We start from the raw sequence: 57,318 nt of genomic DNA, 5'->3' as shown, positions 1-57,318 counted from the left end.
GTCATGTCGTCTGGGCGAATATTTCCGAAAGGCGTGTCGACCAGAAGGTCCACCTCCGCACTGCCATGCACGACATTTACGAGACAGAAGGCGAGACGGATGCGTAGCAAATCTCTGGGTATATCGGGACGAACGCGGTGGAGTAGAGCCTCGATCCGTTCCATGTCGAGGCGGAAATGCCGGTTGAGGATGGCGGCGATTTCCGGGGAGTTGTCGGTATGCAGATGCGCCATGAAGCGCAGGGCCCAGCGTCCCCACTCCGGATGAACGCTCAACGCCAGGTAAGGTGAAAAGACCGCCTGAACAATATCGCGCAGACTGGGGGCCGGCTGCTGTTCCACCTGGCTGATACCTTTTTCAAAAGCGGGCCGGAGGTAGTCCAGGATAAGGGTGATAACGCCTTCGATGACGCCCAGCCGGTTTCCGAAGTGGTAATGGGCCGCTGCCGAGTTGCGGGTGCCGGACTGGCTGCTGATACTGCGCAAGGATACGCCCTGCAGCCCCTTTTCTGCATACAGGCGCATGGCTGTGAACAGGATGGTATTGCGGGTGTTGACGCCCGGATTGTCGGCTGCGGTCATGCTGGGGGTCCACGAAAACGGGAAGCCTCCCGGCGGCGTTACCGTCGGGAGGCGTAGTCGTGGGCGATTATAGCGGGAATCGTGTGCCGGTTTCAGCGCCCCGGCGTTACCTTGGGCTCGCCGGGTGGCGGTGGAACCAGGCCGCCTTCACCGATATGTTGTTGACGCCAATGTAGATATTGGGGCACGTAGGTACCGTAAATACGGTCCCACAGTGGCAGGAATCCCGCATAGTTCCCCTGGAAGCGGGCATGGTGGAAGTCGTGGAACGCCGCACCTTCATAGAGCGGCAGCCGGTGCAGGGGATCCCAGGGAAAGTGATAGCCGGTATGCCCGTCTGCAGCCTCCAGCTGGCGAAGCAGGACCCACAAGTAAACCACCTCGACATGGGCTCCAACGAGAATCGGGCCGACCAGTACCAGGCCCGACGTCATGGCCAGTTCCATCCAGTGAAAATGATTGCCGGCCAGGGCGCAGGGGTTGCGGACCTGGTGGTGGACGGCATGGACATGGCGCAGGAGCCACTTGTTCTCATGCATCCAGCGATGCATCCAGTAGTACAGGAAATCGTCAAGGAACACGAAGAAAACGATTTGCCAGACAAAGACATACCACGCCGGACGAGGTCCGTCGTGGATGCCCGACAGGCGTAACAGCGGCCAGGCCAGCACCAGCAGTCCGGCGACCACCAGGGTGTTGACGGTCATGCGGCGGATCGTTTCCGGCAGATAGCGCAAGGCGTCGAAGGGCTTGTCCTGTATCCGGTAGGGCCTTGCCCAGGCCGGATCCAGTATCGCCAGCAGGGTCCAGGGCAAAGAGAAGAGCAGGAAGCCGACAATACCGAGCGCCAGGCTGGCAACCGGCAGCTTCAGGAACATGGGGTCGTGGTAGATTTCGATCAGTGAGGACAGCACAGTCATGGGAACGCCCGGTTTTAGCCGTTTTTGTTTGTCGGGTTTCTGCAGGAAAGGATAACGGAGAATGCAACGGGCGGCTTGATCCGAGGCGCCGTCGTTTTCGGCAAAAGACGACGGGACTGGTTCGCCGTGAAGGCTGCCGCTAAACTGCCCGCCGGAGGATATCTGCATGCAACTGGCGTTCGTACTGGTAGAGCCAAAGGTGCCCGAAAATGTCGGGGCTGCCGCCCGGGCCCTCAAGACCATGGGGTTCGGTCAGCTTTGGATCGTGAACAGTCAGGTCCATCGCGAGCCTGCGGCAGGCTGGGTGGCCCATGGCAGCGACGATATTCTTGCAGCGGTCCGGGCGTATGATTCGCTGGAGGCGGTTCGGGCTGACGCGGATCTCCTGATCGGCACCTCTGCCAAGGCGCGGCATGGCAAGCGTGAGCTGTATACGCCGAAAGCGCTGCAGGTGCTGCTGGGCAACAAGGGCGATACCGTGGCGCAGGCGGCCCTGGTGTTCGGGCGGGAGGATCGGGGGCTGTCCAACGAGGAGCTGGCCAGTTGCGACCTGGTCACCGGCATTCCGCTTGCGGTGAGCTATCCGTCGCTCAATCTGGGACAGGCAGTGATGCTTTACGCCTATGCATTATCCGGTCTTCGTTTGGATGCGGCTGCGGAGACAGCAGCGGTGGGGCAGTGGACGGCATTGCGCGATCGCCTTCAGGTGTTGTTGCCCTCCCTTGATGTGGCGCCGGACAGCAAGCTATATCAATGGGCGCTGGAGCGGTTACCATTGCTGGCCGACAAAGATGTGCGGTTTCTTCATACGCTTTGTCAAAATATTGAGAAGAAAATGCGGTAGTGTGGCCGAACGGCCCGCTGCACCCGGTCGCTTTGCGACATACGCGTTGCCGTTACGATCTAACCCCCTTAGGCGCTTTCCGGTAGAGATGGGGCGACCGACGGAAAACCTACACATGTTGGGGAGATGGTTTCTTGAGCGAAGCATCCCAGGCGAAGAGTGCGGTCGCCTTCTCATCCATGCTGGCCAGTCTGTTTCTGGCCGTTGCCAAACTGGTTGTCGGCCTGATGACGGGCAGTCTGGCCATCCTTTCTGAAGCTGCCCATGCCCTGCTGGATCTGGGCGCGGCGACACTGACCTGGTTGGCGGTCCGGGTGGCTGACAAGCCGGCGGATGCTGAGCATCCCTTTGGCCACGGCAAGGTGGAAAGCCTGTCGGCGCTGGTTGAAACGGGATTGCTGTTTGCAACGGGCGGCTGGGTTATTTACGAGGCGGTCAGCCGGCTGGCTGAAGGGTCCCGGGACGTCAAGGTTACCTGGTATGCGCTGGCGGTGATCCTGTTGTCCATGGTGATCGATTTCACTCGTGCCAAGGCCCTGCGTAAGGTGGCTGCCGAGACCGGCAGTCAGGCCCTGGAAGCGGATGCCCTGCATTTCACCTCGGATATCCTCAGTTCCGCGGCGGTATTGGTCGGTCTGTTGCTCACCCTGATCTGGCCCCGCGCCGATGCGGTGGCGGCGATTGCCGTGGCGCTGTTCGTGATGCTGGCAGGATACCGTCTGGGGCGGCGTACCGTGGATGTGTTGATCGATTCGGCGCCGGAAGGTGCGGCTGACAACCTGACCCGCATTGTTTCGCTGGTGCCTGGGGTGGCCAAGGTGCAGCAGGTCCGGGCGCGGCTGGTCGGTGCGACCCTCGTGGCAGAGGTACAGGTCGCGGTGTCGCGCGGGTTGTCGCTGGAGCAGGTCGAGCAGCTGAAAGCGCAGATGCTGTCGAGTATTCGCACGGAATTGCCGGATTCGGACATCACGCTTATCGCGACGCCCCTGAGCCTGGACAACGAGAGTCTGGTCGATGCTGTCAGGGCCGTTTCCGCGCGCTTCCAACTGCCGGTCCACAATGTCCGTGTCTATCAGGTCGGCGGGGTCAAGCATATCGGTTTCGATGCGGAAGTGGATGAGCGCTGGACCATAGAGCGGGCTCACGAGCACGTAACACAGTTGGAGAATACCCTGGAGAGCGACCTCGCTGGCGAGGTGCGTGTCGATATCCATATCGACCCCGTCAGCCATCACGAATCCCGCGGGCGCCCCGTGTCTGCTTCGCGCATCCACGAGCTGGAAACGACGATTCGGCACTTGGTGTCGTCCGAACCCGATATCCAGAGCGTTCACGAACTGCACGTGCATGATAGTGCCGATGGCCTTTATGTCAGTTTTCATTGCCTGTTCCCACCCGAAGTCCCGGTGGGGCGGGTGCACGAATTGACTCAGCGGCTGGAAGAGTCGTTGCGTGTGCAGTACCCGGAAATCGGTACCCTGGTCGTACATGCCGAACCGGTGGGCGTTGCGCACGCGCGTCATCACGGTTGACTTGCCAGTTCAGTCCAGATCGGTAGAATTCTGCTTTCTGGAGATGGCATTCCTCCTGCCTGGATTGAAGCGAGAGACGCGCGTCCTCGGTGCGGCCGCGTCAGTTGACGGCTCGCTTCATCCCGCGAACCGCCCGGCCTTTCGGACCTTCCGTGCTCAGCCGCGCTGATGATGCCTGCGTCAATCGCCGGACAGGCGTGCGCAGGCTTGGTGCGTCTGTCCTTCAGCCAGATTTCGATATCTCGATAAAGAGGACAGCGCATGTGGAGTTCCGTTCTCGCCATCAGCGCCGGAGCCGCCTGTGGAGCGGTGAGCCGATGGCTGCTGGGGATGCAGTTCAACGCCCTGTTTCCCAACATCCCTCCGGGTACATTGATCGCCAACCTGCTCGGGGCCTACCTGATCGGCATCGCGATTGCCGTTTTTAGTCAGATGCCACAGTTGGCGCCGGAATGGCGTTTATTCGTCGTTACCGGTTTCATGGGGGCGCTGACCACCTTCTCCACCTTCTCGGCAGAGATGGTGACACTGCTGCAGGAGGGTAAGTGGCCCTGGACTCTGGCCGGTATCGGCATCCATGTGGGTGGATCCTTGGTGATGACGTTGCTGGGATTAGGTACTGTAGTCCTTATCCGTAGGACACTGGGAGGTTGAAGATGATGCAAGCGGGCTACGAAGTCATATTCATGGCACCCCAAAGCCGTTTCCATGGTCAGAAACGGGTGACGGACTGGATCGTCGACAAAGCCAAGGAGTTGGGTATCAAGCGGGTAACAAAGCGACTTGATGCCGAAGGGAGCGGCGCTGGCGGTCATTTACACTCCTGGCACTTCTTCGAGCTGGCGGATCAGCCGGTGGAGGTGATGTTCGTGCTGGAGGCTGATCTTGCCGACCGTCTGATCGATGCGGTCACGGCGGAAGGTGTTCACGTGTTCTGTGTTCGCAAACCGGTTGATTTTGGTGAGCTTGGCCGTGACTGACAGGATGCTGAGTCCGGAGCTGGCATGACTGTTGTACAGGTCAAGGAGCCGGCACTGACGATCCGCGCCGGGACTCGGGCCCTGGCGCACTTGCGGCGCCAGGGCTTGCAACCCGGGGATGTGCACCTGATCCCGGGGGCGGCAGGTGGGCCCAAGGCTTTGGGTATCCAGGGGCTGGATCTGGCCATTTTCGGTCAGTGGCTGCCGCGTGTGCCGCAGGTGCGTACGCTGATTGGTGCCTCTATCGGAAGTTGGCGTTTCGCCAGTCTCAGTATGTCTGATCCGGTGGCCGGCATCCGGCGTCTCGGGGAGTTGTACAGTATCCAGCGCTTCCCCAGGGACAGCGATCATGCCGAGGTGAGCCGTCGCAGCCGTATCATGCTGGACGATCTGTTGCAGGGTGAGGATGAAGGGATCGTCTCGAATCCCCACTACCGCCTGGGTATCCTGATAAACCGCAGCCGCGGTCTTTTGGCGGCGGACTCCCGTGGCCGTCTCGGCGCCGGACTGGTGGGTGTCATGGCGGCCAACCTGATTCATCGCCGACTGCTGGGTGGTTTCCTGGAGCGGGTGCTGGTGGCGCCTTCGGGGCATGAGATGCCCCTGGCACCGCTCAATGATTTCACGACTCACCGCGTCGCGCTGACGGCGCAAAACCTGCGTCAGGCTTTACTGGCGTCGGCATCGATTCCCATGGTGATGTCGGGGGTGACCGGCGTCGCGGGCGCACCGCCCGGTGTATATCGGGACGGCGGCTTGCTCGACTATCACCTGGACCTGCCTTATCGGACTCCTGGGGTGATCCTCTATCCCCACTTTACCGATCGGGTGATTCCCGGCTGGTTCGACAAACCATTGCGCTGGCGGCAGGGCGACCCCGGGCGGTTGGCCGATGTTCTCCTGGTATCGCCATCCGCGGAGTACCTGCACCGTCTACCGCACCGGAAACTGCCGGACCGTAAGGATTTTACCCATTACCTGAACGATGACGATGGACGCGAGGCCTACTGGCGCCGTGCCATGGCTGAAAGCGAGCGGCTTGGCGACGAGTTCCTCGAACTCGTCGACAGCGGCCGCCTGCTGGATCGTGTGCAGCCGCTCTGATCAGGCCTTGCCCACCAGGCGGGCCAACTCCATCAGTCGGTTCGAGTAGCCCCACTCGTTGTCGTACCAGGAATAGATCTTCACCTGGGTACCGTTGATCACCATCGTCGATGGTGCGTCGACGATGCTTGAGCGAGGGTCGCTCTTGAAGTCGATCGACACGAGTTCCCGCTCTTCGAAGCCCAGAATTCCCGCCAGTGGACCTTCTGAGGCCGCCTTCAGCAGTTGATTGACCTCCTCCGCCGTCGTTTGGCGCTGGACCTCGAAGACGCAATCGGTGAGGGACGCGTTGGTGATAGGTACGCGCACGGCCATGCCGTTGAGGTGGTCTTTCAGTTCCGGAAAAATTTCCGTGATGGCCTTGGCGGAGTTGGTGGTGGTCGGGATCATCGATGAACCACAGGCGCGGGCACGACGCAGATCCTTATGGGCAACGTCGAGGACCACCTGGTCGTTGGTCAGGCCGTGAATGGTGGTCATGGAGCCGTGATGAATCCCCAGGCCTTCATGAATCACCTTAACCACCGGTGCCAGGCAGTTGGTCGTGCAGGAGGCGGCCGTGACGATACGGTCCTTGTCGAGATCGAGGCGGCCGTCGTTGACGCCCATAACGATGTTGGGCACACCCTTGACCGGTGCACTGACCACCACACGCTTGACGCCCTGGTCCAGATAACTTTGTAGAAGTTCGGGCTTGCGCATCTTGCCGCTACACTCGAGCACCAGGTCGCAGCCGGACCAGTCCACGTCATCGACAGCGCGTGCGTTGCTGACGGGAATGCTGCGATCTTCGACAAGCAGCCGGTTCTCCTCGGCACGCGCTTCATGATGCCAGTGACCGTGGACGGAGTCGTAGGTCAGCAAATGGGCGTGGGTGCGTGCATCGGCGCCTGGATCGTTGATATGAACGAATTCGACGTCAGGCCAGCCCCAGGCCGCCCGCATGGCCAGTCTGCCGATCCTGCCAAAGCCGTTGATACCGATCTTGATGGGTTGCATACAGAACCTCCCTTTCTATCGTCTGCGTCTTGATAAGGCCGGTGCCTCGACCGGAGATTTTTCCACTATACGCAGCTAATAGATGCCTGCGTATGACCGATGACTGCTTGCTTGTTCCGGATCAAGAAAGTCGAATCGGTGTAGAGTGGAATGCCGCCAGTCGATCGCCGGTGCCACCGGTGTTCGAGGGCGATAATGGGGCGGGCCAAAACTGGGAGGGACTGGGTCATGGCATCGCGGCAACTTACACCCTTTGCGGTACAGGTCGTTCAGGGCAAGCGCTATTACTGGTGCGCCTGCGGACGGAGTCAGCATCAACCCTTTTGCGACGGGTCCCATGAGGGCTCAGCCATCAGACCCCTGGTGTTTGTGGCGGAGCGTAATGAGTACCTCTGGTTATGCGGCTGCAAGCGAAGCGGGACGCCGCCATTCTGCGACGGCACCCACAAACGCTTGAGTCCGGATGAACCATTTGGTTCCGAGATGTAGGGAGATCGTCAGGTGGAAGTGGCTAGCTTTCCTCGTCCCATTGACGTTCCTCCAGTTCGGCGACGGTACGACGCAGCATCCGGATCTCTTCCAGCAACTCCAGCGCCAGGGCCAGACCCGACAGGTTGAGGTCAAAATCGCGGCGCAGGCGCATGGCCCGTTTGATCAATATCAGGTCGGTGCCAGGGAAACGCCATTCGCGGGGTTGCCCGCCCTCTGGCTGCAAGACGCCGTACTCCACCAGATCCATGATGAATTCAGCGTGGCTGCCGGTCTGGACGCTCAGCTCGCGTAAGCTCAGCCGCAGGCGGTCATCCAGGATTTCCAGGGTCGTCTGGGAATGTTTGACCATGACTTAGTCCTCCAGGTGTGCCCGCGGATTGAACGGCACGGTTTTCGCCAATTGTTCGAAGAGTTTGCGTGAACTTTCCGTTTCCTGGGGCGGCATGGCAATGCTCAAAACGACGTATAGGTCGCCAGCCGGCTTGCCGGCCAACCCTTTGCCTTTGAGGCGTAGACGCTGACCTTCGCGTGAACCGGCAGGAATCTTCATCTTGACCCGACCGGCCAGCGTTGGTACTTCGACCTCGGCGCCCAGGGCCGCCTCCCAGGGGGCGAGTGGCAGATCCAGATAGAGGTCCTTTTCCTGGACCCTGAAATGCGGGTGAGGGGCAATGCGGATTTCCAGGTAAAGGTCACCCGGTTCGCCGCCGCCAACACCCGGTCCCCCCTGACCCCGCAGGCGGATATGTTGCCCGTCGCCAACGCCGGCCGGGATCTTCACCTTGAGCGTGCGTTCGCGATGGGTAATGAGTCCGCGTTCGTCGACCTCCGGTACGCGCAGGCGCAGGGATTTTTCGACGCCGTTGAAGGCCTCCTCAAGAAACAGTGCAATCGGCTGGTGGAGGTCTTCGCCCCGCATGCTGAAGCCGGATTGCCGTCCGTCCGTCCGATAGTGCCGGTGCGCCGTACCGCCGCGTCCGAAGATGGCGTCGAAGAAATCGCTGAAATGGGCGGCATCGGCACCAGTAAACGCGCCATCGCCGAATTCGGTGGCGGACTGCCATCCGGGTGGCGGACGGAAACTGCCGTCTGCACCACGGGCGCCGTATTTGCGCAACTGGTCATACTCGCCGCGCTTCTCGGGATCCTTGAGCACCTCGTAAGCTTCGCCCAGCTCCTTGAAGTGCTCTTCGGCGTTTTCTTCCTTGCTGACATCCGGATGGTATTTTCGCGCCAGCTTGCGATAGGCCGACTTGATCTCTGCGCTGTCGGCCGTCTCGCTAACGCCTAGAATCTTGTAGTAATCCTTAAACTCCATAATTCGATTCCCCAAGCGATGGTGGAGAAAGGCTTTCAGGGCCTGTTAACCCTTCTAGATGGGGCTGTATCGGCTAATCTGCAAGGTAAACCATGTACTTACAGGATGACGCTACCCCCTCGGGGCATCACCTGGAGAGTGTCACCCACCCTGCGCTTCTCAGCTACACCTGATTGGGCTCGGCTTGATCCAGGACAACACTGGGGAGGGCCCAACCAACGGCGCGGAACCCCTGACACTGATTGATCGCATCGGCGACCGGTCGCAGCCGGAGGCCGACCGGCAGTGCCTGTTCATGACTATCCAGCATCAAGGTGTCGAGGCGAACGCTGTGCCGATCGCGTCGGCTAGCGTCCAGGGCGGCCTGAAAGCGGGGCTGCTCTGCTTCCGGTAGAAGTTCGATCAACGGCCGGTGTTCCAGTGAGGCAGGTGGAATGCCGAGAATGTCGTGGATCTGCGATGACATGAATCCGATACGACCCTCTTCGTCGAGTTCGCAGGAAAAGCTGGTGGCCAGATCGATGAAATCGCGATTGCGTTGTTCGCAATCGCTCAGGGCCCTCACCAATACGGCCTTTTCAATTTCCTTGTTCTGCAGTGCTTGCTGGTCACGACGCCATTGTCGTCTCTGCTCTCCGGTTTCCGTTTCGATGCGCTGGTACGCCCGAGTGAGGCGGTGGACGAGGAGCGTGACCAAAACGGATAGCACCAGACCGCATAGAACGATGGCCTCCAGCATCAGCTGGGTATCGTGGAGAATATAGTGGCGGGTAGGTGTAGTCAGGACCAGCCAGTGACGACCGGCGAATTCAAGTGTGCTGTGTAGGGTCGGGAGCGGCCTGCTGGTAGCGGCTGATGGGCTGTTTTCCGGCAGAGTGAACAGCGGCTGCTTGGTAAATTGGTCGAGGTCGTAGACGGCGGTGGAGACCCCATCCGGCAGCAAGGGCCTGAGTAGGCCGGCGGCCATCGATGCCGGCTTGAAAACCAGGCACAGCAGTGCCGGAGACTCTGGCCGGTGCGATACTGAGCCATTGATGGGCACGAAGATGCGTACCGCATATTGATGTTGACCGTTGTTCTGCAGGGTCGAGGCGGCTGTTGCGCGGGCTTCGTGCTTGTCGAGGGCTTCCGTCAGTGCCGTCTGCCAGAACGGCACGGAATACAGGTTAAGGCCCAGGGCACCCTGATCGGCGTTTGCCGGCAGCACATGCTGAACGACCAGGTATTGCGGTTGTTTGGGCGCCACGCGGGATTGTCCCGGTCCGATATAATCGTTGATGGTGACATATTGGCCGGCGGCGGCGCTGAGCGACTGTTCGACCAGTTCGCGGGCGCTGTCGGGAACAGTGACCGCCCATTCCAGAGCAACGAGGTCAGGGAAGCGCCGCAGTAATCGTTGTCCCCCGGCAGCGAAGAGTTCACCGGCATGGTCGGGGGCGATGTCCATACTGCGCGCCAGTTGCCGAACACCTGCGAGCCGGTCGCTGATGGCCTGCGACAGGGACAGTACCATGGTGTCCTGGTTGTGCTGGAGCGGCGCCCGGGCATCCGCTTCGAAGTGATGGCGAAGTGCCTGCCAAAGCAAGCCCGTGACCAGCCAGCCTATGAGCAGGACCAACCAGGGCACGAACCGGCGCAGCGAATGTCTTCCTGACATGACTGGCTCCGTCAAAGGGGCCTGAATGGGGATACGAGCCTGAACTGAGGAAGAGGCCTCAGACGGCACCTATGCTTCCAATCTAGTCGAGTCTCCCTGTCCTGAAAAGTCCACCGGATGAAATGGCTTTATGGGGCAGTGGATCTATCAGTGGTTCAGGGCACTGCGGCCGGTTCGGATCAGCGGATTTCGAAGGTGATGGGCAGGGTATAGCTCAGGGCGTTGCCCGCCAGGGAAGCTGGCGGGCGGGGCAGCGGAGCGGCTCGATCCAGCAACATTAGCGCCTCGCGGTTAAGCAGCGGATAGGGCGTGCGTTGGGTCAGGCTTCGGGAGAGAACACGTCCCTGGCGGTCCATGACAAAGTGCAGCTTGACGGTACCGGTCTGTCCCTCCCGGCGGGCGAGCAGCGGATAATGTCGAAAGTGCGCCAGGTAGGCGCTCAGACGGGCTTGGAAGGCGTTATTCATCTGACGTTGCGCGGCAGGATTCAGGGTTGTATCCGCGTTGACCCGGGGCGCTCGGAGCGATCCCGCCGTGGCCACGCCGGTGACAGCAGTAGGGGCGCTTGAGCCAGATGTCTGCGGCTGCTGGACAGGCTTCGGTTGGGGCTGGTTCGGCGCCCGATCATTCCCGGTAACGGTTTCTGCGAGCGGTGAGCGAGTGCTTATCAGGGGCTTTGATTCGCCATAGGGACGCGCCTGGTGCTGTGGGGACGGGTGCTCGGGTTCCGCCGTTATGGGCGTCTTCACTGTGATTTCCCGGGCGATCGTCTTCGTTCTTGTCGGCGCTGGGTGAGCGCGCTGCACCGGTTGTGACGGGTGCGCAGAGGGCAATGTCGCATTCGAGCCGGCGCGGGCAGCCAGGTGAATCTGCAAGGTTTCCCGGGAATCGGATGGAACCGGCAATTCGCGCAGTGGCAGTGTCAGCAAAAGCGCATGCGCGGCAACTGCGCCACCTAACGCGAGCAGAAATGACGTTAATCGATGGGGGCTGGCCATGGGGTGTCAGGAATTGGCCGCCGCTTGCTGACAGGCCGGGCATTGACCGGAAATCTCGACGATGACGTGATCAATTCTGAATCCCTGCCGTTGGCTTTGCTGCTCGATAGCTGCGGATATCTCCTTGCCGGTCAGCTCCAGCACGTTACGGCAGGTCTGGCAGATCAGGAAACAGCCTGTATGCGCGCGCCCGGCATGTGGACAGCCGACAAAGGCATTGAGGGATGCAATACGGTGCACCAATCCATGCTGCTGCAGGAAGTCCAGGGCCCGGTAGACCGTCGGCGGCGCCGCCTGGTGACCGTCCTGGCTGAGTGCCGCGAGTAACTCGTAAGCGCCGAGTGGCTGATGGGATTGCCAGATCAGTTGCAGGACTCGCTCGCGAATGGGCGTCAGCCGGGCACCGCTGCGCTTGCAGATCTCCCGGGCATCGGCCAGGGCATGTTCAACGCAATGGGCATGGTCGTGCTGACGGTAAGGCAGCGGTGTCGTCATTCGGGTATCCGCGGCGGTCGAGGGATTGCAACAATATAACAGTTCGGCTTGCCGCCGGGAAACCGGCGCCAAGCCTGTCCGTTATGTCATTGCCCGGGGGCGTCCTGGGCCGGTAACTGCGGCGGTTCTTCCAACAGGTTGAGCTTTTTCGCGACCCACTGGGTGGTTGTCGCCTGCAGCATGATGGTGACGAGGATGGCGATGAAGGTTACCGAGGCGATCAACTCTGCACCCGGTACACGCATGCCCAGCAGCAGGCCGGCAAGGGCGCCGGGGATTACGCCGGTCTCCCGGGTCCAGCACATGAAAAGCAGTTCGTTCCGGCTCCAGCGTGCCCGCCGGTCGATACCGGCGCAGAGGAACACGGTCAGCGGGCGAGCCACCACCATAAAGACCAGCACAATCGCCAGCGCCCCCCAAAGGTGCTCCTTGATCAGGCCGAAGTTCACCTGGGACCCGAGCAGGATGAAGATGAACATTCGCATGATCAGGGCGGTGGTCTCGATGAAATCCTGGAGGCCTTCCTGCTGGGAATGGGTCAGGCGATAACCGAAAGATTCCCGGTTACCGATAAAGAGACCGGCGACGAAGACACCCATAAAGCCGCTGGCGTGGAAGTCTGCTGCCCCCAGATAAGCGCCGACCACCACCAGCAGGGACACCAGCGGCAGATGCTGCTGCAGGAAACCCAGACGTTCGTGGGCAATGAAGACGACGGCCAGATAGCCCATCATGGCGCCGGCGAGGATGCCGATGCCCGACTCCTTGACCAGCTCAGCCAGCGAATGACCCAGCGAGAAGTGCCCCGAGCCCATGGCGAGCGATAGCAGGGTAACCGTGATAATGGCGCCCATGGCGTCGTTGAGTGCCGACTCGCTCATAACGGCCTGGGCGACGCGATCCTTGATGCGGACCTGCCGGAAAACAGGAATCAGGGTTGCCGGGTCGGTGGAGGCGATCGTCGACCCCAGCAGCAGCGCGGTGATCAGCGGCAGCCCGAGGATCCATTGGGCCGCGAGGCCTGTGATGGCCGCGGTGATCAGTACACCGATGGTGGCAATCACCACTACCGTAATCCAGACCTCCTTCAGCACGGAGAAGCGCAGTGTTGCACCGCCGTCGAACAGGATATAGGAGGCGCCAAAGATCAGGATGATCTGGTTCAGGGCGGAGGTGGCGGAAACGTCGATGGCGCCGGCCATGGCAGGGCCAAGGGTAATCCCGGCGAGCATGAAGAGCACGATATCGGGTATTCGGAGCTTTTCCGCAATAAAGCTGGTGATGGCACCGGCGCTGAGAATAACGGCAAAGACCAGCAGCGTGTGTTGGGCGACATCGATGGAAGACACGGAATTCATAGGCTCCTCGTTGGCAATAATCACTGCCCGCCCCAAGTGGGCGGCGGCAGGGCGGTCGGTCTGGTTGGATAAACCCTGTCGTGGGCCTTTGGGTGCCGCGGACAATGGTGTCCTGCAGAGGCGGAGCGAAAGGCCGGGAAGATAAAGTCCGGGAGGGATTCTACGTGTTGGGGCCCCCGAAGGGTAGTCGTTGCGGGCCGAGGGTGGCCCGCGACGCAATCAGGCGGCCTGTCCGGCGAGTTGTTCCAGGTACTCGACGTTGGGAATCGTCAGCGTCTGCCCCTCCATGTCGACGACCATCAGGTCGGCTGGACCGGTATCGGCCTCCAACTGGCGTAGCAGGCTCTCTTCAACCTTCGCCAGGCGGGGGATGCCCTGGGTAACGATGGCGACGAAGGGCAGGCGCTGATGGGTATCGGTGATGGTGTTGAGTACGGCGATACGGCCACGCTGGTTTTCCGGGAACACGGCATCGCCGCCGTTGGCGGCATCGTAGGAAATCACCGGGAGGCGGATACCCCGCCACACCAGATAGCCCATCAGCCAGGCAGGCCCGTTGTCCACGGGTTCAGGTTGTGCGTAGTCGACGATCTCGGCGACCGAGACGTTGGGCAGCAGCAATTGTCGGTCGACAACGGGAAGCAGCACACAGGACAGGATTTGCGGGTTTTCTGACATCGGTCGATCCTCAGGCAGAGTCGCGTTGCTGGCGGCGGCTCAGCAGACAGTTTTCTTCGATGGTTTTGATCAGTTGCCGGGCCAGCTGCGTGGGTGTCCCCACGAAACTGACGCAGCCGGTTTCGGCCACGGAATCCGGCATGGAACTGTTGGCGCAGCTGTCGCTGGACTGTACCCAGATGCGGCTGCCGTAGGCCTTCAGCAGGGGCGCGGCGATGGCACCGTCGTTGCCCATGCCCGAAAAGAGAATGGCATGGCAGTGCGGCCCGAAGTAATCGGCCACGTTAAGCATGACCTGGTCGATGGAGGGGCCGTAAGGGCCCGGCCAGGCGCGGTTATGGAAGCGGATCAGGCCATCGCCATCCAGGTAGAGTTCGCGCTCCACCGGTATCATTGTGACTTCGCCGCAGCGCACGGGCTCGCCTTCCTTTGCTTCCACCAAGCCGTAATGGGCATGGCGTCCCAGGACCCTGGCCAGGACGTTGGAGAAATTGGCGTCGATATGCTGGGCATAAATGAAGCCGACCGGCAGGCCCGCCGGTAGCTGGTCGAGGAATTCCTTGATCGCGGCGGGGCCGCCCAGGGAGGCGCCGAGAATCCAGATGTCCTTGGCGGTCGTCGAGTTGTCGCTCGGCTTGATCCAGGGCGACAGCGTCGGCGGTGCTTCCGGAGAGGTGGCATCCAATGCCTCCAGCGTCATTTCGCTGTCGAGGACTTCCAGCTCGCCCAGATTATCCTGCAGCTTACCGAACAGCCGGCGTTCCCAACGCGCGTATTCGGTTTTGCCCGGATCCGGAGCCATGCCGAGGCCGAACAGGACCGGGGATTCGCTGCATTCCATCAACTGCTCGATCAGCTCCGGGTGGTCGGTTTCGTCCTCGAGCTCGACGATCCAAAGACCGGCCTCGGGCTTGTCGACCAATGCGAGGAACCGGGCGGGATCGCCGTTGAAGCCGGTTTTCAGGCCGTATTTGCCCACCGCCTGCTGCAGGCGGTGACGCTGCAGCAGGTTATCGGAAATGATGGCTACGGTGGGCTCATTGGCCATTACTCGATCCCGGCCAGTCGTTCAATCGTGCTCAGCAGTTCGCTTTCCTGGAAGGGCTTGCCCAGGTATTCGTTGACCCCGATCGACATGGCGCGCTCGCGGTGCTTTTGACCGGTCCGCGAGGTGATCATGACGATCGGAATGCCCTGCAGGCGTTCATCGTGGCGTACAAAGCTTGCCACTTCAAAGCCGTCCATGCGGGGCATTTCGATATCCAGCAGGATAACGTCGGGGAGGTGATCCTGGAGCTGCGCAACCGCATCCAGGCCGTCTTTGGCGAGGATCACGTCCATGCCATTACGCTCCAGCAGACGCGAGGTGACCTTGCGCACGGTGACGGAGTCGTCCACCACCATGACCAGCGTCGGCCGGCCGTCGCGACCGCCTTCGCCGCCGCTGACGTCGCTGAGCATGCGCTGGCGTTGCGACAGGATATCGGAGCGGATCATGGCCGGGAGGTCGAGAATCACGACCACGTTGCCGTCACCCAGAATGGTGGCGCCGGATACGCCGCGTACCGAAGCGAACTGCGGCCCCAGGGATTTGACCACGATCTCGCGGCTGCCCATCAGGCTGTCGACCTGCAAGGCCATGGGTTGCTCGGCACCGCGAACCAGGATCACCGGCAGCGGAAGAGCCTGCCCCTGCAGCTTGGGCTGGTGCTCACTGTGCAGCAGCGCACCCAGATACTGCAGGCGGTATTGCTGGCCGGCATATTCGTATTCGGGGGCATCCGGCTTGTAATATTCTTCCAGTTCGTAGGTGCTGACCCGCACGATACCTTCGATCGTATTCAGCGGGATGGCATAGAAGTCTTCGCCGGTTGCTACCATCAGTGCCCGGTTGACCGACACGGTGAAGGGCAGGCGAATGGTGAAGACGGTGCCCTGACCGACCTCGGAGTCGATATCGAGACTGCCGCCGAGCTGCTTGATTTCGCTGGCGACCACGTCCATGCCGACGCCTCGGCCGGAGATCTGCGTGACCTGTTGCGCGGTGGAAAAGCCCGGTTGCAGGATGAACTGCAGGATTTCGCGGTCAGCAAGCTGATCGTTTTCACGCAGCATACCCTGGCGAATGGCCTTTTCCCGTACCCGATCGATACGAATGCCCGCACCGTCGTCGGTCATGCGCAGAACGACGTCGCCGCCTTCCCGCTGCAGACTGAGTTCGATGGTGCCGCTGTCGGGTTTGCCGGCCTTGATACGATCCTCGACCGACTCGATCCCGTGGTCGAGCGCGTTCCGCAACATGTGCTCGAGCGGCGCGATCATGCGCTCCAGGACATTCCGGTCCATTTCGCCTTCGGCGTTTCTGACTTCGAATTCGACCTTCTTGCCCAATTCACCGCTGATCTGGCGGACGATACGGCGCAGGCGGGGGACCATGGATGAGAACGGGATCATCCGCGTTTTCATCAGGCCTTCCTGCAGCTCGGTGTTGATCCGGGACTGCTGCACCAACAGCGTTTCCGTATCGCGAACACGGTCGGACATGGTCTCGCGCAGGTCTGCAAGGTCGGAGGCGGACTCGGTCAGGGCGCGCGACAACTGCTGGATGGAGGAGTAACGGTCCATCTCCAGCGGATCGAATTCTTCATCGTAATTCGGCCCCATTTCCCGCTCGGCACGGAACAGGATCTGCGCCTCGGTTTCGATATCCATCCGCCGCAGCTGCTCGCGCAGACGTTCGATGGTGGCCGACATTTCGTCCAGGGTGTGGCTGAAATCGCTGGTCTGCTGCTCCAGGCGGCCACGGGTGATACTGGTCTCGCCTGCAAGGTTGACCAGTTCGTCCAGCAGCGGCGCACTGACGCGAATGGTTTCCTGCTGGCGCTGGGTATCCTGGGCTGACTTGCGGGGTCTCGGCGCCGGCGGTTTTGTCGGTAGAGCCTTCTGCTCAACCGGCGTCGGTGCAGCGGTCGCTTCTACCGGGGCGCGAGCGGCCGCCGCTTCCGGGGCGGCTTCCGTTTGGGGCGGTATGGCAGGTGCCTGGGTCTCCTGGTGGCTGGCGGCCTGATAGTGCATCCGCACGGCTTCGACCAGGCTGACCAGTTGGTCGTGATGGCCGTTGATCTGGTTCCAGGTCTCGTCGGTGGGCGTTTGACCGGCTTGTTGAAGTTCGATCAGCAGGGTTTCGAAGGTGTGCGCTTCGTTGCCCAGATCCACCAGTTGTGCCAGGCGGGCTCCGCCCTTGAGCGTATGCATGACACGCTGGGCTTCCTGGTTGAACGACGGATTCGCCGCGTCCTTGCGCCAGTCGGCAAGGATATGATCGAGGTTGTCGATCAGCTCGCCGGCTTCCTCGAGGAATATTTCCAGAACCTCGGTATCGACGTCTTCCGCTGCGGGAGCCACGTCGGCCGGAGCATGTTCCGCCGGCGGTACGATCTCCGGGCGGGTCAGCAGGCGGGCGAGCAATGCGGCGTCGGTAATCAGCGGTTGCCCTTGCTCGAGCTGCTCCAGCATACGGTTGAGGACTGCATTGCAGGCATCGCTGAGACTGAGGCCGTCTGTCGCGACCAGCGTACCGGCCATGACGTGGTCCAGCATCTCGTGCCAGGCCGCGGCCAGGTCTGCAATGGCATCGATATCAGCCAATCGCGCACCGCCCTTGAGGGTCTGCAGCTCGTTCTGCAGCTGGGTGACGATCTGCAGAGAGGTGGTTTCTTCGCGCCACTGCTCGGTTGCGTCGACGACGGTCGCCTGAATATCCCGGGCTTCGTCGAGGAACATGGCAATCAGGTCGTCCTCGCCGGAGAGCGCTTCGGTCAGCTCCGGTTCTTCCACCGTGTTCGCCAGCGCGGCGTCCGTCGGGCTTTCGCCGTGAAGCAGGGATTCGACTTGGGCCTGCAGGTCGAGAGCCGGAGCGGAGGGCTTACCGGCGGCGACATTCTCGACCATCTGCGCCAGCCGGTCATGGCAGGCGAAGAGGAGGTCGTTCATCGATGCATTGGCGGCCAGGCGCCCTTCGGTGATGCGCTCGAACAGGTCTTCCAGTACATGGGAGAGGTCGCCGATTGCGGCAACACCTGCCATGCGGGCGCCCCCCTTGAGGGTATGCAGGTCGCGTTGCAGCGACATGGCCAGATCCCGGTTATCGCTATCTTCGGTCCAGGCATGGAGGCTGCTGGCCGTAGAGTTGATCAGGTCATAGGCCTCTTCGAGGAAGATGCCGGCCAGTTCGGGATCAAGGTCTTCGGACGGTGTCGCCTGTACATTGTCCGGTGTCGTTTCGACGGAGGCCTCTGGCGTCGCTTCGGCCGCCTCGCCGCGTGCACCCTTCTGCAGGGCGTCGATCAGTTCTGGCGCCGGCGGGCAGGGGCGATGTTCGGCGACGCACTCCACCTGGGTTGCCAGTTGGTCGTGGCAGCGAAGGGAAAGGTCGACCAGTGCTGCCGTCGGTACGACGCGCCCCTCAACCATACGCTCGAACAGCGTTTCCATGGCGTGGGCAAGGTCGGCGATGGGACCGATTTCTGCCATCCGCGCGCCGCCCTTGAGGGTATGCAGCTCCCGTTGCAGCGCTTTGAGCAGTTCGTTCTGTGCCGGGTCGGCCTGCCAGCGGTGCAGCAGGTCGCTGGTATTGTTGACGATGTCGCCGGCTTCTTCGAGGAAAATCTCGGCCAGTTCCGGGTCCAGGGCGAGACTGGCATCTTCGATGACGGGCGCGTCTTCGTCGAGTTCCGGTTCTATGGCGTCGACCGTTGCCGTGTCGGTTGTCTCGGTCCCGATAGCCTCTTCTTCGACCTCGTCGACCTCGGGTATCGGCAGACTCGCGGTTTGCGCCTGCATGTAGGCGCGAACCTCTTCGATCAGGTCCGGTGCCGGCCGGCCGGGCTGACCCAGGCCGATGGCTTCAACCATCGCTGCGAGCCGGTCATGGCATCGCAGAAGAAGATCGTCAAGCGGCCCGGAGGCCGTCAAGCGTCTTTCACTGAGACCTTCCAGCAGTGTTTCCAGCTCGTGTGACAGATCGCCGATTGAAGCGATGTCCGCAAGTCGGGCGCCGCCTTTGAGGGTATGCAGGTCGCGTTGCAGGTGACGCAGCAGATCGATATTGTCCGGTTCCTCGACCCATTGCTGCAGCAGCTCGCCGCTGTGCTGGATGAGGTCGGTCGCCTCTTCCAGGAAAATACCGATGAGTTCGGGGTCCAGTCCTTCCGGACTCTCGTGCTGCAAAGCTTCTATTGGCTCAAGCGGTGTTGCGTCGGCCGATTTGTCCGCCACCTCGGCCAGTTCGAGGTCTTCCGTGAAGCTGCGATCGATGGCATCCAGGTCATCGGCCATTTCCGGCGGTAGCGGCTTCGGCTCCAGGGATTTTTCGAAGGTGCCGATATGCCCGCGTAACTCTGCCAGCAGTGCGTTGTCCGGGCGGGTGGCGAGTCCGGCGGCCACCTGATCCATCATGTTGATCAGGGCTTCGTGGCCGTTGCGGGCACAGCTGAAGAAACCGGCTGCCGGATGGTCGCTGACCCGGCGGGCCAGGGCGTATAGCATTTCCAGGGTATCGGCGAGTTCGGCCACGTCATAGAGGCCGGCCTCTTCAGCGCCCCGGGCCAGACGCCGTAGCTCCAGCGTCAATTGCGCCAAACGCTCGTCTTCCTGGGGATCGCGAGACCAGGCGTCGAGAATGGTATCGGCGTCCAGCAGGATGTCGATACCCTCGTTGAGGAACAACTGAATCAGTTGTGGATCCGGGCGCGTACGTTCCAGGTCGTGTTCGTGTGCGTCCGTGGTTAGCGTCCGCAGCGACAGGTTTTCCAGGTCGGCGGTGAACTGGTCCGCTCCGGGTAATGGTGTTTGGGGGCTGTCTTGAAGTTGATCCAGGCCCGCCTGAATGAAATCGGCGGCGCGCGCCAACAGCTCGAGTACCTCCCCGTCGGCGGTTTGTCCTTCCGCCCTGGCGGTTTTCACATACTTCTCAAGCGGTGTCGCGATTTGGGCGATAGGCTCGATGCTGGCGGTGTGTGCGCTGCCTTTGAGTGTGTGCAGTGCACGCGAGAGGGCATCTGTGTACGGTATTGCCTCATCTTCCGTCGCCGATGCCAGGAACTCTCGCAAGGTCTGGAGATGGGTCTCGGTTTCGCTGCGGAAAATTTCCAGCAGCACCGGGTCTGTTTCGGGCTGGTCGTCGCCCGAGCCCAGCGCACTATTGTGTTCGAACTCGGCCAGGGGCAGCATTTCTTCGACAGGCGTTCCCGGCTCTGCCACTTCACCGCGGGCCAGCGCATCGGCTCTGGCCATCAGCGGCTCTGCCGGATGGCTTGGGGCTCGCTGGTGTTCGAAATCGGCCACCAGATCGGGCAGCTTGCCGACGACCTCCTGCAGCAGCGCGGCAATATCGCTGTTCATAAAGACGCTGCCGTCGATTACCCGGTTCAACAGGTTTTCCACGGACCATGCGAGCTCGCCGACGACCCCGGCACCGACCAGACGGCCACTGCCCTTCAGCGTATGGAAGGCGCGACGGACTTCGGACAGTGCCTCCCGGTCATCGAACTGCGTCAGTAGTGTCGGCAGGTACTGATTGATCGTATCCAGAACCTCGCAGGCTTCTTCGACGAAGATTTCCAGAATCTCATCGTCGATCAGGTCGTTATCGCTGTCATTCGCGGGGGCTGCCGCGATACTGTTTTCGGCTTCGGCTTCGGCTTCGGCTTCGGCTTCGGCTTCGGCTTCGGCTTCGGCTTCGGCTTCGGCTTCGGCTTCGGCTTCGGCTTCGATCTTCGGCTCGGAGACTCCCGCTTTGTGCGAATTGATCAGCGCTTCGGCGCCTGCAACCAAGTCATCGATATCGGGATTACTGCGATCGTCGCGGAAGGCTGCGATCAGCTCCGGGATGCGGGCCAGGACCCTTTCCAGCAACTCGAACATGGCCAGCGAGGGCGTGATGCTGCGATCGATGACCCGGTTGAGCATGTTTTCTACCGACCAGGCCAGCTCTCCAATACTGGATGCGCCAACCAGCCGACCGCTGCCTTTCAGGGTGTGGAAGGCTCGGCGAACTTCGGTCAGGGCCTCGCGGTTTTCGGCCTCATCCCGCCAGCGGGGATAGAACTGACGAATGGTCTCGACGACCTCGTCGGCCTCCTCGACAAAAATGTCCAGAATCTCGTCGTCGACCAGATCTTCGTCGTTCTGCTTCGGTGCCTGGGGCTCCGGTGCGGTAGAGGCCTGGGGAGTGACATCCTCCTGCCAGGTCGGTTCTGCGCCGGCTGGGAAGCCCAGCGTATTCAGGCTTTCCTCGGCAACCTGCAGAATGGCGTCGTTGTCGTCGATGCCCTCTGCCAGGCGCTCCAGATAATATTCGATGCTGGTGACAGCGTCGGCCAGCGTGTCCAGCTGTTGCCAGTCGGGTATGCGTTTGCCGGACAGCAGCACGTCCCGGACATAGCGTTCGCAAGCCTCCAGCAGATCGCTGGCACGTTCCAGCGGAATCAGGCGGAGTCCGCCCCGGATGCCGTACAACAGATCGGGAACCTGCTGGATTTCCTTGTGATCCCACTGCGAGGCGATGAAATTAACGACCGCCGATTTCACCTGCTCCAGGGAATTGCGCGCTTCGCGTAGCAGGGCTTCGTTGGCCTGCCCCAGCTCAAGGCTGCCCAGGTCTGGAGTGTCGGCAGGACCTTGCGGTGCTTTTTGGCGTTCATCGTCCAGGCCGGTCAGGGTCGCCTCGACATAAAGCAGTGAACCGGCGATATCCATCAGGGTGCCGTCGTCGATGGCATCCGTTTGGCCGGCAAGCTGCTGGATCAATTCTATCTGGTCGCCGATAACCTTACGGGGAATGTTCAGCCCCAGAATGGCGAGGGTGTTGGAAATCTGTTGTAGCCCGGGAAGAAGTTCCTCGAGATCGGCGTTCTGTCGGAATTCCGCCCGTACGAAAAGATCGAGCTGGTCCTTGAGCTTGGCCAATTCTTCGTTCAGCGCCTGCACCACCGAATGGATGGCTTCGCGGCTGGGACCGGAGACCCGCTGGCGGGCTTCGTCCAGGGTTTGTTCCGAGGGCAGGGCGCGTTCCAGATGATAGCGCTCGACGATGTTTTGCAGTCGCGGAGATTCCAGGTCGGCGGCCCGTGCCACATAATAAAGCAGGTTTTTCAGCAGGGCTTCCGGGACTGGTTGCACCAATATGTCGATGTGTTCGTCGACCAGTCGTTTCAATTGATGGTCAAGATCCTGCAACAGCGCCTTGACTGCTGAGTTGACCGGGTTGCGATGGGCTTTCAGCGTATCGATGAAGGCGCCGGCTGCCAGCCAGATTTCGCCGGTCGGCGTTTGCTGGCAGAGCTTGATCAGGCGCTGGATGACCTTGTCCAGGTAGTCGAAGTTGGAGTCGAGGTCGGTATCGCGCTGGATGGCCCCCAAGGCGAACTGGAACATCTGGCGAAGTTTACGCACGTGTCCCAGAACAACGGGGTCCTGCAGCCGTTGCCCGACCCCCGACGCCGGCCTGAATCGGGCCGGGCTCAGGTCCGGATTGAACAGGGATGTGTCCGACAGCAGTGCTTCGCCACGTGCGGCGCGCAGATCATTCAGTTGAGGCAGCAGCAGGAGCGGATAATCATCTCGGCTGCTGCCAAGTTTTTCCAGATAACGGGGCAGTTGCAGGATGCTCTGCATCAGCACCTGAATGGCATCCTCGGTTTGAGCCAGGGTCTCGTTAAGCAGCGCCTGGGTAACCTTCTCCATTTCCTCGGTTAGCAGGGCCGCACCCTGCAATTCGACCATCTGCAGGGTGCCGTGCACCTGATGCAGGTAATTCAGACAGAAACGCAGACGCGAGCTATCCTCGGGATTCTCGACATAGGACTCCAGCGCATGCTGGGCCTGCTTCAGCGTTTCCTGTATCTCGCCCCGTACCCAGTCAAGGGCGACATTGTCATGGTGATTACCCATAACCACTCCGGTTATTCGTCATCAGTCGGACGGCGAATCCATGCCAGCACGTAGTCGGACGGCACCCGTTGTAGCTCGGGGTGATGCCAGTCCGTCAGTTCGCCCTGTCCCAGGATCAACATCCCCCCGGGGGCCAGTCGCTCTGCCAGGTAGTTGACGATCTCCCGGCGGCGCCACCGCCGGAAGTAAATCAACAGGTTCTGGCAGAAGATAATGTTCATCCCGTGCATGGGTGCCTTTTGTAGTTCCAGTACATTGAGGCGGGCGAAACACACCCTCTCACGCAGTGCCGGAACAATTTCGAGCTGGTTGTTTTCACGCCCGATGAAATACTTTTCTTTTAGCCGCTCGTCGGTGGAGACCAGCTTTCGGGGGCCATAGAGTCCCCGTTTTGCCTTGTCCAGCGCGGGCTGGCTGATATCCGTTCCTGTGATGCCAAAGTACGTCTTCGTCAGTCCCAGGTGCTCCATGCATTCCTGTATCAGCATGGCCAGCGTGTAGACCTCTTCGCCGGTGGAGCAGCCCACGCTCCAGACTTCGAGCGGGTCCGCGAGTAATTCCTCGCGGGGACGGGTCAGCACGTAATCGGAAACCAGGGAGAAGGCGTCGGGATCCCGAAAAAAACGGGTTTCCTGAACGGTCAGGCGGTCCACCAATGTGGCCCACTCGACAATGGCGCCGCCGCCGGAAGCTACCTTTTCGAAATACTCCTGGTAACTCTCGCAGCCAATTTCGCGCATTCGGATGCCCAGGTTCGCCTGAAGGAATGAGCGGCGTTCCGGCGGCAGCGTCATTCCGGTACGTGATTCCAGAAGTTGCTGCCATTGCCGGAACTGCGGCTCATCCATCTCAGGCATCGGCCTGAAAGTCCATGCGCCCGTTGGCGTTTTGTCGTTGCAATCGGCCATGACCATTATTCAGGTACAGCAGTCCTGGCGTCCCGGCCTCAGCCCACCGTGGGCACTTCTTCCTCTTCCATGGTCATTTCGAGTTCGCCTTCCTCTTCCGGCAGTTTGAAGCCTGCGACCGAAGACCGCAGCTGCGCCGCCATTTCGGCCAGGTTGCCGATCGACTTCGCGGTGGCATTGGTACCGGACGATGTCTGGGAGGTGATTTCCTGAATGACGTTCATGGTGTTGGAGATGTGGGCCGCCGACGAGGACTGCTGGCGCGCGGCGTTGGAGATGTTTTGGATCAGTTCCGCCAGGTTCATCGAAACGTTCTCGATCTCTTCCAGCGCCACACCGGCGTCCTGCGCCAGGCGAGCACCGCGCACCACCTCGGCAGTGGTGTGTTCCATCGAGATAACCGCTTCGTTGGTATCTGACTGGATGGTTTTTACCAGTGCCTCGATCTGTTTGGTCGCGGCGGAGGAACGTTCGGCCAGGCGCTGGACTTCGTCGGCAACCACCGCAAAGCCCCGGCCCGCATCTCCGGCCATACTGGCCTGGATCGCGGCGTTGAGCGACAGGATGTTGGTCTGGTCGGCAATGTCGTTGATCAGGGATACGATATCGCCGATCTCCTGGGACGATTCACCCAGTCGCTTGATCCGCTTAGACGTTTCCTGGATCTGCTCGCGGATGTTATCCATGCCGCGGATAGTGTTCTGTACGACTTCTGCGCCTTTCTTGGCGATAGCAACCGAGCGCTCGGCAACCGCAGACGATTCGGCGGCGTTCGAGGAGACCTGGTCGATGGAAACGGCCATTTCGTTGACGGCCGCCGAGGCGCCGGCGATTTCCTGGGCCTGGTGCTCGGAAGCATCGGCCAGGTGCATGGCGGTCGCCTGGGTTTCCTGGGCGGCGGACGCGACCCGCACCGCGGTATCCCGGATGGCTTTTACCAATCCGCGCATCTGGTCGATAGCGTAGTTGATGGAGTCCGCGATAGCACCGGTGAAGTCCTCGGTTACCGTGGCCTCAGTAGTCAGGTCACCGTCAGCGAGGTCAGCCAGTTCGTCCAGCAGTCGCAGGATGGCGTTCTGGTTCTGCTCGTTCTGTTCCTGGGTATGGCGCAGGCGGGAGCGGGACACCCCGATCAAGGCGCCACCGATCAGTACGATAACGACCACCAGAGCCGCCAGTACGATGTAGGCCAGGGTCGGTCCGATCAGGCGCGATTCAGCCTGGTCACGGAACAGGTCCGACAGATTCGAGGTCTGGTTGAGCAGATTCTGCGAGTTGACGAAGATGTTGTTGGCCGCGTTGCGAACCTTGAACAGGTCGGGAGAAGCCTGCAGGATCGCATTGACGTTCTTCTGTACGAAATCGAACAGCTCCTGCACCGATTCCAGACCGTAGATGGCGTCCTGGTCGGTGATCTTGGTGACGCCCATGGCGGAGTTGCCTTCCATCTCGCCATTCAGGACGCGACCGAATTCGCGGGCATCGTTACCGAAGCGGTTCGCTGCGATAACCGCGTCCTTGTCGCCGTTCAGGATGTTGTTGACGCTTCGGGCGATCCGTTCGGCCAGCAGGGACTGACGTTGTGCCTTGGCGACCTGGTCGGCGGGAGCGCCTTTTTCCAGCAGGATCTGGACGATATCGTCGTATTCCGCCTGCAGCTGCGGAATCGTCTCGTTAAGGGTTGCTGCAACCTTATGCAGTGACAGGACCGTGTCTTTGTTGCTCAGGATCTGGTCGGCACTGGTGCGGGCGATGTCCCAGTAATGTTTGACCTGGGTCTGGCCAACTATCGTGCTGGCCGGGAGGCCGGTCTGCGGGTCGCCTTGGGTGATGAAACCCCAGAGGCGGGCAAAATCGTCACGTGAGCGCTGTAACTGGGCGAAGGCCTTGTCCTTTCCCCCGGCAGCTTCGGTGGCGTTCTTTGCGATCTCCTGCGAAAGGACTCGCAACTGGCTGGCGTGTGCGGTGTATTCCTGGTCAAACCGGCTGTTCCGGTTGATGATGAACAGGACCGCGATCAGCAACACGGTCAGTACGACCAACACGGAAATCAGGCCGGCAACAAACTTGTTGACCCCCTGTCCGGTGTTGAATCTTCCGGTTCGTTTCTTCATTTTCTGGCTCCCGGCCTCATCATTGGCTTATTGTTTTCCTGCACGTCACAAGCCCGTTTGTCACTAGAATGTGCGGGTGAATGTCGCTCACCACTGGGATACGTCGAGAAAACGTTCGTCTTCGCTCAGGTTAAACGTTGAGAAGATCTTCCAGACCTCCTCGTTACGCCGATATCCGCCCTGTATAAAGGGACGCAGACTATCCGGTGTCCCCGGCGGCTCCGGCAGAAAACTGTCGACAGCGAAATACTGCATGCCCATTACGTTATCCACGATCAGGCCGCTGAAGACGTCATCCCTTTCCACCACCAGTACCCGGCGATCCCGATAGCCGCGGCTGGAACGGGGAAAACCGAGGAAAATGGCGAGATCGATGATCGGTAGTAGGCGGCCGCGGACGTTGGCCGCGCCGAGCATGAAAGGTTTGACGCCTGGAATATGTGTGTAGCGGGGCACATGGAGGATTTCCACGACTTCGCCCATCGGCGCTACATAACGCTCCCCAGCAAGAATGAATCCGATGCCATTCCATAGCTCGATTGCTTCTTCCTGTGCAGGAAGACCAGCGGCCAGCGATCGGCTGCGTTTGGCAATATCCGTCAGTACGGCAAATGGGGCGGCCTGGGCGGACATGCTTTCTCCGTATGCTGGGTTAAGCCAACAAGTCGTTGATGGTCTTGATCAATTCGTCTTCATTGACCGGCTTGACGAGATAACCTTTGGCGCCCTGGCGGGTTCCCCAGACGCGGTCGGTTTCCTGGTCCTTGGTCGTCACGATAACCACGGGGATATCGGCAGTATCCGGCGAGCGGGTCAGCTGACGGGTTGCCTGGAAGCCATTAAGGCCAGGCATGACCACGTCCATCAGGACCAGGTCCGGATTTTCAGAGCGTGCCTTCGCCACGCCGTCGGCACCGTTGTCGGCCGTCAGCACTTCATGGTTGTACTTTTCGAGCAGCGAAGAAATCTTCTTCACTTCAGTAGGAGAGTCGTCAACAATCAGAATACGGGCCATGTGAATCCTCGGTAACTATATATCTGCGTCAGGTCCAGTCTGCATCAGGTCCAGATTACTGTTCCCGAGCGGGCAGATGCTGGCGAATCGTGTTGAGCAATTCGTCTTTGCTGAAGGGCTTTGTCAAATACTGATCCGATCCGACAATACGGCCTTTCGCCTTGTCAAACAGGCCGTCCTTGCTCGAGAGCATGATGACCGGCGTCGTCTTGAAGGCGGAATTGTTCTTGATCAGGGCGCAGGTTTGGTAGCCATCCAGCCGCGGCATCATGATGTCGACGAAGATGATGTCGGGGTGGGAGTCCGCGATCTTGGCAAGGGCGTCGAATCCATCCGTTGCCGTAATGACTTCGCAACCCACTTTCTTCAGAAGGGTTTCTGCGGTGCGACGAATCGTTTTGCTGTCGTCGATCACCATGATCTTCAGATTTTCGAAGTTGTCTTCCATTGTCCAACAGCCTTGCGCATAAACGGGGAATCGTTATTGTCGGAGGCCAAGCCAGCCAGCGCCGTCTGTATCCGCCCCGGAGTCAGCTCTCCGGCAGCATTGCCACCGAAAAGGATCTGCGGGTAAAACCGGATAATCTTACAGGTTACATTGCACCGGAGTAGGCGCAACCCACTGACGTCGTTGGGTTCCTGTGGCCTTATTTTTCCTGTCGCAGCTGGCACGTTGACGCGCCTTTTTAACATAGAATCGGAAGCCGTTCTATAAACCTTTACTATTTATAGTTTATCGATCTTGACCGCAAAAGATTTTGTTTGTGACCAATTGTGATCGATACGGAAACCGACGCAGTATCTCTATTATAATGCCAGGTTCAACAGCCACTCCCGGGTGTAGCGGCGGCGCAAAAACCTTCCGCTTCCCTACAGTCCCGCCTGCGTTTTTTCGCCATGAGGACTGCACAAATCGACTTCTGTTCTCTCAGCATAGCAGCTATTTAGGCGACTGCACCGCAAGGGACGCACTGAAGCAATCCGTGTATTCCGGGAATGTGACCTTACATTACAGTGTTCGGATAAGCAGCCAAAGCAACATCTCGTCAGCACGCCTGGCGTTCCAGAAGATCCATTCGCAACGAGGGTAGGTAGGCCGGATGACCGTAAAACTGGGTATCGTGATGGATGACATCGCCGCCATCCACTTCAAGAAAGATACATCGCTGGCGATGCTGGTGGCCGCTCAGGCGCGTGGCTGGGAGCTCTATTATATGGAGCAGCAGGATCTTTACCTGCAGGGAGTCCAGGCGCGTGCAAGGACCCGGCAGCTACGGGTGGCAATGGATCCGTCGCACTGGTATGACATGGATGTGGAGCAGGATATTGCGCTGGGTGATCTCGACGTGATCCTGATGCGCAAGGATCCTCCGGTCGATCGCGAGTTCATGGTGGCGACCTGGATTCTCGATGCCGCCCAGCGTGACGGCGCCATGGTCGTCAATCCGCCGTCCGCGTTGCGCGACTGCAATGAAAAGCTGTTTGCGACATGGTTCCCACAGTGCACCCCGCCGCTGATCGTGACGCGGGATCCCAAACGTTTGCGTGCGTTCTATGACGAGCATAAGGATGTCGTCATGAAGCCGGTCGATGGGATGGGTGGGGCTTCGGTGTTCCGTATTCGCGAGAACGACTTCAATCTGGGTGTCATCATCGAGACGCTGACGAATCACGGTGCCCACCAGATCATGGCGCAAAAATACCTGCCGGAAATTACGCAGGGGGACAAGCGCATACTGCTGGTCGACGGTGAGCCGATTCCTTATGCCCTGGCGAGGATCCCGTCCCAGGGCGAGAATCGCGGTAACCTGGCTGCCGGTGGTCGTGGCGAGGGACGTCCGCTCACGGAGCGTGATCGCTGGATCTGCGCCCAGGTGGCGCCGGCGATCAAGGAGAAAGGCCTGCTGTTTGTCGGCCTGGATGTGATCGGGGATTATCTGACAGAGATTAACGTTACCAGCCCGACCTGCGTGCGTGAGCTGGATAATGCCTATGGGCTGGATATCGCCGGCCAGTTGATGGATGCCATTGCCAAGCGTCTGGGGTGATCATGGCCACTCCGGCCTGCTGCCGCTTCTCTCTGCCGAGGGGGTAGCGGTCAACGGCGGGCCGGTAGCGCTTCTTTACAGTATGAAATGGACAAGGGGCGACTTTGCGGTCAAACTCCATCCAACTCTGATTTTGTTAAATTGTAAAATGTCGATCATGTAGCTTATGGCGAGCATGGCTGTACGGGTCAATGATTCAGATCGCCTGACGTTTACCGTTTTTCTCGCGTTGGCACTGCATGCCATCGTGGTACTCGGTATTACCTTCAAGCCGCAGGACCCCCGTCCGGCGGCTCAGACGTTGGATATCACGCTGTCTCATACGGACGACCGGCAGGCGCCTGAGCACCCGGACTTCCTGGCACAGACCAATCAGAAGGGCAGCGGTACCCGGAAAGAAAAGACTCAGATCACGACCACCCGACTGGCGCCGCTTCCGGATGACCAGATTCACAAGATCGAACCGCTTCAGCAGCCGGCCGCCCAGGCCCACCCGCAACCTGCGGTGCGCCACGAATTGACGACGACAAGCCGTTCTGAGCAGGTAGCTCCCTCGAAAACCCCGAAAGTTGCCGAGGATCAGCCAGCCGCGCCGGTCGCGCGCAAGAGCCTGATGCAGCGGGCCCTTGAAATCGCCAGTCTGGAAGCCCGGCTGGATACCGAGCAGCGGGATTATGCGCGCCGCCCCCGGGTCATGCGGGTGACGGCCGCGTCGACGCTGAAGTCCAACGATGCCGCCTATGTGCAGTCCTGGGTCAACAAGGTGACCCGTGTCGGTAATCTCAATTACCCCGACGAAGCGCGCCGGCGCGGCATTCATGGCACGCTGCGCCTGCTCGTGGCACTGTGGGCCAACGGCACCATCAAGGATGTGCAGGTGCTGGAGTCATCCGGTCACAAGGTACTCGATCAGGCCGCCATCCGCATCGTCAAACTCTCGGCACCTTTTGCGCCGTTCCCGTCAGAACTGCGCAAGAAAAAGGACGTATTGGAGATTATCCGTACCTGGTCCTTCGAGCCGGAAGGTATGTCCTCGCGCTAGTCTCCGCCAGACGGTGCTTGCCAAAGCCGCGCGCGATGCGAATACTACCCCTATGACCGAGTCGACTGCGTCCCTCTGCAATCATTTCCTGATTGCCATGCCTTATATGAAGGACCCGAATTTCAGCGGGACCCTGACCTATATTTGCGATCATAACGAGCACGGCGCGCTGGGGTTGATCATCAACCGGCCCATGGACTTCTCCCTGGGTGATATTCTCGAGCAGTTGGATATCGAGTCCGGTCGTCTTGACCTGCCCATATACGGTGGGGGTCCTGTGCAACTGGAGCGTGGTTTCGTGCTGCATCGACCGCTGGGCGACTGGCAGAGTTCCCTGGATCTGGGTAAGGACCTGGCTTTGACCACGTCCCGCGATATCCTCGCCGCCATCGGTGCAGGCGAGGGGCCGGAGGACTTCCTGGTCGCGCTGGGTTATGCCGGCTGGGGTGCCGGTCAGTTGGAGCAGGAGCTGGCGGGTAACATCTGGCTGACCTGTCCTGCTGATCCCGACATACTTTTCCGCACGCCCTGGCAGGGGCGTTTCGCTGCGGCCATGGCGGGTATGGGCATCGATATCAATCAACTTTCCGATTCGGTTGGACATGCCTGATCAACAAACCCCGGAACGTGTCATGGCGTTCGACTTTGGTATCCGGCGCATGGGTGTGGCCATCGGTCAGTCGCTAACCGGCACGGCGTCGCCCTTGGCGATGATCCCGGCTCGCGACGGCATCCCGGACTGGAACCGCATCGAAGCGCTGGTTAAGGAGTGGCGTCCCGATCTGTTTGTCGTGGGCCTGCCCCTGAACATGGATGACAGCGAAAGCGAGATGTGCCGGCGGGCGCGCAAGTTTGCACGGCGCCTGCACGGTATCTATCACCGTCCCTACGCCATGATGGATGAGCGCCTGACCAGTTTCGAAGCCAAGTCGGTAGTACTGGCCCGCGGAAAAAGCCGTAATTTCGGCGAAGCCGGTATCGACGACCTGGCGGCCGTGCTGATCTTGGAGAGCTGGTTCTTGCAGCAGGCACAGTCGCCGACCTAAGATACGCACGCGCTGACCCAGAGGGAGTCGCATGACTGCATTGATCAACGTCGAAAACCTGTTGAAAACCATGTGTGACCAGCTCAAGGGCGAATTGCAGGCCCGCTCGGTCGAGCAACCAGCCCTGATCGGTATCCGCACCGGTGGCGTCTGGCTGGCCGACTACCTGCACAAGGCGCTGGCGCTGGAGGAGCCCTTTGGTGAGCTGGATATCTCCTTCTACCGCGACGACTTCAGTCGCATGGGTTTGAATCCCCGGGTGCGTCCGTCTCATCTACCATTCGAAACAGAGGATCGACATATCATCCTGGTCGATGATGTCATCATGAGTGGCCGAACCATCCGGGCGGCGATGAACGAAATCTTCGATTATGGCCGTCCCGCGAGCATCATTCTGGTGACCCTGTTGGATCTGGGGGCCCGCGAACTGCCGATACAGCCGGATATTGTCGGTCAGTCGCTTCAACTGCAACGTCATCAACGGGTAAAATTGCTGGGCCCCGACCCACTGCGTGTGGAGTTGCGTGAACGCCGCGAAAATACCTGAATCACCCATCACGCTGTTCGAGAGATAGCCGCGCATGAGCACGTCGCCTGCATCCGACCGCCACATCCAGCTCAACCCGTTCGGCCAGCTCCGCCATTTCCTGAGTATCGACGGACTGGATCGCAACCTGCTGACAGAAATCCTCGATACGGCCGACTCCTTTATCGAGGTGGGCGAGCGTTCCATCAAGAAGGTCCCGTTGTTGCGGGGCCGGACGGTCGTCAACCTGTTCTTTGAAGCCAGTACCCGGACCCGCAGCACCTTCGAACTGGCGGCCAAACGCCTATCAGCCGACGTGCTGAACCTGGATATCAGCACGTCGGCGACCTCCAAGGGCGAGTCGCTCTCCGATACCCTGCTTAATCTCGAAGCCATGGCCAGCGACATGTTCGTCGTCCGTCATGCGCAAAGTGGCGCGCCTCACTTTATTGCGCAATCGGTGACGCCGGGTGTCGCCATTATCAACGCGGGTGACGGCCGTCATGCCCATCCCACCCAGGCCATGCTCGATATGCTGACCATCCGTCAGCACAAAGGACGTTTTGAAGGCCTGGTGGTGGCGATCGTCGGCGACATCCTGCATTCGCGGGTGGCGCGTTCGCAGGTTCGTGCGCTGCTGACGCTGGGGGCGGAAGAGGTGCGTATCGTCGGCCCCAACACGCTGCTGCCGCGGGATGCGGAGACGTTGGGGGTTAAGATCCACAATGACATGCGCAGCGGATTGCGGGATGCCGACGTGGTCATCATGCTCCGGCTGCAGCGTGAGCGCATGGAAGGGGCTCTGCTGCCCAGCGAACGCGAGTTCTATCGCCAATATGGCCTGACGACGGAGAAGCTGGCCTACGCCAGACCGGATGCCATCGTCATGCATCCGGGCCCGATCAACCGGGGGGTGGAGATCGAGTCTGCCGTGGCGGATGGCCCACAGTCGGTGATTCTGAACCAGGTGACCAATGGTATTGCCGTTCGCATGGCGGTGATGTCCATGGCGATGAGTGGCCAGCTTGCCGAGCGTCAGGCGGCGGCCGAGACGCAGGCTTCCAAGTGATACTGACCCTATGAAGATACTGATTGAAAACGGGCGGGTCTTCGATCCCGTCAGCGGCCGGGAAACCGAGACCGGCGTCTTCGTCAAAGAGGGCGTAATCGCCGCATTGGAAGCGCCCGAACAGGCGGTGGATCGACGTATCGATGCTCAGGGGTGCCTGATCGTTCCGGGATTTATCGATCTCTCCTGTCACGTGCGGGAACCGGGTGACGACCAGAAAGGCTCTATCGCATCAGAGACCCGTGCTGCTGCTCATGGCGGATTTACGACCCTGTGCACGTCGCCGGATTCGTCGCCAGTGAACGACTCCGGTGCCGTTACCAACCTGATTCTCGATGTCGCGGCGCGCACGGGCGCTGTCCGGGTGTTGCCGGTTGGCGCCATCACCCGCGGCCTCGGAGGCGAGCTGTTGAGTGACATGGCGGGTCTGACAAATGCCGGTTGTGTGGCGCTGAGCAATGGCGACCGTCCGTTGGGCAACTCGCGGGTGCTCAGGCGCTGCATGGCTTATGCCCGCACCTTCGGGTTGACCTTGTTTATTCAGCCGGAAAACAAGGCCCTGGCGGCGGAAGGTTGTGCTCACGAAGGCTCGGTCGCGACCCATTTGGGATTGCCGGGCATTCCTGAGGTGGCAGAGACCATCGCCGTCGGCGAACTGTTGCTGCTGGCGGAGGAAACGGGCGTCCGGCTGCACCTGAGTCAGGTGAGCACGGCGCGCTCGGTAGAACTGATTGGTCGGGCGCAGGCTCGCGGAATTGCGGTCACTGCTGACGTTGCAATGCATCACCTGTTGTTTAACGAATCGGCACTGAGGGGCTTTGACAGCCGTTTTCACGTCCGACCGCCGTTGCGCTCGGAAGCGGATCGCCAGGGGCTGTTGGCCGGGGTGAGGGATGGAGTCATTACGGCGATCACCAGCCAGCATCGCCCACAGGACCCCGCGGCAAAGCAGGCACCTCTTGCGGAGACGGCGCCCGGTCTCTCGACCGTGGAAACCACGTTGGGCATGGGGTTGCGTCTTGTCGAAAACGGTGAGTTGTCCCTGCCGGTGCTTTTGGCTGCGCTCACGTCAGGTCCCGCTCAGGTGCTGGGGCGCACGCCGCCGCGCCTGGATGTCGGCGCACCGGCCGATCTCTGTGTGTTTGCGCCGGGCGAGACCTGGACCGTCACTGCCGCCAGTCTCTTGTCGACAGGCAAGCATGCGGCCGTATTGGGAGAGGCGTTAAATGGTGTCGTCCGTGCGACACTCTGTAATGGTAAAGTGGCCTTTGTGGCTGGCGGCGACGACTGAGTCGGCGCCGCGGTCGTAGGTTAAGGTGTTGGGGCTGAGCCCGCCTGAATCCTGGCATCGATGACAATAACGAGAATTCAACAGGCATCCTGGAAGGAGATCCACCATGAGCTTTCTGATTCTGGTAGCGCTGATCGTCATTATCTGGCTGCTTTGGACCATCTGCCGGAACACCGGCGACGCGCTCGACAAACAGACAGCCCTGCAATACGAGATCGTGTCGCTGGAGAAGCGACTGGAAGAGCTGGCCGATGCGCTGAAGGGAGAGACTCCGGCAGAATCGTCCGTCCCGGCCAAACCCGCCCGCAGCTCGAAAAAGACGACGTGATCCGGTTCGCAAAAACGGCATAGCGTCTGTTATTGCCTGATGTGACGCAATGTCCGGGAAACCCTCCCGAGCCTTGCGTCATGCGGTTTCCGCTTTTCCTGCCCCTCCCGTTTGCCGTAATGCCTGAAGGGCTTCGGCAGCGATGCCAACGAATTCATGAAATCCACTGCTTAGTTTGGCAGCCCTGTCGCCCGTTTGCTGGATAAGCGGGGCTTCTTTCATGCCGTGCCGAATCAAGGTGGATCTCTGCGATGCTACGTTTGTTGCGTCCTCTTTTACGCTCCCGTCTGCTCATCCTGATATTGCTGATTGCCCCGATTAGCCTGTCTGCGGCGCCCAGTGCCCAGGCCGCTGAAAAGGGAAAGGTGATCACCCGGAATTTCTGCGTCTTCGACCCGGTCGGCGCCAACGGCCCGCTCTTTGCCATCGTTAAAACCTTCGTGCCGATCGCCCTAGAGGCTGGTGTCAGGTTGAAGTTGCACGCCTATACCGATGAGCAGGTTGCAGCGGCCGACTTCAAACAGGGGCAGTGCGATGGCGTGCTGCTAACGGGTACGCGGGCACGGCAGTTCAACAAGTTCACGGGATCCCTTGAGGCGCTGGGGGCGATTCCAAACAAGGAAGACATGAAGATCCTGTTCAACACGCTGACCCAGGCGAAAGCCGCGCCGCTGATGACGAACGGAGACTACGAGGTGGCGGGGATTTTCCCGGCGGGTGCAGTTTACCTGTACACCCGGGATCGTTCGATCGATCGTGTGGAAGAATTGCAGGGCAAAAAGATCGCGACGCTGGATTATGACAAGGCTTCACTCACCATGGTGCGTTATGTGGGGGCCTCGGTGGTGGGCGCTAATGCGGCGACGTTTGCCAGCCTTTTCAATAATGGCAGTGTCGACATCTGCTATGCGCCGGCGGTCGCCTATCAGCCTCTGGAGCTTTACAAGGGCTTGGGAAGCAAGGGGGGTATCTTTAAATATGCGGTTGCCTACATGAACTTCCAGGTGATCCTGCATCGCCACCGTTTCCCGCCGCAGGCGGCTCAGATGGTTCGTGACGAGTCACGTAAGAAGATCGATGAAGCCTACAAGATTATTGCGGATGCTGAGGCGGGAGTTCCCAAGAAATACTGGATGTATCCAACACCAAACCAAGTGGAGCAGTACAACGCGATACTGGCCAAGGTCCGCTTGAAACTGCGGGATGAGGGGGTCTACGACGCCCGTGCGCTAAAGCTGATGCGGGCGGTGCGGTGTAAGGTCGATCCCACGCGCGCGGAATGTGCGCTGGCGATGGAGTAGGCTGCTTACAGCCTTCGTTGCGCCGTTCGGCGCGTAACGAAGGCTGTGAGGGCGTTAGCGTACGCTCTCTTTCAGGACCTTGCCGGGCTTGAAGCCGACGGACTTGCTGGCTGGAATCTTGATGGTGGCACCCGTCTGCGGATTGCGGCCTTCACGCGCTTGGCGTTCACGCACGCTGAAAGTGCCAAAGCCAGTGAGAACGGTGTCTTCCTGGCGTGCCGCCGCTGCGGAAACCTGATCGGTGAAGGCAGTGATCACTTCCATAGCCTTTTCTTTGCTCAGGCCGGTTTTGTCGGCAATTTCAGCGGCGAGTTCGGGTTTATGCATCGGCATTCTCCTTTTGGGGTTTGGGCGAACCGGCTAGCCCGGTAGTCGATGGTGAGCGGCTTCCGTTGTGCGTTTCGCCGCTCGCCATAGGGATGTATAGCCGGTGAGAGGGTATTGTCAAACTCTTATCTGGAAACGGTACAAATTTACAGGAATGTGAGAAAGCTTATCGGCTTTGTGGTGTCCGTCTCACAATTCACTGGATGAGTCGTAGATAATGCTTCGACTGTAACTCGTTGGTTACAACAGGTAACAAAACATTTCTCGACGTTCCCTGCACAGCGTCGGTCATCACCCTGATGACGAACTGCCATCATGAATGGCCATAACAAACACAAAAGAAGCGAGGCGGATCATGCGCTTTCCGGGTTCCGGATCTGACGTCCTCAAGGGCTGCCACGTGCGGTGGTCCTGGCTGCTGATGCTGACGGCCTTCCTCGGCCTGTCGGGCTGTGGCGCCATCAATAACATGATGTACAAGACGACTGGCGACGTCATGGTGGGCTTTGCTGAACAGCATACGGTGCCCTATGTCCTGAGCAGTGATGACCTGGGGATGAACTGTGCCATGAGCGAGGCGATGACGCCCTTGCTGATGTCTTTCGGGCAGGTGACCAAGAATCCGGACGAACTGGGCGTGATGATGGACCTGTCCGCGGGTAACTGCGAGGAGCAGAAGGCCTGGAAGTACGAGTTCCGGTACATGAAGGCGTTACGCGCTCAGCAGCCGGAAGAAGCCCAGGATGCCATGATCGTCGAGAAGCGCCATTACATCGTCGCCGCCAAACGCTATTACCGGGCCTGGAAGCATCTCAATGCCCGTTACGGTGATGTGGGCGACAGCAGCTGCCCCTCCTTCGACAATGACCAGAGCGAGTTCATTTATATGATGGGCCTGCTGGCCGGTCTGGAGGCGCTCAACAGCGAAATCCAATCCACGTCGGATAACACCGGCGTTCCCCAGAATATCGCCGCCAAGGTGGCGCGGGCGTCAGGTTGCCTGGACGACGACAAGTGGTGGGGCGTGCCGATGGCGCTGCGGGCGACGGTCTGGGCGATGTTGCCGGGATCCCAACCGCAGGGCGAGGATGCCTTCCAGCGTCTGGCGGCCGCCGATAAAAAAGGTGAGGACGCGCGTGTCCGACTGGCCGATGTGCTTCACGCCATCGCGGCCTGGAACCAGAACAAGACGGCGATGGTGAAAGACATTATCCGGCGTCACGCGAAAGACGTGAGCCGGGTGCCGCCGGATCCCAAGTGGGCCATGGTCGACCAGTTGGCGACACTGAACCTGCAGGCCGTTTCCGATCGTCTGTGGATCGAACACACCGGGCATCGGACGCCGATCGGTGGCTTGGGCACTTTCTGGGACGATAAGAAGCCCAGCAGTGGTGAAGTCATCGATCTGAATTCGATCATGTAGAGAGCCAGGGGCGGCTTACGCCTATCGCGTTCCGACGTTGCCGGGCGGAACGCTAACGATAACAAACACAATCGGGCTAAAAACCCGGATGGCTGATGGAAGGGAGACTGGTGGTGAAACTTTTGGGCAAGCTCAGCGTTGTGATGTGGGTGCTGCTCGGCACCCTGACATGGGTTCAGGTCGCCGAGGCCGGACCCATTAAACGGACATTTTGCGTTTTCGATCCCATCGGGGCCAATGGGCCCTTGTTCAGTGTCATGAAGTCGGTTAAACCGGCGGCCTTGTCGTGGGGCGTCGAGCTGACGATGCGCGCATACACCGACGAGAAGATCGCTGCCGAGGACTTTAAGGCCGGCCAGTGTGATTCGGTATTGTTGACCGGGACCCGGGCCCGTGCGTTCAACAAGTTTACCGGCACCCTGGAGGCGCTGGGCGCGATCAAGAACGAGAAGCAGATGCGTATCCTGATGGAAACGCTCAACCAGCCCAAGGCGGGACCACTGCTGACCAATGGCGATTATGAAGTGGTCGGTATCCTGCCGGCCGGTGCGATTTACCTGTTCACGCGTGACCGCAGTATCGATACGGTCGAGAAACTGCAGGGCAAGAAAATCGCGACGCTCGATTACGACAACGCGGCGGTGACCATGGTTCGCCATGTAGGGGCCTCGGTGGTCGGTGCCAGTTCTGCCAGTTTTGCGGGTCTCTTCAACAATGGCAGTGTCGACATCTGTTACGCGCCGGCCGTGGCCTATACGCCGTTGGAACTCTACAAGGGCCTGAGTCCCAACGGTGGCGTATTCGATTACGTGATCGGTCAGATGAACTTCCAGATCATCATCCACAAGAGCCGCTTCCCGGAAGATTTTGGCAACCAGATGCGCAGCTACACCAACGGTCGCCTGGATGAAGCTTTCGATATCGTGCACAAGGCGCGTGCCGAGATTAACCCCAAGTTCTGGATGGAACCGACACCGGCGCAGGTGGCCAGCTATGACAAGATGCTGCGAGAGGTGCGTATCAGCCTGCGGGATGCCGGTACCTATGACGGTAAGGCGCTTCACTTGATGAAATTGATTCGATGCAAAACCGATCCGAGCCGGGGCGAATGCGCGGAACAGCGCGAATAACCCTGATTCGAGACCGGGGTCTCAGACCCGAGAGCGCCGGGACGGGAGCCCCGGCGCTCTTTTGTATGGAGGTTTTATGGAAACGCCAACCCGAACTCTGGATGCAGAGGATTACCGGCTGATGGAGAAGCGCACCGTCGCCGGCCGCAGTGGACAGGAATGGCTGTCCTCGCTGCCAGCCTGTTTCCTATTGTTGGCCGTGGTGATTTTTAGTACCAGCAGCGACATTCATAACAAGGTGCTGCAGCTCGGACAGGATCTCTGGTCAGGTTACTATCAGCTGCGCTTCGATCCGGTGCAGCCGACCTGTAATCCCGCGATAAATGTCGATGCCGCAGTCCAGCAGCGATTGGCCCAAAAGCCCTCGGGTGACGATGCACTCCTGGGCGGGCTGCTCGATTCAGGTCCCGTTGACCCCAAGGCGATTCGAGCTTCCATCGAGAACGCGAAGAAAGCCTGTCAGGCCCAATTTGCCGATTATCGCTCGATTCAGTCGCGGATTACGCCAGGGGTAAAGGTTTACCGCAGTGTTGAATTGTTTATTGCTGATGTGGTGGCCTTTGGACTGACGGCCCAGCGCTATATCCTGGCGTTGATCGTCATGGTGTGTGCCGCGACCGCGACCTTTACCCGACATCATATCGCCATGCGCGGGATGGAGACGCGGCTGGACTATACGGTGTCGCATTTCCTGCAGTTTCTCGCCAACAGCATGTTGCTGATGTCGAGTTATATGTACCGGAAGATGTCCCACGATTCGGGAGCCATCATGACCACCGGGCAGGAGGTGCTGCATGATCTCTGGATCGGCGGCTTCCTGCTCTTGACCCTGGTCAGCGTCTACAAACTGTTCCGCGTCCCTTCGGAAATGAAGGAAGGCGGCAGCCTTATGCATGCCTTCCTGACGGTCCCCCTCTATACGACCATGTGTCTGGTGTCCGGGTCGTACTTTTCGCTGGTGGCGCACAACGCGGCCGGAATCGGGATCTACCTCGACAAGATGATGGAGTTGTCCGACATGTTCCTGAATGTCGGCCTCTATGTCTGGGCGGGGATGATGCTCAAGCAGACTCGGTTGGCCAGTCTTGTCTTCAACCTGTTCAGGCCCTGGAAGATGCCGCCGGAGCTGCTGGCTGTCGTGGCCGTTATGGTTGCCTCGGTGCCGACGGCCTATACCGGTGCTTCCGGTATCTTCGTTATTGCAGCGGGTTCGGTGATCTACAGCGAGTTGCGCAATGCCGGCGCCCGTCGTCAGCTGGCGCTGGCGGCGACGGCGATGTCTGGATCGCTGGGTGTGGTGCTGCGTCCCTGCTTGCTGGTCGTTGTTATCGCCTATCTGAACCGGCAGGTCACCACCGACAATTTGTACCACTGGGGTGGCTGGGTCTTTTTGCTGACCTCGGTACTCTTTCTGCTGATGTCGATGGTGTTCAATCGGCAGCGCGGCTTTAAGTTGGCACCGGCCAGCGAAGCTTTCCCGGAGATGATCACCGCACTGCGGCCGGTTATTCCGTATATTCTGGTGATTGCAGCGGTGGTCGTTTTTTACTGGCTGGTGCTGGGTGTCGCTATGGACGAGTTCTCGGCGCCACGGATCCTGCCAGTGATCATGCTGGGTATCCTGGTCTACGAGCACGTCCGCTTCAAGGGTTCCCGCGAGCATGTCTCGGGAGAGATAGATCACAAGGGGCTCGAACAGAGCCTGCGTTCCGCAACGACAGAGACAACTTCCGAGATTGGCGCCCTGTTGCTGCTCTTTGGCCTCTCGGTAAGTATTGGTGGTGTCATAGAGCGTTCCGATGTCATGAGCATGTTCCCGCAGGCGCTGGGAAGCCCTTGGTCGGCCATGCTGTTGATGGTGGCGATTCTGGTCGTCCTGGGCATGATCATGGACCCTTTCGGTGCCGTTATCCTGGTCAGTTCAACCGTCGCCAGCATTGCCTATGACAGTGGTATCAACCCGATTCATTTCTGGATGGTGACCTTGGTGGCGTTCGAGCTGGGGTACTTGAGTCCACCGGTGGCTCTCAACCACCTCTTGACGCGACAGGTGGTTGGTGAGGATGAGATGAATGCCTCCTATCTGAAGGAAGGCACCTTCTATCAGCGGCATGAACGGGTCATGATGCCCTTGCTGGTGATGGGGGTCGCCCTGTTGATCGTCGCCTTTGGGCCGCTGTTCTACTACGCACGTTAAGTTGTTCCTGGCGGCAACAAAAAAAGGAAGTCCTCGGACTTCCTTTTTTCGTGGGGGGAATTCGCGGGCCTTCTTGATGAGGCCCTGCGAGGCCGGTTAGCCCTGGAGACGGGGGCCGGCGTTAACGATAGCGTCCGACACTTCGAACTTCTTGAAGTTTTCGACGAACTGAGCGATCAGCTCTTTGGCCTTCTTGTCGTATTCGGCAGGGTCGGCCCAGTTTTTACGCGGGTTCAGCAGATGGGTGCTGACGCCCGGGACTTCCAGCGGAACGTCCAGGTTCAGGTCATCCAGGTGCTCGGTTTCGACGTTGTCCAGCGTACCGTGCTGAATGGCGCGGATCACGGCGCGGGTTGTCGGGATGCTGAAGCGCTTGCCGACACCATAAGGACCGCCTGTCCAACCGGTATTTACCAGGAACACACGGCTGCCGTACTCTTCTACCCGCTTCATCAGCAGCTCTGCATAGACGCTGGGGGGACGTGGGAAGAAGGGGGCGCCGAAACAGGTGGAGAACGTCGATTTCAGTTTGGAGCTGGAACCCATTTCAGTCGATCCTACCAGCGCGGTGTAGCCGCTCAGGAAGTGATAGGCTGCGGCTTCCTTGCTGAGCAGCGAAACCGGAGGCAGGACACCGGTCATATCGCAGGTCAGGAAGATGACGGCAGTGGGTTCGCCAGCGAAGTTCTCCACCACGCGTTTTTCGACATGTTCGAGCGGGTAGGCGCAACGGGTGTTTTCCGTCAGCGAAACGTCTGTGTAGTCCGGCTCGCGGGTGTGCTCGTCGATCACGACGTTTTCGACGATGGCGCCAAAGCGGATGGCGTCCCAGATGATCGGCTCGTTCTTGCGGCTCAGGTCGATACACTTGGCATAGCAGCCACCTTCCAGATTGAAGACGGTACCTTTGGCCCAGGCATGTTCGTCGTCACCGATCAGGTAACGATCCTGATCCGCCGACAGGGTTGTCTTACCGGTACCGGAAAGACCGAAGAACAGGCAGGTTTCGCCGTTCTCGCCAACGTTGGCGGAGCAATGCATCGGCAGGACGTCGTTCGCCGGTAACAGGTAGTTCTGCACCGAGAACATGGCCTTCTTCATCTCGCCAGCGTAACGCATACCGGCGATCAGCACCTTGCGCTCGGCAAAGTTGAGAATGACGCAGCCATCGCTGTTGGTGCCGTCACGGGCGGGATCGCAGGCGAAACCTGGCGCATTAATCACTTGCCACTCACCCTTGCCGGCCGGATTGTAGGTCTCGGGGCGGATGAAGAGGGCGCGTCCAAAAAGGTTCTGCCACGCCGTTTCGGTCTGAACGCGAACCGGCAGGTAGTGAGCAGCGTCGGCACCGACGTGCAGGTGTGACACGAAGCTGTCGCGTTCGCCCAGGTGGGCTGCGACTCGTGCCCACAGGGCGTCGAATTTGTCGGCCTCGAAGGGACGGTTGATCGATCCCCAGTGAATATTGCTGGCAGAGCCTGGCTCTTCAACGATAAACCGGTCCATCGGTGAACGCCCGGTGCGCGCACCGGTTTTGACGACCAGGGAGCCGTTTGCGGCCAGTTGCCCCTCTTTGCGTTCCAGTGCCTGCTCAACGAGCTGCGCCGAACACAGATCAGTATATGTGTTGCTCACTTCGTCCTCGCCCTCGATAACCTTTGGGAATGTTCCGATGCCGGCGTGTCGGCGGACAGGTGGCTTGCATCCTATCCTGGCCAATCACCGTGAAAATCGGATGACCAGTGCCTGTAAAAGGCCTGATCATCATATCTGCACACCATTCATCGGCAGATGGGCGACCCGGCTATGCGGCCGATAAGACAGTCTTCCGTCAGCTGCATGGCCCTGGCCCGTCAACGCGACGCCCAACGCCCAGAAGCATAAAGTTGAATCGGGAGCGATGCCCTGCTAGGCCTGCCGCAGGTGGGACGGACTGACGACCGTCCGGTCGCGTCAAGCGGGGCATTATGCCAGATCTCGCCCACAAATACGACTTCGCGGGCGCTCTGGCGGCGATGTACGGGGTTGGACAATAGGCGGACTCAGTGCACGCTGGGACCGCCGAACAGGCTTTCGATGTCTGCTCTGCGGTAAATATAACGGCGCCCGCAGAACTGGCAGTCGATATCGATTTCCGCCTGCTCCTCAAGCAATGCATAGCATTCCTCTTCACCCAGCGCTTCCAACGCGTTCTGGCTGCGGTCGCGTGTGCAGCTGCAGGAGAATTCAACCGGTGTCGGATCGAATACGCGAATCGGCTCCTGGTGGAAAAGGCGTCGGAGTAAGGTCGTTGGTTCCAGGTGCAGTAACTCATCGGCTGTCGTGGTTTCGGCGAGTTTGAGCAGTCTGGGCCAAAGATCGTGGTCCGGGCCGGCCGCTTCGCCGGGCAATTTCTGCAGGAGTAAGCCACCGGCGCGCTTGTCGTCGGCGAAGAGGAGAATGAAGGTTTCCAGCTGTTCGGAAAGGGCAAAGTAGTCTTCCAGGCAGCCGGCAAGGGTGTCTCGTTCCAGGGGAACGATGCCCTGATAGCGTTGCCCCTGGCGAGGCGCCAGGGTGATCACCAGGCGGCCGTTGCCGATAAGGGTTGGCAGGTCGGTCTGTTCCGGCACGTCGTCGAAGCGGGCGAGGCCGCGAATACCCAGCTTGTGGGTGCACTCCGCCACCAGAATTCGTACCGGGCCATCCCCCTGCGCCTGGAGTGTCAGTAAGCCCTCGAATTTCAGCGTGTTGCTCATAAGCGTGCTGGCGGCAAGGCTTTCTCCCAGTAAACGCGTGATGGGGGCCGGATAGCCGTGCTCCCGTGTCGCGCGTTGAAAGCTGTCATCGAGTTGCACCAGGGCGCCCCGGACATTGGAGTCTTCGAATAGAAATCGTTGGAGCTGGTCTTGGCCGGCCATGAAATAACCTCGTGCATAAAACAGGGAACAGGCAGTGTGACCGGGCGGCCCGGTCGGTTGGGCGGTTTACGTGAGTCGCTACCCTTGGGCGTCATCGCCCTGCGCCTTGAGGCGCTGTATGTCCCGGCGTTGCTTCTTGTTTGGGCGTCGAGCCGGGGGGAGTTGTGAGGCCATGATCATCCGCCGCTGCCAGGACTGTTCTTCGCGTCGGACGACGCTGTCATCGGTCTCACGATAGAGTTGTTGTGCTTCGGGGGCGCCGCGCCGCTGGTCACTAATGGCTTCGACGACAACATCCTTTTCCACAGACCCTACGCGGAGGTGAATTTCCGCTCCAACCTCTACCACTTTGCCGGGTTTGCTGCGGTGACCGTTGTATTCGACTTTTCCACCTTCGACCGCCTGTTTGGCGAGGCTGCGAGTCTTGTAGAAGCGTGCCGCCCACAGCCATTTGTCCAGGCGGACCTTGGGGTCCTCCGCATCGGCGTGGCGGTTGCTGCTGGGCTCGCGGTGACTGGTATTGGACATAGTATCCTGATCAGCTCGTCGTCATCGCCATTATAACGCCTGTCGAAGGCTTGTCGCAGCGTTTCGATTGCGGACCTCAACGAGGCATGATTTCGCCAAAGTCGTGAATGCCCGGAAAGTCGCTGGCTGGCCTGTGGGGGGCCGTGCTGTCGGGAGACAGGATGGTTATCAGGTGGCGTATGCCGTAAGTGCGTGCGCTGGTCAGTACGGGCAAGCTGTCATCGATCAACAGGGTTCGTTGGGGATCGAACGGCTCAGTGTCCTGTAGCGCCGTCCAGAATGCGGGGTTTTCCTTGGGCAGGCCCAAGCCCTTGTCGTGGGTGGTGATCAGTCGCTCGAAATAGCGGTCAAGGCCGGTCTCGGCGATTTTGAGCGACAGGCTCTTGGGGTGGGCGTTGGTGACCAGCACAACCCGCTGTGGTGCTTCTGCCAGCCAGGCGAGAAAGGCTGTGGCCGAGGCTCGGTAGGCGATGCGGTTCCTGACCTCTGTCTTGAGCTGCCCTACGTCGACCTCAAGGCGCTCGCTCCAGTAGTCGACACAGTACCAGTTCAATGTGCCCCGCTCGCAGTCGATCCACCGCTTCAGGTGATCGCGTGCCTTGCTCTCAGGAATATTCTTGATTTCGGCGTAGCGGCGCGGCAGGTGGGTCAGCCAGAAGTGACTGTCGAAATGCAGGTCGAGCAGGGTTCCATCCATATCAAGGAACACTGTGTCGATATCGGACCAGGAAAGCATGACATTGAACCAGACGCAGACGCCTCAGGATGAGGTGTCGTAAAACTTTGAAGAACAGTTTGACGGCCGCCAGGGGCGGCCGTCAAGACATGTCGGAAGGGACGTTGCCGGAATGTCTTACTGTGTGGCGCTGCTGGACGATGGCGCCGAGGCATTGACGACATTGTCGTCGGCGCGACCAGACATCGTGCAGCCGAGGCAGCGCACAAAGGTCGCTTTCGCAGGATCAACCACCAGTACCTTACCTGCTTCGCTGGCATTGCCGCCCAGCAGTGAGAAGGGCAGGGACACCAGGTAGACCGCGCTTCCGGCCACGGTCATGGCCAGCAGGGCCGGACGTGCAAACAGTGCATCGCCGGTCATTGCCAGTGCGGAAGGTGTTTCCTTGACCGTGTCAGCCTGGGAGAAAGACGACAGACTCAGCAGGCAGGCTGCCAGCATTGCGGTCAATGCGCGAGTCAGTTTGGGTGACATGATAATGCTCTCCTGATAAATCCTGATCACAGACGACAGGTAACTTTGTTTTCCGGCCTCGGGTCATGGTCTCTCGTGGCGAGGCGTAGCCCAGCCGGTAACCCCGCCGTATAACCGTAATGTCGGGAATGACTGGTAATCGATACCTGAGTTTTCCGGGGTTGTGCGGCCCCATGTCAATTCAGTATAGCTGCGCCGCAATATTTGGCACGGCATTGATCAAACGGCCACCGGGAATTCCAGTCGTTGCTTTAACTATGGCTCATATTTACGTAATTTCAAAAGAATTTTTGTGACCAAATGTCACTATTGACCGCTTTGGCCCCCTGCTCGCCGTAAATCGTCATGATCTCAAGCTGTTGTGTGGTGGCGGCCAAGAATTCGCACGCCTCCCCGGCAAGGGCGATTATGTCTGGCACTGTTTGCAGAATACGGTACTGCGCTGCCCCAATCGGATTTCGGCAAGGGTGTGACCGCATCGGTAGCAGGCCTGGCCGCCGCGCCCATACACTTGCAGGGACTGACTGAAATAGCCGGGCTTGCCGTCGGAGTTAACGAAGTCTCGCAGTGTGGTGCCGCCCTGGTGGATGGCCTTGTCCAGGACGCTCTTGGCTGCTTCCGCCAGCAGCGTTATACGTGCCAGGGAAATGCGTCCGGCGGGCCGCCGCGGGTCTATCCGGGCAATATGCAGTGCTTCATTGGCGTAGATGTTGCCCACGCCGACGACAACCTGACTGTCCATCAGAAAGGGTTTTATGGCGCTGCTGCGGCCACGGGCGCGGTTATAGAGGTAGGCGCCGTCGAACTCCGGTGACAGCGGTTCAGGGCCGAGATTCGCCAGCAGCGGGTGCACCTGCCAGTGTTCGGCCCAGAGCCAGGCGCCAAAGCGTCTGGGATCGTTGTATCGCAGCAGTTTGCCGTTTTCCAGCACCATCTCAATATGATCGTGCTTCATGCGCGGGCTGTTGTCGGTAATCAGCCGGAGGCTGCCGGACATACCGAGATGAATCAACAGCGTGCCGGTCGCGAATTGTGTGAGTAGGTATTTGCCGCGCCGCTCCACGGCGATCACCGTCTGACCTTCGAGTGTCTCCGGCAGCTCGGTGGGGACGGGCCAGCGCAGTCGGGCGTCATGGACCCGGAGCTGTCGAATGCGGACGCCTTCGAGGTGTGGGGCTATGCCCCTGCGCGTGGTTTCAACTTCAGGTAATTCGGGCACAATGGGCTCTCTAAAGACCAGAGTTGCCCAGCTTTATCGAAGGTTGTGCGCCTGTCAACGACGTTGGCGCGTAAGGGTGGTTCCTGTGCGGCCTGCAGTTGGTCAAGGTGTCGCTATTGTCTATTATTTATGCAGTGGCGAAGGGTGGCCGCGGGTGGAAAATTGTAACGAATGGGGCCTTTAGGTTGTTTCAGCGTACAGGTGTACGCTAATATCGTCGGGTGAAGTACCGGATAAGGGTATATGCCGGTCCGGCACTCTGAAAAGTGAGGAATATTGCATGTGGTATAACGGTCTCCTGGACCTCTCCGTCTGGCAACTGATACTGGTCGCGCTGGGTCTGACGCACGTCACGATCGTCAGCGTCACTGTCTATCTGCACCGACATTCCGCGCACAACGCTGTCGATCTACATCCGGCGCTGGCGCACTTCTTCCGCTTCTGGTTGTGGCTGACCTCCGGGATGGTCACCAAGGAGTGGACGGCAATTCATCGTAAACACCACGCCTTTTGCGAAACAGAAGAAGATCCACACAGCCCGGTCGTCAAGGGCTTTAATGAAGTGATGTGGCGCGGCGCCGAGTTGTACCAGGGCGCGGCCACTGAAGACACCCTTAATCGTTACGGTCATCGCACGCCCGACGACTGGATGGAGCGGAACGTCTACACCGGGCGTCGGGAGTTGGGCATTATCCTGATGGCGGTGATCAATCTGGCGCTGTTCGGTGTCAATGGTATCTGGATCTGGGCCCTTCAAATGATGTGGATTCCGTTCTGGGCTGCCGGCGTCATCAACGGTATCGGCCACCATTGGGGTTACCGTAATTACGAGTGCACCGATAACGCCCGTAATATTGTGCCCTGGGGCATCATCATCGGTGGTGAAGAGCTGCACAACAATCACCACACCTTTCCCAACTCGGCCAAGCTGTCGCGTCGCTGGTGGGAAGTGGATCTGGGGTGGGGCTGGATTCGCCTGTTTCAGTTATTTGGGTTGGCGAAACCCAAAGTCGTCGGCCCTATTGCCCACCAGATTCCGGGCAAGCAGGAGGTCGATGTGGAAACCGTTCAGGCAATTGCCAATAACCGTTTCCAGATCATGCGGCAATATCGCAAGCGGGTGCTGGAACCGGTGTTGCGTCAGGAAAGCACCGGTATGGAGAAGGATGCCAAGTCTCTCTATCGCCGCGCCCGTAAGCTGCTGTACCGTGAGGTCACGCTGATCAAGCCCCAGGAACAGAAGCGCCTGGAGGAAATGCTGCAGCAGAATCAGGTGATTCGCCTGATTTATGAGAAGAGTCATGAGCTGCAGGTGATCTGGCAGCGCCGCTCCGGACTGCGCCCGCAAGACAAGCTCAATGCGTTGGCCGAGTGGTGTAAGCAGGCGGAAGAAAGCGGCATTCGCTATCTGGAAGAGTTTGCTGCGTCTCTGCGCAGTTATGCGTTACGTCCAGCTTGATAGCGGAATGTTGACGTTTTGATCAAAAAAGGCACCCGAGGGGTGCCTTTTTTGTTTTGTGTGCTCAGTCGCCGTGAGCCTTCAGGAAATCCAGGAATTCATCTGCCGTTGCCAGGGGCTGCTCCAGCATGGGCGCATGCCCGGTATTCAGAATCTTGACCGTAACGTTCGGCAGGCCTGCCTGCAGGACGCGAACGGCTGTTGGGTCGATGATGTGGTCGTGCGCTCCCCAAATGACCAGTGTGGGCATCTTGATGGCGGGTAACAGGGGTTCAAGGGCCAGGTAATTGTCTTTCAGGTCGTTAAAGATCTTGTCGTTGAAGGGCGCGTGGGTGATGGCTTCGTCGGCAAAGTATTTTTTAAGGGGTGTCGGCAACCAGGGTTGGCGGTAGAAAACAAGATTCAGCAACCGGTCGAAATCGGCATTGTTATGCACGACCAGGGGGTTCCTGCCGGCTTCGAGGTCCTTCATGAGTACGCTGGGGCGCGGTGTCGTGATGCCGCCGGTGTCGATAAGGGTGAGGGTTTTTACCCGGTCGGGGTAGCGGGCAGCGAAGTCAGCCGCTATCCAGCCGCCCATGGAGTTGCCGACCAGGTGTGCCTGCTTGATGCCCAGCCGGTCCATAAAGGCCCGAACCCGCTCCACCTGATGGGCGATATCGTAGTTGTCCGAGGGTACCTGGCTGCTGAGGCCGAAGCCGGGCAAGTCCGGTGCAACAACGCGATAGTGTGTCGTCAGGCTCCGCGCCATACGTGGCCAGCTATATAGGTCTGCAGCAAAGCCGTGTAGCATCAGCACCGTTTCGCCGCTGCCGCCGATAGCATAATGGATGCGATGATCGCCGACCTGTATGTTCTCGGTGTGCAGATCGGCTGCCGCCAGTTCCGCGTGACGGGCCAATGTGGCTACAGTGCCGGGGAAGCCGTAATACAGGGTGCCTGCGACCAGGGCGATTACGATCAGTATGAGTGCGATGAGACGGGTGGCCTTCATGGCGTGGTTCCTTCCTGGGGCTGAGAGGGGATCTGGTAGAGCGTATACACGACCTGGCCGGCTTCCTTGCGACGATATGACTGCCAGCGGGGGGGAACCGAAGGTGTGACTAGCTCCCGCTCATGTTCTATGTAGACCCAGCTGCCGGGATGGACCCAGCCGCCGGATTCCAGCAGGGGCAGTAACCGTTCCAGCCAACCCTGGCGGAAAGGCGGATCGAGGAAAATAATGTCGCAGGCTTCTGTGGCGCCCGCCCGGAGATAGGCCAAGGCATCGCTGGCGATGACTGTGGCGCGTTGATCGTCGGCGAGTCCGAGCTGGTTCAGGTTATGACGCAGCGCCTGGACCGACTGGCTGTTAGCGTCGACAAAGGTGGCGCTGCTGGCTTCGCGGGACAATGCTTCCAGTCCCAGGGCTCCGCTGCCGGCGAACAGGTCCAGGCAGCGGCTGCCGGGTACGTAGGCGGCAAGCCAGTTGAAGAGGGTTTCACGTACACGGTCCGGCGTCGGGCGCAGGCCTTCCGTGCAGGGGAAACTGATCTGGCGGCTGCGCCACTGGCCGCCGATAATGCGTAACCGCGACTCGGCGGCCGTTGCATCACGCCTGCCGCGGCCGGGTCGTTGGGATTTTTGGGGTCTGGGTGGACACATGGTCAAACTCCGTTCGGCTAGGTTAGGGCCGGGATGGTTTGGACGGCCCTCGAACCGCCCGTTAGAATACGCGACATTCATGCGGTATGGCACCGCATTCGGGGATGCTTCGTGGCACTCAGTGTCGTTGAGGCCGCTCCGGATAGCCCTTTGCGCCGTGAAGGCGACCCGAGTGCTGTTCCGGTCTCGGGTCGAAGGGCGGTCTCCTCCTGCCTCCGGTAGATAATGTGTAACGACGGAACCTGAACGATGACTGAACAGTGGATAACGCTTGGCCTGCTGATCCTATTGGTCCTGGCTTTCGCGATAGATGTGGCGGTTCGCCGCCGGCAGCGGCCCCGTCCGCCGCGTGTCACCCAGCGTCCTCCCGAAGAGGCGCCGGGGGCGAAGCCGCTAGAGGGTAAAGCGCAGGCACCTGTCGAGCAGGTGCCGACCGCGAAGGCTGAGCCGGTCGAGGAGCCGAAGGTCGCTGAACCGGCAAAGGAAGCGCCGGCAGCGGTTGAGGAAGCCCCGGCTGTCGAGCCGGTAGTGGCGGAGGCGCCGGTCGCGGAGCCGGAGGCGGAAGTCAGTCTCTTCCAGCGTATGCGTCGTGGCCTGGCCAAGACCCGAGGCAACCTGTCCCAGCAGTTGGCGGGGTTGGTGGGCGCCGGCAAGCGTATCGATGACGACGTTCTGGAGGAGATCGAGACGCTGCTGCTGATGGCTGACGTCGGGGTCACTGCAACGACTGAAATCGTCCAGTCGTTGACCGACAAGCTGGAACGTAAACAGTTGAAAGACGGCGAAGCCGTTCAGGCGGCATTGAAGGAGGAGCTGCACCGTATCCTCGAGCACAGCACCTCGCCGCTGCAATTGTCTGCAGAGAAGAAGCCTTTTGTGATCCTGGTTGTCGGGGTCAATGGTGTCGGCAAGACCACGACCATCGGTAAACTTGCGCGACGCTTTCAGTCCGAAGGCAAAAAGGTCATGCTGGCGGCCGGAGACACCTTCCGGGCGGCGGCTGTCGAACAGCTACAGGTCTGGGGCGAGCGTAATGAAGTGCCGGTCGTCGCACAGCATACCGGGGCTGACAGTGCTTCCGTCATTTTCGATGCTGTCCAGTCCGCCCAGGCGCGGGGTATCGATGTCGTTATCGCCGATACTGCCGGTCGTCTGCAGAATAAAGACAACCTGATGAGCGAATTGCAGAAGGTGGTCCGGGTGATGAAGAAGCTGGACCCGGAGGCGCCGCATGAAGTGATGTTGGTACTCGATGCGGGCACCGGCCAGAATGCGTTGAGTCAGGCGCAGGTCTTCCAGCAAGCCGTGGGCGTCTCCGGCATTACGCTTACGAAGTTGGACGGCACGGCCAAGGGGGGAATTATTTTTGCCATTGCCCGTCAGTTACAGCTGCCGATCCGTTTTATCGGTGTTGGCGAGCAGATCGAGGATCTGCGTCCATTCATCGCAGAGGAATTCGTGCAGGCTCTCTTCGATTGACGGCCGGAAGACCGGCCCGGAGAGGCCGGCCAGTGACGGGATGTTTCAATGATCCAGTTTGAGCAGGTCAGTAAGCGTTACGCAGGCGGGCATACGGCGCTGGAGGCGGTCAGTTTCCATCTGGATCGGGGCGAAATGGCCTTCCTGACCGGCCACTCAGGTGCGGGGAAGAGTACCCTGTTGAAGCTGGTCATGCTGATGGAACGCCCGTCCGAGGGGCGCGTTGTCGTCGGCGGCCAGTACCTCGATCGGGTGCCGCGCCGCCAGATTCCCTATATCCGCCGTCATATCGGGGTGGTCTTCCAGAATCACCAGTTGCTGTTCGACAGGACCGTCTTCGACAACGTGGCGTTACCGCTGGAGGTGATGGGTGTGTCGCCCCGGGAAATAGGGCGGCGCGTGCGGGCGGCGTTGGACAAGGTGGGGTTGCTGAATAAGGAAAAACTGAATCCGGTGCACCTGTCCGGTGGTGAGCAGCAGCGTATCGGGATCGCTCGTGCGGTCGTCAACAAGCCGCCAGTCCTGTTGGCGGACGAACCGACCGGTAACCTTGACCCCGAACTGTCCGCGGACATCATGCACCTGTTTGAACAGTTCAATCAGGTGGGTGTGACGGTGTTGATTGCCAGTCATGATATTTCCCTGATCCGCCATCTGGGGCGGCGGGTATTGACGTTGCACAATGGCCACCTGGTTCAGGGTGACGTCATGCCGGACGAGGAGGCGATGTATGGCGACTGAACCCCGTCGTGGCAGTGAGCAGGTGCGGACGGGGCAGCGTGGCGCCGCCGTTGCCCGAAACCCGGTGCGGGATCTGTTCGACAGCTATCTGGCCCACCACCGCAAGAGTGCGGCAGGCAGCCTGCGTCGCATGCTGCGCGCGCCGGTCGCCAGCCTCATGACGTGGCTTGTCATGGGGATCGCATTGGCGTTGCCGGTAGGTCTCATGCTGGTGCTGGGGGCGGTTCAGTCGCTAAGCAGCGGCTGGGATCAGGCGGCGCGGATCAATGTTTACCTGAAGGCCGATGTCGACAGCAATCAGGCGCTGCAATTGGTGCAGACGCTCAAGGCGCGCCCGGCCATCGCGGATGTGGAATACATCAGCAAGGCGCAGGCCCTGGCGCGCTTCCGCCAATCCTCTGGCCTGGGGGACGCACTGGATTATCTGCAGGAAAATCCACTGCCGGACACGCTGGTGGTTTCTCCCATGGATATGATGAGGAACGCCGCCTCGTTGAAAACGCTGGTGCAGAGCCTGCAGGCTCTGCCACAGGTGGATAGTGTGCAGGTGGATCTTGCGTGGCTGGAGCGCCTGAACGCCATTGCCGGCGTGCTGGTCAATGCGATCTGGATTCTGGGGCTGGTCCTGGCGGCAGCAGTGGTCCTGGTGATTGGGAATACGATCCGGCTGGCCATCGAGAACCGGCGCGATGAGATCGTGGTCGCCAAGCTGGTCGGTGGCACCGACGCCTTTGTCCGGCGACCATTCCTGTACACCGGCCTCTGGTATGGGCTGGGCGGCAGCGTTGTGGCCATGCTGCTGGTGGAGGTGGCGCTTGCCTGGCTGAACGAGCCGGTCTCCCATCTGGCGTCGCTTTACGGGAGCCGCTTCGAGCTTTCCGGTCCCGGTTTTTCCGGGAGTCTCGGGCTGTTGCTGGTCGGCATGCTGTTTGGCTGGCTGGGCGCCTGGTTTGCGGTGAAGCGCCATTTGCGGGCCATCGAACCGACCTGAAGGCGTGCCGGGTTGTGGTTTGCCCGTATTGAACTCTGCGCCTGACGTGCTATGAATAGTAATCAATGAAATGAACGACTAAGCACGTCCCTCCCATTGCTTATTTATTAACTGTTTGAAATTAAAGAAGTTAAAAGGCTTTTGGGGAACTAATGTGCATGCTGGTTGTCGAAGCCGGCAAATGATATAGTCAGCGGTTGCTGAGTTGTGGAGGCAAGAATGGGAAACCAATTACTGGTAGTGGACAAACTGATTCCGGGTGGAAACGTCGAGTCCTATATCCAGGCGGTCAATACCATCCCGATGCTCAGCGCGGAGGAAGAGCGCGAACTGGCACAGCGTCTGCACCAGGATAACGATCTTGAGGCGGCGCGTCGTTTGGTCATGTCGCATTTGCGCTTTGTCGTACACATCGCGCGGAGCTATTCAGGATACGGTCTGGCGCAGTCGGACCTTATCCAGGAAGGTAATGTCGGTCTGATGAAGGCCGTAAAGCGGTTCAACCCCGAATTTGGGGTGCGTCTGGTGTCCTTTGCGGTTCACTGGATCAAGGCAGAAATTCACGAGTTTATCCTGCGCAACTGGCGCATTGTGAAGATCGCCACGACCAAGGCCCAGCGTAAGCTGTTCTTCAATCTGCGCAGTGCCAAGAAGCGTCTGGCCTGGCTGACCAACGATGAGGTCACGGCGGTTGCGGAGGATCTCGGTGTCGAGCCTCGGGTCGTGCGCGAGATGGAAGGGCGACTGGCCTCGCAGGATACGGCGTTCGATGGCCCGATGGACGACGATGAGGATCAGGCATGGCAGGCTCCGGCCTACTACCTGGAAGATCGTCGGTACGATCCGGCCCAACAGGCCGAGCAAGCCGACTGGACAGAGGATTCCAACACCCGTCTGCTGGAGGCTCTCGAGGCGTTGGATGAACGTAGCCAGGATATCCTGCGCCAGCGTTGGTTGGCTGAGAACAAGGCAACGCTGCATGAGCTGGCTGCCAAGTACAGTGTGTCTGCTGAGCGTATCCGCCAGTTGGAAAAGAATGCAATGAAGAAAATCCGCAAGCAGATGGATGAAGCGGCCTGATCCCGTTTCAACGATCGCTTCGGTAGTAATAAGGGCCGCTCTTACGAGCGGCTTTTTTATGCCGAACGTGCAGTGCCGTCCCCTGATGCTTTATCGCACTTTGTCCCGCCCGGTATGATGGGCTTCTCGTTGAGCTGAAGAAGCCTCTGAATCATGACGATACGACCCCATATTGCCTTTTTGGGCATAGGCCTGATGGGCCGGCCTATGGCGGAAAACCTGCTGAAGGCCGGCTTTCCAATGACGCTGTGGAACCGCACGGCAGCCAAGGTGGCCGATCTGGCCGGCCGGGCGCATGTGGCGGGGACGCCGGGTGAGGCCGTGGCTCGGGCTGACATCGTGATCACCATGCTGGAAAACGGTCCGGTCGTCGACGAGGTGTTGTTTGGGCTGGGCACGGCGTCCGCCATCCGGCCTGGTGCGGTGGTCATCGATATGAGTTCGATTCCGCCGGCGTTGGCGAGGGAGCATGCTGCCCGGCTCGATGGGCAGGATATCCGCTACGTTGATGCGCCGGTGTCAGGGGGTACCCACGGCGCGAGGGCCGCAAATCTGAGCATTATGGCCGGGGGGCGTCATGAGGATATCGATGAGGTGATGCCGGTGCTGGAATGTCTGGGGCGGGTGACTCGTATCGGCCCCGTCGGCGCGGGCCAGTTGGCGAAACTGGCTAACCAGGCCATTGTCGGAATCACTATCGGCGCGGTATCTGAAGCGTTGCTGCTGGCCGCCAGGGGCGGGGCAGACCCAGCGGCGGTCCGTGAGGCGTTGATGGGTGGTTTTGCATCCAGTCGGATTCTGGAGTTGCATGGCGAGCGCATGATCCAGCGTCAGTTTCAGCCGGGCGCTCCAGCCCGTATCCAGCTCAAGGATATGCGCATGGTGCTGGATGAGGCTCGCCTCGAAGGGTTGACGTTGCCCTTGGCGAGCAGGACCTATGAGGCGTATCTGGCGCTGATCGCGGAGGGCAAGGGAGAAGTGGACCACAGCGGCCTGCTCCTGCAACTGGAGGCCCTCAACCAGGTCCATATGGGTGGCAAGACCCCTCATCGGCATGAGGAATCCTGAAATGCCCCGTCTCGCAGCCAATCTGACGTTATTGTTCAACGAACACGACTTCCCCGATCGCTATGCGGCGGCACGTGCTCAGGGCTTCAGGGGGGTTGAGTGCCTCTTCCCCTATGCCTGGAGTGCATCCGATCTTGCCGCACGGTTGGGCGATCAGGGGTTGACCCAGGTGCTGTTCAACCTGCCGGCCGGCGACTGGGAGTCCGGTGAGCGAGGAATCGCCTGCCTACCTGGCCGGGATGACGAGTTCCGGCGGGGTCTGGAAACGGCTGTCGGTTATGCCAAGACACTTGCCTGCAAACGTTTGAACTGCCTCGCCGGTGTGCGGCCGGCAGACCTTGACCCGGGGCGCGCCCGCGATACGCTGATCGCCAACCTCGATTGGGCGGCAGCGCAGCTTGCCAGAGAGGGGATCGAGTTGGTCGTCGAAGCGATCAACAGCCGTGTCGATATGCCGGGCTTTCTGCTCGATACCTCTGCCTCGGCGCTGGCGGTGATGGATGCTGTCGGTAGCGACAACCTGCGTTTGCAGTACGATATCTACCATATGCAGATTATGGAAGGCGATATCCTGAGGACCCTGGCTTGCCATTTGCCGCGGATCGGGCATATCCAGTTCGCGGATAATCCCGGTCGGCATGAACCGGGGACCGGTGAGCTGAATTATGAACGGATTTTCGAAGCGCTGGATGAAATGGGTTACGATGGCTGGGTCAGTGCCGAGTATCGGCCGTCCACCACGACGGTGGCTAGCCTGAAAAGTCTGTCCCGCTGGCTGGGCGCTTTCTAGGCGGGAAATGTCGCCATTACAACATCGTAACTGGGCTTACGTGTCGCCAGAAACTAATCTTCGTTCTGGATTGGTGAAAACTTGTCCATTCTTTTTTGCCCGGTGACCTGGTCATCGGGTAACCATTCAGCTTCGAAAAGATGGCTCATTACGATGTTCGATGTTAGCGTGACAACGACACAGCGTAACTTCGGTGTAGAGATTGAACCACGGGGAGACAACGGCGTGCGCGTATTGGTGATCGAAGATGATCAGGACGTGGCGAGCTATCTGCTCAAGGGGCTCAAGGAGTCTGACTTCGTCGTCGACCATGCGGCTGACGGCAAGACCGGCCTTTTACTGGCGGCGGGTGAGTCCTACGACATCATGATCGTCGACCGCATGCTGCCGGGTATGGACGGCCTGAATATCATTAAGACGATCCGGGCCACCGGCAACAAGACGCCGGTTCTGATTCTGAGCGCCCTGGGTGATGTCGACGACCGGGTGGAAGGATTGCGTGGCGGTGGCGACGATTATCTCACCAAGCCTTTTTCCTTCACGGAATTGCTGGCCCGGATGGAAGTGCTGCTGCGTCGCAACCGGCAGTCCTCTGAAACGGAAACCGTGCTGCATGTGGCGGACCTGGAGATGGACCTGCTGGCGCGTACCGTCAAGCGGGCCGGCCAGTCGATCGATATCCAGCCTCGCGAATTCCGTCTGCTCGAATACCTGATGCGGCATGCCGGTCAGGTGGTCACACGGACCATGCTGCTGGAGAAAGTCTGGGACTATCACTTCGATCCTCAGACCAACGTCATCGACGTGCATATCAGCCGCCTGCGAGCGAAGATCGACAAGGGATTCGAAAAACCGTTGCTGCATACCGTCAGGGGTGCAGGGTACATGTTGCGTGAAGATTCTCAGTCAGCTTAGGACGTCTACCTTTCAACTGGCTTTACTGTACATGGTGGTTTTCGCCACGTCGGTTTTCCTGCTGCTGGCTTTTATTTATTGGCGCACTGCCGGTTTCATGACCGGCCAGACCGACCAGACCATCGAGGCGGAGATCACCGGGCTGGCGGAGCAATACCGCAGCCGCGGAATCAACGGTCTTATAGCGATCATTCGCGAGCGGGTTGCCCGCGACCCCAACGGCAAATCCCTCTACCTGTTCACCACGGGTGACTACATCAAACTGGCCGGAAACCTGTCCGCCTGGCCCAACAAGGTCCAGGTCAACAACGGCTGGATCAATTTCATGCTCGACGACCAGGTCGGTTGGATGGGGAAACCGCATCTGGCGAGGGCCAGGGTCTTCGAGGTGCAGGGCGGCCTGCGCTTGCTCGTAGGCCGCGACGTCCAGGAGTTGATGACGCTGAAGCACCTGATCGAGCGGGCTGTCGATTGGGGGATGGGTATTACGCTCGGCTTGGCCCTGGTGGGCGGCTTCATGATCAGTCGTAGTACCTCGCGACGGATCGAAGTGATCAATCAGACATCGCGCCGCATCATGAACGGGCACCTGGCCCTGCGAATACCGACGCGGGGAACGGGCGA

The 57,318-nt window shown here is 59.9% G+C and carries 53 protein-coding genes (2 of these 53 cut by a window edge); 27 read left to right on the top strand and 26 right to left on the bottom strand.

Going from position 1 to position 57,318, the window contains the following annotated elements; genetic code table 11:
- Positions 1–581 carry the 5' portion of a TetR/AcrR family transcriptional regulator gene (locus CLR77_RS04315; protein ID WP_097459325.1) on the bottom strand. 67 nt of this gene lie to the left of the window's left edge, so only the first 581 of its 648 coding nucleotides appear in the window; the start codon lies at positions 579–581; the stop codon falls past the left edge of the window.
- A 92-nt stretch (positions 582–673) separates the two neighbouring features.
- Positions 674–1,501, bottom strand: a complete 828-nt coding sequence (locus CLR77_RS04310; protein WP_158227114.1) for a sterol desaturase family protein — start codon at positions 1,499–1,501, stop codon at positions 674–676.
- 166 nt (positions 1,502–1,667) lie between these two features.
- Here CLR77_RS04310 and CLR77_RS04305 point away from each other — a divergent pair, with 166 nt between their 5' ends.
- The 5 genes from CLR77_RS04305 (at position 1,668) to CLR77_RS04285 (ending at position 5,961) form a co-directional block, all read left to right on the top strand.
- On the top strand, positions 1,668–2,345 hold the full coding sequence (locus CLR77_RS04305) for a tRNA/rRNA methyltransferase (RefSeq protein ID WP_097459324.1): 678 nt from the start codon (positions 1,668–1,670) through the stop codon (positions 2,343–2,345).
- A 134-nt stretch (positions 2,346–2,479) separates the two neighbouring features.
- Positions 2,480–3,877, top strand: coding sequence for a cation-efflux pump (locus CLR77_RS04300; protein ID WP_097459323.1), 1,398 nt, complete (start codon positions 2,480–2,482; stop codon positions 3,875–3,877).
- A 261-nt stretch (positions 3,878–4,138) separates the two neighbouring features.
- Positions 4,139–4,531 (top strand): fluoride efflux transporter CrcB, encoded by a 393-nt coding sequence (crcB, locus tag CLR77_RS04295; RefSeq protein ID WP_097459322.1) that lies wholly within the window; start codon positions 4,139–4,141, stop codon positions 4,529–4,531.
- A 2-nt stretch (positions 4,532–4,533) separates the two neighbouring features.
- Positions 4,534–4,857, top strand: a complete 324-nt coding sequence (locus CLR77_RS04290; RefSeq protein ID WP_227519798.1) for a DUF190 domain-containing protein — start codon at positions 4,534–4,536, stop codon at positions 4,855–4,857.
- 24 nt (positions 4,858–4,881) lie between these two features.
- Entirely contained in the window at positions 4,882–5,961 is a 1,080-nt protein-coding gene (locus CLR77_RS04285) for a patatin-like phospholipase family protein (RefSeq protein WP_097459321.1), read from the top strand.
- On the opposite strand, the gene CLR77_RS04280 is transcribed toward CLR77_RS04285, so the two are convergent.
- A complete protein-coding gene (locus CLR77_RS04280) occupies positions 5,962–6,960 on the bottom strand; it encodes an ArsJ-associated glyceraldehyde-3-phosphate dehydrogenase (protein WP_097459320.1) in 999 nt (332 codons plus the stop codon).
- A 228-nt stretch (positions 6,961–7,188) separates the two neighbouring features.
- Between CLR77_RS04280 and CLR77_RS04275 the strand changes: the two genes are divergently transcribed.
- A complete protein-coding gene (locus CLR77_RS04275) occupies positions 7,189–7,449 on the top strand; it encodes a CDGSH iron-sulfur domain-containing protein (protein ID WP_097459319.1) in 261 nt (86 codons plus the stop codon).
- Positions 7,450–7,471: 22 nt separating this feature from the next.
- Here CLR77_RS04275 and CLR77_RS04270 read toward each other — a convergent pair whose 3' ends face one another.
- The 14 genes from CLR77_RS04270 to pilG form a co-directional block, all read right to left on the bottom strand.
- Positions 7,472–7,801 (bottom strand): chaperone modulator CbpM, encoded by a 330-nt coding sequence (locus CLR77_RS04270; RefSeq protein WP_097459318.1) that lies wholly within the window; start codon positions 7,799–7,801, stop codon positions 7,472–7,474.
- Positions 7,802–7,804: 3 nt separating this feature from the next.
- On the bottom strand, positions 7,805–8,770 hold the full coding sequence (locus CLR77_RS04265) for a DnaJ C-terminal domain-containing protein (protein ID WP_097459317.1): 966 nt from the start codon (positions 8,768–8,770) through the stop codon (positions 7,805–7,807).
- Between the two features lie 163 nt (positions 8,771–8,933).
- Positions 8,934–10,427 carry a CHASE domain-containing protein gene (locus tag CLR77_RS04260; RefSeq protein ID WP_097459316.1) on the bottom strand — a complete coding sequence of 498 codons (1,494 nt, stop codon included), beginning with the start codon at positions 10,425–10,427 and terminating at the stop codon, positions 8,934–8,936.
- Positions 10,428–10,606: 179 nt separating this feature from the next.
- The gene (locus CLR77_RS04255) at positions 10,607–11,425 is read right to left on the bottom strand and encodes an energy transducer TonB (RefSeq protein ID WP_097459315.1); all 819 of its coding nucleotides are present in this window, start codon (positions 11,423–11,425) and stop codon (positions 10,607–10,609) included.
- 6 nt (positions 11,426–11,431) lie between these two features.
- A complete protein-coding gene (locus tag CLR77_RS04250; protein WP_097459314.1) occupies positions 11,432–11,920 on the bottom strand; it encodes a Fur family transcriptional regulator in 489 nt (162 codons plus the stop codon).
- Between the two features lie 86 nt (positions 11,921–12,006).
- A complete protein-coding gene (locus CLR77_RS04245; protein ID WP_097459313.1) occupies positions 12,007–13,278 on the bottom strand; it encodes a cation:proton antiporter in 1,272 nt (423 codons plus the stop codon).
- A 219-nt stretch (positions 13,279–13,497) separates the two neighbouring features.
- Entirely contained in the window at positions 13,498–13,956 is a 459-nt protein-coding gene (locus CLR77_RS04240) for a chemotaxis protein CheW (RefSeq protein ID WP_097459312.1), read from the bottom strand.
- A gap of 10 nt (positions 13,957–13,966) precedes the next feature.
- Positions 13,967–15,004, bottom strand: coding sequence for a chemotaxis protein CheB (locus CLR77_RS04235; RefSeq protein ID WP_097459311.1), 1,038 nt, complete (start codon positions 15,002–15,004; stop codon positions 13,967–13,969).
- Entirely contained in the window at positions 15,004–22,908 is a 7,905-nt protein-coding gene (locus CLR77_RS04230; RefSeq protein ID WP_097459310.1) for an Hpt domain-containing protein, read from the bottom strand. The genes CLR77_RS04235 and CLR77_RS04230 overlap by 1 nt, the downstream gene beginning before the upstream one ends.
- A gap of 11 nt (positions 22,909–22,919) precedes the next feature.
- Positions 22,920–23,765 carry a CheR family methyltransferase gene (locus tag CLR77_RS04225; RefSeq protein ID WP_406564945.1) on the bottom strand — a complete coding sequence of 282 codons (846 nt, stop codon included), beginning with the start codon at positions 23,763–23,765 and terminating at the stop codon, positions 22,920–22,922.
- Between the two features lie 89 nt (positions 23,766–23,854).
- Entirely contained in the window at positions 23,855–25,930 is a 2,076-nt protein-coding gene (locus tag CLR77_RS04220; RefSeq protein ID WP_097459309.1) for a methyl-accepting chemotaxis protein, read from the bottom strand.
- A gap of 87 nt (positions 25,931–26,017) precedes the next feature.
- Positions 26,018–26,563, bottom strand: a complete 546-nt coding sequence (locus CLR77_RS04215; protein ID WP_097459308.1) for a chemotaxis protein CheW — start codon at positions 26,561–26,563, stop codon at positions 26,018–26,020.
- A gap of 19 nt (positions 26,564–26,582) precedes the next feature.
- The gene (gene pilH, locus CLR77_RS04210) at positions 26,583–26,945 is read right to left on the bottom strand and encodes a twitching motility response regulator PilH (protein WP_097459307.1); all 363 of its coding nucleotides are present in this window, start codon (positions 26,943–26,945) and stop codon (positions 26,583–26,585) included.
- Between the two features lie 55 nt (positions 26,946–27,000).
- Entirely contained in the window at positions 27,001–27,393 is a 393-nt protein-coding gene (gene pilG, locus CLR77_RS04205) for a twitching motility response regulator PilG (protein WP_097459306.1), read from the bottom strand.
- Between the two features lie 652 nt (positions 27,394–28,045).
- Between pilG and gshB the strand changes: the two genes are divergently transcribed.
- The 9 genes from gshB (at position 28,046) to CLR77_RS04160 (ending at position 35,596) form a co-directional block, all read left to right on the top strand.
- Positions 28,046–28,993, top strand: coding sequence for a glutathione synthase (gshB, locus tag CLR77_RS04200; RefSeq protein WP_097459305.1), 948 nt, complete (start codon positions 28,046–28,048; stop codon positions 28,991–28,993).
- 175 nt (positions 28,994–29,168) lie between these two features.
- Positions 29,169–30,035 (top strand): energy transducer TonB, encoded by an 867-nt coding sequence (locus CLR77_RS04195; protein ID WP_097459304.1) that lies wholly within the window; start codon positions 29,169–29,171, stop codon positions 30,033–30,035.
- Positions 30,036–30,087: 52 nt separating this feature from the next.
- The gene (locus CLR77_RS04190) at positions 30,088–30,645 is read left to right on the top strand and encodes a YqgE/AlgH family protein (RefSeq protein ID WP_097459686.1); all 558 of its coding nucleotides are present in this window, start codon (positions 30,088–30,090) and stop codon (positions 30,643–30,645) included.
- Complete coding sequence (ruvX, locus tag CLR77_RS04185; RefSeq protein WP_097459303.1) at positions 30,638–31,081, top strand: Holliday junction resolvase RuvX; 444 nt, start codon at positions 30,638–30,640, stop codon at positions 31,079–31,081. The genes CLR77_RS04190 and ruvX overlap by 8 nt, the downstream gene beginning before the upstream one ends.
- 31 nt (positions 31,082–31,112) lie before the next feature.
- On the top strand, positions 31,113–31,628 hold the full coding sequence (gene pyrR, locus CLR77_RS04180) for a bifunctional pyr operon transcriptional regulator/uracil phosphoribosyltransferase PyrR (RefSeq protein WP_097459302.1): 516 nt from the start codon (positions 31,113–31,115) through the stop codon (positions 31,626–31,628).
- 34 nt (positions 31,629–31,662) lie between these two features.
- The gene (locus CLR77_RS04175; protein WP_097459301.1) at positions 31,663–32,676 is read left to right on the top strand and encodes an aspartate carbamoyltransferase catalytic subunit; all 1,014 of its coding nucleotides are present in this window, start codon (positions 31,663–31,665) and stop codon (positions 32,674–32,676) included.
- A 10-nt stretch (positions 32,677–32,686) separates the two neighbouring features.
- A complete protein-coding gene (locus CLR77_RS04170) occupies positions 32,687–33,967 on the top strand; it encodes a dihydroorotase (RefSeq protein ID WP_097459300.1) in 1,281 nt (426 codons plus the stop codon).
- 106 nt (positions 33,968–34,073) lie between these two features.
- Entirely contained in the window at positions 34,074–34,295 is a 222-nt protein-coding gene (locus CLR77_RS04165; protein WP_097459299.1) for a hypothetical protein, read from the top strand.
- Between the two features lie 251 nt (positions 34,296–34,546).
- Positions 34,547–35,596: a putative solute-binding protein gene (locus tag CLR77_RS04160; protein ID WP_198962650.1), complete on the top strand. Its 1,050-nt coding sequence runs from the start codon at positions 34,547–34,549 to the stop codon at positions 35,594–35,596.
- A gap of 54 nt (positions 35,597–35,650) precedes the next feature.
- On the opposite strand, the gene CLR77_RS04155 is transcribed toward CLR77_RS04160, so the two are convergent.
- A complete protein-coding gene (locus CLR77_RS04155) occupies positions 35,651–35,923 on the bottom strand; it encodes an HU family DNA-binding protein (RefSeq protein WP_097459298.1) in 273 nt (90 codons plus the stop codon).
- Positions 35,924–36,323: 400 nt separating this feature from the next.
- Here CLR77_RS04155 and CLR77_RS04150 point away from each other — a divergent pair, with 400 nt between their 5' ends.
- The 3 genes from CLR77_RS04150 to CLR77_RS04140 all read left to right on the top strand — a co-directional run bounded on the left by CLR77_RS04150 (position 36,324) and on the right by CLR77_RS04140 (position 40,673).
- A complete protein-coding gene (locus CLR77_RS04150) occupies positions 36,324–37,346 on the top strand; it encodes a hypothetical protein (protein ID WP_227519796.1) in 1,023 nt (340 codons plus the stop codon).
- A gap of 95 nt (positions 37,347–37,441) precedes the next feature.
- Positions 37,442–38,476 (top strand): putative solute-binding protein, encoded by a 1,035-nt coding sequence (locus CLR77_RS04145; RefSeq protein ID WP_097459297.1) that lies wholly within the window; start codon positions 37,442–37,444, stop codon positions 38,474–38,476.
- Between the two features lie 121 nt (positions 38,477–38,597).
- Complete coding sequence (locus CLR77_RS04140) at positions 38,598–40,673, top strand: TRAP transporter large permease subunit (RefSeq protein ID WP_097459683.1); 2,076 nt, start codon at positions 38,598–38,600, stop codon at positions 40,671–40,673.
- 96 nt (positions 40,674–40,769) lie between these two features.
- Here CLR77_RS04140 and CLR77_RS04135 read toward each other — a convergent pair whose 3' ends face one another.
- The 6 genes from CLR77_RS04135 to mutM all read right to left on the bottom strand — a co-directional run bounded on the left by CLR77_RS04135 (position 40,770) and on the right by mutM (position 46,527).
- The gene (locus CLR77_RS04135; protein ID WP_097459296.1) at positions 40,770–42,308 is read right to left on the bottom strand and encodes a phosphoenolpyruvate carboxykinase; all 1,539 of its coding nucleotides are present in this window, start codon (positions 42,306–42,308) and stop codon (positions 40,770–40,772) included.
- Positions 42,309–42,715: 407 nt separating this feature from the next.
- Positions 42,716–43,570 (bottom strand): Hsp33 family molecular chaperone HslO, encoded by an 855-nt coding sequence (hslO, locus tag CLR77_RS04130; protein WP_097459295.1) that lies wholly within the window; start codon positions 43,568–43,570, stop codon positions 42,716–42,718.
- Between the two features lie 78 nt (positions 43,571–43,648).
- Positions 43,649–44,098, bottom strand: a complete 450-nt coding sequence (gene hslR / locus CLR77_RS04125) for a ribosome-associated heat shock protein Hsp15 (protein ID WP_097459294.1) — start codon at positions 44,096–44,098, stop codon at positions 43,649–43,651.
- A 76-nt stretch (positions 44,099–44,174) separates the two neighbouring features.
- On the bottom strand, positions 44,175–44,834 hold the full coding sequence (gene yrfG, locus CLR77_RS04120; RefSeq protein WP_097459293.1) for a GMP/IMP nucleotidase: 660 nt from the start codon (positions 44,832–44,834) through the stop codon (positions 44,175–44,177).
- 117 nt (positions 44,835–44,951) lie between these two features.
- Positions 44,952–45,308 carry a hypothetical protein gene (locus CLR77_RS04115; RefSeq protein ID WP_097459292.1) on the bottom strand — a complete coding sequence of 119 codons (357 nt, stop codon included), beginning with the start codon at positions 45,306–45,308 and terminating at the stop codon, positions 44,952–44,954.
- A gap of 406 nt (positions 45,309–45,714) precedes the next feature.
- The gene (gene mutM, locus CLR77_RS04110) at positions 45,715–46,527 is read right to left on the bottom strand and encodes a bifunctional DNA-formamidopyrimidine glycosylase/DNA-(apurinic or apyrimidinic site) lyase (RefSeq protein WP_097459291.1); all 813 of its coding nucleotides are present in this window, start codon (positions 46,525–46,527) and stop codon (positions 45,715–45,717) included.
- Between the two features lie 280 nt (positions 46,528–46,807).
- Between mutM and CLR77_RS04105 the strand changes: the two genes are divergently transcribed.
- Positions 46,808–47,986: a DesA family fatty acid desaturase gene (locus CLR77_RS04105; protein WP_097459290.1), complete on the top strand. Its 1,179-nt coding sequence runs from the start codon at positions 46,808–46,810 to the stop codon at positions 47,984–47,986.
- A gap of 64 nt (positions 47,987–48,050) precedes the next feature.
- Here CLR77_RS04105 and CLR77_RS04100 read toward each other — a convergent pair whose 3' ends face one another.
- Both CLR77_RS04100 and rsmD read right to left on the bottom strand, forming a co-directional pair.
- Positions 48,051–48,980, bottom strand: coding sequence for an alpha/beta fold hydrolase (locus CLR77_RS04100; protein WP_097459289.1), 930 nt, complete (start codon positions 48,978–48,980; stop codon positions 48,051–48,053).
- Entirely contained in the window at positions 48,977–49,630 is a 654-nt protein-coding gene (gene rsmD, locus CLR77_RS04095; protein ID WP_097459288.1) for a 16S rRNA (guanine(966)-N(2))-methyltransferase RsmD, read from the bottom strand. Before rsmD ends, CLR77_RS04100 begins: the two co-directional genes overlap by 4 nt.
- A 249-nt stretch (positions 49,631–49,879) precedes the next feature.
- Here rsmD and ftsY point away from each other — a divergent pair, with 249 nt between their 5' ends.
- The 8 genes from ftsY to CLR77_RS04055 all read left to right on the top strand — a co-directional run.
- Positions 49,880–51,109: a signal recognition particle-docking protein FtsY gene (gene ftsY, locus CLR77_RS04090; RefSeq protein WP_097459287.1), complete on the top strand. Its 1,230-nt coding sequence runs from the start codon at positions 49,880–49,882 to the stop codon at positions 51,107–51,109.
- A gap of 48 nt (positions 51,110–51,157) precedes the next feature.
- Entirely contained in the window at positions 51,158–51,850 is a 693-nt protein-coding gene (ftsE, locus tag CLR77_RS04085; protein WP_097459286.1) for a cell division ATP-binding protein FtsE, read from the top strand.
- Entirely contained in the window at positions 51,840–52,841 is a 1,002-nt protein-coding gene (gene ftsX, locus CLR77_RS04080; protein WP_097459285.1) for a permease-like cell division protein FtsX, read from the top strand. The genes ftsE and ftsX overlap by 11 nt, the downstream gene beginning before the upstream one ends.
- A gap of 219 nt (positions 52,842–53,060) precedes the next feature.
- Positions 53,061–53,921, top strand: a complete 861-nt coding sequence (rpoH, locus tag CLR77_RS04075; RefSeq protein WP_097459284.1) for an RNA polymerase sigma factor RpoH — start codon at positions 53,061–53,063, stop codon at positions 53,919–53,921.
- A gap of 153 nt (positions 53,922–54,074) precedes the next feature.
- Entirely contained in the window at positions 54,075–54,989 is a 915-nt protein-coding gene (locus CLR77_RS04070) for an NAD(P)-dependent oxidoreductase (protein WP_097459283.1), read from the top strand.
- Between the two features lies 1 nt (position 54,990).
- Complete coding sequence (gene hyi, locus CLR77_RS04065) at positions 54,991–55,779, top strand: hydroxypyruvate isomerase (RefSeq protein WP_097459282.1); 789 nt, start codon at positions 54,991–54,993, stop codon at positions 55,777–55,779.
- A gap of 225 nt (positions 55,780–56,004) precedes the next feature.
- Positions 56,005–56,694 (top strand): winged helix-turn-helix domain-containing protein, encoded by a 690-nt coding sequence (locus tag CLR77_RS04060; protein ID WP_097459682.1) that lies wholly within the window; start codon positions 56,005–56,007, stop codon positions 56,692–56,694.
- On the top strand, positions 56,672–57,318 hold the 5' portion of the coding sequence (locus tag CLR77_RS04055; RefSeq protein ID WP_097459281.1) for an ATP-binding protein. Its footprint extends 814 nt past the window's final position; 647 of the gene's 1,461 nt are visible here — the first part of the coding sequence; its start codon is at positions 56,672–56,674; the stop codon falls past the right edge of the window. The genes CLR77_RS04060 and CLR77_RS04055 overlap by 23 nt, the downstream gene beginning before the upstream one ends.

Source organism: Mangrovitalea sediminis (assembly GCF_002514725.1).
Classification (GTDB): domain Bacteria; phylum Pseudomonadota; class Gammaproteobacteria; order Pseudomonadales; family Oleiphilaceae; genus Mangrovitalea; species Mangrovitalea sediminis.
Note: the sequence above shows the minus strand (reverse complement) of the source record. Positions and strands in the feature narration are given on the sequence as shown.

Bases quoted from the DNA above. Each gene is read 5' to 3' on its own strand.
- hslO (WP_097459295.1), bottom strand. From the start codon at position 43,570: ATGGCCGGCCAAGACCAGCTCCAACGATTTCTATTCGAAGACTCCAAT.
- CLR77_RS04145 (WP_097459297.1), top strand. From the start codon at position 37,442: ATGGAAGGGAGACTGGTGGTGAAACTTTTGGGCAAGCTCAGCGTTGTG.
- gshB (WP_097459305.1), top strand. From the start codon at position 28,046: ATGACCGTAAAACTGGGTATCGTGATGGATGACATCGCCGCCATCCAC.
- CLR77_RS04250 (WP_097459314.1), bottom strand. From the start codon at position 11,920: ATGACGACACCGCTGCCTTACCGTCAGCACGACCATGCCCATTGCGTT.
- ftsE (WP_097459286.1), top strand. From the start codon at position 51,158: ATGATCCAGTTTGAGCAGGTCAGTAAGCGTTACGCAGGCGGGCATACG.
- CLR77_RS04175 (WP_097459301.1), top strand. From the start codon at position 31,663: ATGAGCACGTCGCCTGCATCCGACCGCCACATCCAGCTCAACCCGTTC.
- CLR77_RS04105 (WP_097459290.1), top strand. From the start codon at position 46,808: ATGTGGTATAACGGTCTCCTGGACCTCTCCGTCTGGCAACTGATACTG.
- ruvX (WP_097459303.1), top strand. From the start codon at position 30,638: ATGCCTGATCAACAAACCCCGGAACGTGTCATGGCGTTCGACTTTGGT.
- CLR77_RS04260 (WP_097459316.1), bottom strand. From the start codon at position 10,427: ATGTCAGGAAGACATTCGCTGCGCCGGTTCGTGCCCTGGTTGGTCCTG.
- rsmD (WP_097459288.1), bottom strand. From the start codon at position 49,630: ATGTGTCCACCCAGACCCCAAAAATCCCAACGACCCGGCCGCGGCAGG.
- CLR77_RS04265 (WP_097459317.1), bottom strand. From the start codon at position 8,770: ATGGAGTTTAAGGATTACTACAAGATTCTAGGCGTTAGCGAGACGGCC.
- CLR77_RS04235 (WP_097459311.1), bottom strand. From the start codon at position 15,004: ATGGCCAATGAGCCCACCGTAGCCATCATTTCCGATAACCTGCTGCAG.
- CLR77_RS04195 (WP_097459304.1), top strand. From the start codon at position 29,169: ATGGCTGTACGGGTCAATGATTCAGATCGCCTGACGTTTACCGTTTTT.
- pilG (WP_097459306.1), bottom strand. From the start codon at position 27,393: ATGGAAGACAACTTCGAAAATCTGAAGATCATGGTGATCGACGACAGC.
- CLR77_RS04290 (WP_227519798.1), top strand. From the start codon at position 4,534: ATGATGCAAGCGGGCTACGAAGTCATATTCATGGCACCCCAAAGCCGT.
- CLR77_RS04225 (WP_406564945.1), bottom strand. From the start codon at position 23,765: ATGCCTGAGATGGATGAGCCGCAGTTCCGGCAATGGCAGCAACTTCTG.
- CLR77_RS04230 (WP_097459310.1), bottom strand. From the start codon at position 22,908: ATGGGTAATCACCATGACAATGTCGCCCTTGACTGGGTACGGGGCGAG.
- CLR77_RS04070 (WP_097459283.1), top strand. From the start codon at position 54,075: ATGACGATACGACCCCATATTGCCTTTTTGGGCATAGGCCTGATGGGC.
- CLR77_RS04245 (WP_097459313.1), bottom strand. From the start codon at position 13,278: ATGAATTCCGTGTCTTCCATCGATGTCGCCCAACACACGCTGCTGGTC.
- CLR77_RS04170 (WP_097459300.1), top strand. From the start codon at position 32,687: ATGAAGATACTGATTGAAAACGGGCGGGTCTTCGATCCCGTCAGCGGC.
- ftsY (WP_097459287.1), top strand. From the start codon at position 49,880: ATGACTGAACAGTGGATAACGCTTGGCCTGCTGATCCTATTGGTCCTG.
- CLR77_RS04115 (WP_097459292.1), bottom strand. From the start codon at position 45,308: ATGTCACCCAAACTGACTCGCGCATTGACCGCAATGCTGGCAGCCTGC.
- CLR77_RS04155 (WP_097459298.1), bottom strand. From the start codon at position 35,923: ATGCATAAACCCGAACTCGCCGCTGAAATTGCCGACAAAACCGGCCTG.
- pilH (WP_097459307.1), bottom strand. From the start codon at position 26,945: ATGGCCCGTATTCTGATTGTTGACGACTCTCCTACTGAAGTGAAGAAG.
- CLR77_RS04140 (WP_097459683.1), top strand. From the start codon at position 38,598: ATGGAGAAGCGCACCGTCGCCGGCCGCAGTGGACAGGAATGGCTGTCC.
- CLR77_RS04220 (WP_097459309.1), bottom strand. From the start codon at position 25,930: ATGAAGAAACGAACCGGAAGATTCAACACCGGACAGGGGGTCAACAAG.
- pyrR (WP_097459302.1), top strand. From the start codon at position 31,113: ATGACTGCATTGATCAACGTCGAAAACCTGTTGAAAACCATGTGTGAC.
- CLR77_RS04215 (WP_097459308.1), bottom strand. From the start codon at position 26,563: ATGTCCGCCCAGGCCGCCCCATTTGCCGTACTGACGGATATTGCCAAA.
- CLR77_RS04270 (WP_097459318.1), bottom strand. From the start codon at position 7,801: ATGGTCAAACATTCCCAGACGACCCTGGAAATCCTGGATGACCGCCTG.
- hyi (WP_097459282.1), top strand. From the start codon at position 54,991: ATGCCCCGTCTCGCAGCCAATCTGACGTTATTGTTCAACGAACACGAC.
- CLR77_RS04165 (WP_097459299.1), top strand. From the start codon at position 34,074: ATGAGCTTTCTGATTCTGGTAGCGCTGATCGTCATTATCTGGCTGCTT.
- CLR77_RS04255 (WP_097459315.1), bottom strand. From the start codon at position 11,425: ATGGCCAGCCCCCATCGATTAACGTCATTTCTGCTCGCGTTAGGTGGC.
- CLR77_RS04100 (WP_097459289.1), bottom strand. From the start codon at position 48,980: ATGAAGGCCACCCGTCTCATCGCACTCATACTGATCGTAATCGCCCTG.
- CLR77_RS04160 (WP_198962650.1), top strand. From the start codon at position 34,547: ATGCTACGTTTGTTGCGTCCTCTTTTACGCTCCCGTCTGCTCATCCTG.
- CLR77_RS04305 (WP_097459324.1), top strand. From the start codon at position 1,668: ATGCAACTGGCGTTCGTACTGGTAGAGCCAAAGGTGCCCGAAAATGTC.
- CLR77_RS04280 (WP_097459320.1), bottom strand. From the start codon at position 6,960: ATGCAACCCATCAAGATCGGTATCAACGGCTTTGGCAGGATCGGCAGA.
- CLR77_RS04190 (WP_097459686.1), top strand. From the start codon at position 30,088: ATGACCGAGTCGACTGCGTCCCTCTGCAATCATTTCCTGATTGCCATG.
- crcB (WP_097459322.1), top strand. From the start codon at position 4,139: ATGTGGAGTTCCGTTCTCGCCATCAGCGCCGGAGCCGCCTGTGGAGCG.
- CLR77_RS04285 (WP_097459321.1), top strand. From the start codon at position 4,882: ATGACTGTTGTACAGGTCAAGGAGCCGGCACTGACGATCCGCGCCGGG.
- CLR77_RS04275 (WP_097459319.1), top strand. From the start codon at position 7,189: ATGGCATCGCGGCAACTTACACCCTTTGCGGTACAGGTCGTTCAGGGC.
- CLR77_RS04240 (WP_097459312.1), bottom strand. From the start codon at position 13,956: ATGTCAGAAAACCCGCAAATCCTGTCCTGTGTGCTGCTTCCCGTTGTC.
- ftsX (WP_097459285.1), top strand. From the start codon at position 51,840: ATGGCGACTGAACCCCGTCGTGGCAGTGAGCAGGTGCGGACGGGGCAG.
- yrfG (WP_097459293.1), bottom strand. From the start codon at position 44,834: ATGCTTTCCTGGTCCGATATCGACACAGTGTTCCTTGATATGGATGGA.
- rpoH (WP_097459284.1), top strand. From the start codon at position 53,061: ATGGGAAACCAATTACTGGTAGTGGACAAACTGATTCCGGGTGGAAAC.
- hslR (WP_097459294.1), bottom strand. From the start codon at position 44,098: ATGTCCAATACCAGTCACCGCGAGCCCAGCAGCAACCGCCACGCCGAT.
- CLR77_RS04310 (WP_158227114.1), bottom strand. From the start codon at position 1,501: ATGACTGTGCTGTCCTCACTGATCGAAATCTACCACGACCCCATGTTC.